The sequence below is a fragment of the Rhodovulum sp. MB263 genome, from assembly GCF_002073975.1.
Classification (GTDB): Bacteria; Pseudomonadota; Alphaproteobacteria; order Rhodobacterales; family Rhodobacteraceae; genus Rhodovulum.
Genome location: NZ_CP020384.1, coordinates 1292322 through 1348642, shown reverse-complemented (window position 1 = coordinate 1348642; position 56321 = coordinate 1292322). Strand labels below are relative to the sequence as shown.

The 56321-nt window shown below is 67.0% G+C and carries 52 protein-coding genes, 2 pseudogenes and 1 riboswitch (2 of these 55 cut by a window edge); of the genes and pseudogenes, 23 read left to right on the top strand and 31 right to left on the bottom strand.

Features of this window, described 5'->3' with window-relative positions:
• The 4 genes from B5V46_RS06465 to B5V46_RS06450 form a co-directional block, all read right to left on the bottom strand.
• Positions 1-72: the 5' end (the start) of an iron ABC transporter permease gene (locus tag B5V46_RS06465; protein WP_080615833.1), read on the bottom strand. The gene continues 921 nt to the left of window position 1, outside the view; the window shows 72 of its 993 coding nt (coding positions 1-72); its start codon is at positions 70-72; its stop codon lies off the left edge, out of view.
• A gap of 169 nt (positions 73-241) precedes the next feature.
• Positions 242-443, bottom strand: a riboswitch (cobalamin riboswitch).
• Positions 444-480: 37 nt separating this feature from the next.
• Positions 481-870 (bottom strand): Cu(I)-responsive transcriptional regulator, encoded by a 390-nt coding sequence (gene cueR, locus B5V46_RS06460; RefSeq protein WP_080615832.1) that lies wholly within the window; start codon positions 868-870, stop codon positions 481-483.
• Complete coding sequence (locus B5V46_RS06455) at positions 867-3308, bottom strand: heavy metal translocating P-type ATPase (protein ID WP_080615831.1); 2442 nt, start codon at positions 3306-3308, stop codon at positions 867-869. Before B5V46_RS06455 ends, cueR begins: the two co-directional genes overlap by 4 nt.
• Before the next feature lie 146 nt (positions 3309-3454).
• Complete coding sequence (locus B5V46_RS06450) at positions 3455-4381, bottom strand: LysR family transcriptional regulator (protein ID WP_080615830.1); 927 nt, start codon at positions 4379-4381, stop codon at positions 3455-3457.
• A 110-nt stretch (positions 4382-4491) separates the two neighbouring features.
• Here B5V46_RS06450 and B5V46_RS06445 point away from each other — a divergent pair, with 110 nt between their 5' ends.
• The 8 genes from B5V46_RS06445 to rpe all read left to right on the top strand — a co-directional run bounded on the left by B5V46_RS06445 (position 4492) and on the right by rpe (position 13974).
• Entirely contained in the window at positions 4492-5499 is a 1008-nt protein-coding gene (locus B5V46_RS06445) for a class 1 fructose-bisphosphatase (RefSeq protein ID WP_080615829.1), read from the top strand.
• 17 nt (positions 5500-5516) lie between these two features.
• Positions 5517-6389: a phosphoribulokinase gene (locus tag B5V46_RS06440; RefSeq protein ID WP_080615828.1), complete on the top strand. Its 873-nt coding sequence runs from the start codon at positions 5517-5519 to the stop codon at positions 6387-6389.
• A gap of 10 nt (positions 6390-6399) precedes the next feature.
• A complete protein-coding gene (tkt, locus tag B5V46_RS06435) occupies positions 6400-8391 on the top strand; it encodes a transketolase (protein WP_080615827.1) in 1992 nt (663 codons plus the stop codon).
• Between the two features lie 17 nt (positions 8392-8408).
• The gene (gap, locus tag B5V46_RS06430; protein ID WP_080615826.1) at positions 8409-9410 is read left to right on the top strand and encodes a type I glyceraldehyde-3-phosphate dehydrogenase; all 1002 of its coding nucleotides are present in this window, start codon (positions 8409-8411) and stop codon (positions 9408-9410) included.
• Positions 9410-10618, top strand: a complete 1209-nt coding sequence (pgk, locus tag B5V46_RS06425; protein ID WP_080615825.1) for a phosphoglycerate kinase — start codon at positions 9410-9412, stop codon at positions 10616-10618. Before gap ends, pgk begins: the two co-directional genes overlap by 1 nt.
• Positions 10619-10631: 13 nt before the next feature.
• The gene (fba, locus tag B5V46_RS06420) at positions 10632-11696 is read left to right on the top strand and encodes a class II fructose-bisphosphate aldolase (protein WP_080615824.1); all 1065 of its coding nucleotides are present in this window, start codon (positions 10632-10634) and stop codon (positions 11694-11696) included.
• A gap of 110 nt (positions 11697-11806) precedes the next feature.
• Positions 11807-13195, top strand: coding sequence for a ribulose-bisphosphate carboxylase (locus B5V46_RS06415; RefSeq protein ID WP_080615823.1), 1389 nt, complete (start codon positions 11807-11809; stop codon positions 13193-13195).
• An 83-nt stretch (positions 13196-13278) separates the two neighbouring features.
• A complete protein-coding gene (rpe, locus tag B5V46_RS06410; RefSeq protein ID WP_080615822.1) occupies positions 13279-13974 on the top strand; it encodes a ribulose-phosphate 3-epimerase in 696 nt (231 codons plus the stop codon).
• A gap of 128 nt (positions 13975-14102) precedes the next feature.
• On the opposite strand, the gene B5V46_RS06405 is transcribed toward rpe, so the two are convergent.
• Positions 14103-14270 carry a transposase gene (locus B5V46_RS06405; RefSeq protein ID WP_080615821.1) on the bottom strand — a complete coding sequence of 56 codons (168 nt, stop codon included), beginning with the start codon at positions 14268-14270 and terminating at the stop codon, positions 14103-14105.
• A 209-nt stretch (positions 14271-14479) separates the two neighbouring features.
• On the opposite strand from B5V46_RS06405, the gene B5V46_RS06400 reads away from it, so the two are divergent.
• The 4 genes from B5V46_RS06400 (at position 14480) to B5V46_RS06385 (ending at position 17133) form a co-directional block, all read left to right on the top strand.
• Positions 14480-15037 (top strand): thioredoxin family protein, encoded by a 558-nt coding sequence (locus B5V46_RS06400; RefSeq protein ID WP_080615820.1) that lies wholly within the window; start codon positions 14480-14482, stop codon positions 15035-15037.
• Positions 15034-15696: a phosphoglycolate phosphatase gene (gph, locus tag B5V46_RS06395; RefSeq protein WP_155773966.1), complete on the top strand. Its 663-nt coding sequence runs from the start codon at positions 15034-15036 to the stop codon at positions 15694-15696. Before B5V46_RS06400 ends, gph begins: the two co-directional genes overlap by 4 nt.
• Positions 15693-16394, top strand: coding sequence for an HAD-IA family hydrolase (locus B5V46_RS06390; RefSeq protein WP_080615818.1), 702 nt, complete (start codon positions 15693-15695; stop codon positions 16392-16394). Before gph ends, B5V46_RS06390 begins: the two co-directional genes overlap by 4 nt.
• Positions 16395-16500: 106 nt before the next feature.
• Positions 16501-17133 carry a hypothetical protein gene (locus tag B5V46_RS06385; RefSeq protein WP_080615817.1) on the top strand — a complete coding sequence of 211 codons (633 nt, stop codon included), beginning with the start codon at positions 16501-16503 and terminating at the stop codon, positions 17131-17133.
• On the opposite strand, the gene B5V46_RS06380 is transcribed toward B5V46_RS06385, so the two are convergent.
• The 7 genes from B5V46_RS06380 to B5V46_RS06350 form a co-directional block, all read right to left on the bottom strand.
• Positions 17130-17399, bottom strand: coding sequence for a hypothetical protein (locus tag B5V46_RS06380; protein WP_080615816.1), 270 nt, complete (start codon positions 17397-17399; stop codon positions 17130-17132). The two genes, B5V46_RS06385 and B5V46_RS06380, sit on opposite strands and share 4 nt — an antisense overlap.
• Before the next feature lie 119 nt (positions 17400-17518).
• Complete coding sequence (locus tag B5V46_RS06375; RefSeq protein WP_080615815.1) at positions 17519-18685, bottom strand: M20 aminoacylase family protein; 1167 nt, start codon at positions 18683-18685, stop codon at positions 17519-17521.
• 3 nt (positions 18686-18688) lie between these two features.
• A complete protein-coding gene (gene argE, locus B5V46_RS06370) occupies positions 18689-19855 on the bottom strand; it encodes an acetylornithine deacetylase (RefSeq protein ID WP_080615814.1) in 1167 nt (388 codons plus the stop codon).
• Positions 19856-20138: 283 nt separating this feature from the next.
• Positions 20139-21422 (bottom strand): DUF3422 family protein, encoded by a 1284-nt coding sequence (locus tag B5V46_RS06365; RefSeq protein WP_080615813.1) that lies wholly within the window; start codon positions 21420-21422, stop codon positions 20139-20141.
• Positions 21423-21694: 272 nt separating this feature from the next.
• Complete coding sequence (locus B5V46_RS06360) at positions 21695-23140, bottom strand: NAD(P)(+) transhydrogenase (Re/Si-specific) subunit beta (protein WP_080615812.1); 1446 nt, start codon at positions 23138-23140, stop codon at positions 21695-21697.
• Between the two features lie 13 nt (positions 23141-23153).
• Complete coding sequence (locus B5V46_RS06355) at positions 23154-24728, bottom strand: Re/Si-specific NAD(P)(+) transhydrogenase subunit alpha (RefSeq protein ID WP_080615811.1); 1575 nt, start codon at positions 24726-24728, stop codon at positions 23154-23156.
• Positions 24729-24847: 119 nt separating this feature from the next.
• Positions 24848-25321 carry an isoprenylcysteine carboxylmethyltransferase family protein gene (locus B5V46_RS06350; RefSeq protein ID WP_080615810.1) on the bottom strand — a complete coding sequence of 158 codons (474 nt, stop codon included), beginning with the start codon at positions 25319-25321 and terminating at the stop codon, positions 24848-24850.
• Between the two features lie 109 nt (positions 25322-25430).
• Between B5V46_RS06350 and kynU the strand changes: the two genes are divergently transcribed.
• Both kynU and B5V46_RS06340 read left to right on the top strand, forming a co-directional pair.
• Positions 25431-26624, top strand: coding sequence for a kynureninase (gene kynU / locus B5V46_RS06345; RefSeq protein WP_080615809.1), 1194 nt, complete (start codon positions 25431-25433; stop codon positions 26622-26624).
• Between the two features lie 17 nt (positions 26625-26641).
• Positions 26642-27103: a GNAT family N-acetyltransferase gene (locus tag B5V46_RS06340; RefSeq protein ID WP_080615808.1), complete on the top strand. Its 462-nt coding sequence runs from the start codon at positions 26642-26644 to the stop codon at positions 27101-27103.
• Between the two features lie 21 nt (positions 27104-27124).
• On the opposite strand, the gene B5V46_RS06335 is transcribed toward B5V46_RS06340, so the two are convergent.
• The 3 genes from B5V46_RS06335 to B5V46_RS06325 form a co-directional block, all read right to left on the bottom strand.
• Positions 27125-27568 (bottom strand): cytochrome c, encoded by a 444-nt coding sequence (locus tag B5V46_RS06335; RefSeq protein WP_080615807.1) that lies wholly within the window; start codon positions 27566-27568, stop codon positions 27125-27127.
• A 135-nt stretch (positions 27569-27703) separates the two neighbouring features.
• A complete protein-coding gene (locus B5V46_RS06330) occupies positions 27704-28480 on the bottom strand; it encodes a gamma-glutamyl-gamma-aminobutyrate hydrolase family protein (protein WP_080615806.1) in 777 nt (258 codons plus the stop codon).
• A gap of 220 nt (positions 28481-28700) precedes the next feature.
• Complete coding sequence (locus B5V46_RS06325; RefSeq protein ID WP_080615805.1) at positions 28701-29957, bottom strand: FAD-binding domain-containing protein; 1257 nt, start codon at positions 29955-29957, stop codon at positions 28701-28703.
• 97 nt (positions 29958-30054) lie between these two features.
• On the opposite strand from B5V46_RS06325, the gene pepN reads away from it, so the two are divergent.
• Both pepN and B5V46_RS06315 read left to right on the top strand, forming a co-directional pair.
• The gene (pepN, locus tag B5V46_RS06320; RefSeq protein WP_080615804.1) at positions 30055-32622 is read left to right on the top strand and encodes an aminopeptidase N; all 2568 of its coding nucleotides are present in this window, start codon (positions 30055-30057) and stop codon (positions 32620-32622) included.
• A gap of 93 nt (positions 32623-32715) precedes the next feature.
• The gene (locus tag B5V46_RS06315; protein WP_080615803.1) at positions 32716-33591 is read left to right on the top strand and encodes a lysophospholipid acyltransferase family protein; all 876 of its coding nucleotides are present in this window, start codon (positions 32716-32718) and stop codon (positions 33589-33591) included.
• Positions 33592-34094: 503 nt separating this feature from the next.
• On the opposite strand, the gene B5V46_RS06310 is transcribed toward B5V46_RS06315, so the two are convergent.
• Together B5V46_RS06310 and B5V46_RS06305 are read right to left on the bottom strand one after the other, a co-directional pair.
• Entirely contained in the window at positions 34095-34874 is a 780-nt protein-coding gene (locus tag B5V46_RS06310) for an SDR family oxidoreductase (protein ID WP_080615802.1), read from the bottom strand.
• 79 nt (positions 34875-34953) lie between these two features.
• A complete protein-coding gene (locus B5V46_RS06305; RefSeq protein ID WP_304442529.1) occupies positions 34954-35589 on the bottom strand; it encodes a ParA family protein in 636 nt (211 codons plus the stop codon).
• Between the two features lie 137 nt (positions 35590-35726).
• Between B5V46_RS06305 and B5V46_RS06300 the strand changes: the two genes are divergently transcribed.
• Entirely contained in the window at positions 35727-36557 is an 831-nt protein-coding gene (locus tag B5V46_RS06300) for a universal stress protein (protein ID WP_080615801.1), read from the top strand.
• On the opposite strand, the gene B5V46_RS06295 is transcribed toward B5V46_RS06300, so the two are convergent.
• Positions 36554-37081 (bottom strand): hypothetical protein, encoded by a 528-nt coding sequence (locus B5V46_RS06295; RefSeq protein WP_196774363.1) that lies wholly within the window; start codon positions 37079-37081, stop codon positions 36554-36556. The genes B5V46_RS06300 and B5V46_RS06295 overlap by 4 nt on opposite strands.
• A 319-nt stretch (positions 37082-37400) precedes the next feature.
• Here B5V46_RS06295 and B5V46_RS20725 point away from each other — a divergent pair.
• The 4 genes and pseudogenes from B5V46_RS20725 to B5V46_RS06280 all read left to right on the top strand — a co-directional run.
• Positions 37401-37829 (top strand): annotated as a pseudogene (locus B5V46_RS20725) (pentapeptide repeat-containing protein); the annotation flags it as partial.
• Positions 37784-37882, top strand: a pseudogene (locus B5V46_RS20810) (hypothetical protein); the annotation flags it as partial. The pseudogenes B5V46_RS20725 and B5V46_RS20810, both read left to right, overlap by 46 nt.
• 132 nt (positions 37883-38014) lie before the next feature.
• On the top strand, positions 38015-38977 hold the full coding sequence (locus B5V46_RS06285; RefSeq protein ID WP_080615798.1) for a hypothetical protein: 963 nt from the start codon (positions 38015-38017) through the stop codon (positions 38975-38977).
• Positions 38978-39027: 50 nt separating this feature from the next.
• A complete protein-coding gene (locus tag B5V46_RS06280) occupies positions 39028-40638 on the top strand; it encodes a peptide chain release factor 3 (protein ID WP_080615797.1) in 1611 nt (536 codons plus the stop codon).
• Positions 40639-40680: 42 nt separating this feature from the next.
• On the opposite strand, the gene B5V46_RS06275 is transcribed toward B5V46_RS06280, so the two are convergent.
• Together B5V46_RS06275 and B5V46_RS06270 are read right to left on the bottom strand one after the other, a co-directional pair.
• Complete coding sequence (locus B5V46_RS06275; protein WP_080615796.1) at positions 40681-41673, bottom strand: L-lactate dehydrogenase; 993 nt, start codon at positions 41671-41673, stop codon at positions 40681-40683.
• Between the two features lie 321 nt (positions 41674-41994).
• On the bottom strand, positions 41995-43350 hold the full coding sequence (locus tag B5V46_RS06270; RefSeq protein ID WP_080615795.1) for an esterase-like activity of phytase family protein: 1356 nt from the start codon (positions 43348-43350) through the stop codon (positions 41995-41997).
• A gap of 233 nt (positions 43351-43583) precedes the next feature.
• Here B5V46_RS06270 and B5V46_RS06265 point away from each other — a divergent pair, with 233 nt between their 5' ends.
• Positions 43584-44174, top strand: coding sequence for an exopolysaccharide biosynthesis protein (locus B5V46_RS06265; RefSeq protein WP_080615794.1), 591 nt, complete (start codon positions 43584-43586; stop codon positions 44172-44174).
• A gap of 157 nt (positions 44175-44331) precedes the next feature.
• Positions 44332-45858: a DEAD/DEAH box helicase gene (locus B5V46_RS06260; protein WP_080615793.1), complete on the top strand. Its 1527-nt coding sequence runs from the start codon at positions 44332-44334 to the stop codon at positions 45856-45858.
• A 126-nt stretch (positions 45859-45984) separates the two neighbouring features.
• On the opposite strand, the gene B5V46_RS06255 is transcribed toward B5V46_RS06260, so the two are convergent.
• The 11 genes in view from B5V46_RS06255 to nuoH are tightly spaced (at most 58 nt apart) and all read right to left on the bottom strand, a layout consistent with a single transcriptional unit that may run on beyond the window.
• A complete protein-coding gene (locus tag B5V46_RS06255; protein ID WP_080615792.1) occupies positions 45985-47655 on the bottom strand; it encodes a ribonuclease J in 1671 nt (556 codons plus the stop codon).
• Positions 47652-48431: a type III pantothenate kinase gene (locus B5V46_RS06250; protein WP_080615791.1), complete on the bottom strand. Its 780-nt coding sequence runs from the start codon at positions 48429-48431 to the stop codon at positions 47652-47654. The genes B5V46_RS06255 and B5V46_RS06250 overlap by 4 nt, the downstream gene beginning before the upstream one ends.
• A 14-nt stretch (positions 48432-48445) precedes the next feature.
• Positions 48446-49210 (bottom strand): biotin--[acetyl-CoA-carboxylase] ligase, encoded by a 765-nt coding sequence (locus B5V46_RS06245; RefSeq protein WP_369822814.1) that lies wholly within the window; start codon positions 49208-49210, stop codon positions 48446-48448.
• Positions 49200-50642 (bottom strand): NADH-quinone oxidoreductase subunit NuoN, encoded by a 1443-nt coding sequence (nuoN, locus tag B5V46_RS06240; RefSeq protein WP_080615790.1) that lies wholly within the window; start codon positions 50640-50642, stop codon positions 49200-49202. Before nuoN ends, B5V46_RS06245 begins: the two co-directional genes overlap by 11 nt.
• Before the next feature lie 10 nt (positions 50643-50652).
• Complete coding sequence (locus B5V46_RS06235) at positions 50653-52194, bottom strand: NADH-quinone oxidoreductase subunit M (RefSeq protein ID WP_080615789.1); 1542 nt, start codon at positions 52192-52194, stop codon at positions 50653-50655.
• The gene (nuoL, locus tag B5V46_RS06230; RefSeq protein WP_080615788.1) at positions 52194-54239 is read right to left on the bottom strand and encodes an NADH-quinone oxidoreductase subunit L; all 2046 of its coding nucleotides are present in this window, start codon (positions 54237-54239) and stop codon (positions 52194-52196) included. Before nuoL ends, B5V46_RS06235 begins: the two co-directional genes overlap by 1 nt.
• A gap of 6 nt (positions 54240-54245) precedes the next feature.
• Positions 54246-54551 carry an NADH-quinone oxidoreductase subunit NuoK gene (nuoK, locus tag B5V46_RS06225; protein ID WP_080615787.1) on the bottom strand — a complete coding sequence of 102 codons (306 nt, stop codon included), beginning with the start codon at positions 54549-54551 and terminating at the stop codon, positions 54246-54248.
• Positions 54552-54609: 58 nt separating this feature from the next.
• Positions 54610-55224, bottom strand: coding sequence for an NADH-quinone oxidoreductase subunit J (locus B5V46_RS06220; protein WP_080615786.1), 615 nt, complete (start codon positions 55222-55224; stop codon positions 54610-54612).
• A complete protein-coding gene (locus B5V46_RS06215; RefSeq protein ID WP_080615785.1) occupies positions 55221-55631 on the bottom strand; it encodes a carboxymuconolactone decarboxylase family protein in 411 nt (136 codons plus the stop codon). The genes B5V46_RS06220 and B5V46_RS06215 overlap by 4 nt, the downstream gene beginning before the upstream one ends.
• Positions 55628-56122: an NADH-quinone oxidoreductase subunit NuoI gene (gene nuoI / locus B5V46_RS06210; RefSeq protein ID WP_075786502.1), complete on the bottom strand. Its 495-nt coding sequence runs from the start codon at positions 56120-56122 to the stop codon at positions 55628-55630. The genes B5V46_RS06215 and nuoI overlap by 4 nt, the downstream gene beginning before the upstream one ends.
• Position 56123: 1 nt before the next feature.
• Positions 56124-56321 carry the final stretch of an NADH-quinone oxidoreductase subunit NuoH gene (gene nuoH, locus B5V46_RS06205; protein WP_080615784.1) on the bottom strand. Its footprint extends 840 nt past the window's final position, so 198 of the gene's 1038 nt are visible here — the last part of the coding sequence; its start codon lies off the right edge, out of view; its stop codon occupies positions 56124-56126.

Below are 56321 nucleotides of genomic sequence, written 5' to 3'. Positions count from 1 at the left end.
GATCAGCAGCGACAGCCCGAAAAGCGCCGCCACCAGCAGCGCAAGCGCCCAGAAGAGCCCCTGCCCCCTCATGCGCGCGCTCCGTCCTGGTCGGCCGGTCTTGTCTCCGGATCGTCCATCGCCCTGCCCTTCCCTGCCCTTGCGGGCGGTCCGGGGCGCGGCGGGATCGGGCCAGCTCCCCGGACGGTGATCTGTCTCACCGCTGCGGGCTGGCCGCTCCGGGGCGCGCCCCGCGCCCGGAAAGGGTGATCGTCGCTCCGGCAGGTCTCCTGGCTTGCGGGTCCTTGCTTGGCTGGCCTTCCCGGGCCCTGGCCCAGTGGCATCTGTCAGCCGCGCTCTCCGCCTACAGTTGCGGGGGCAGCCGCGGAGTTGCCCCTGAGAGGGCGCACCGCGTTCCCTTTTATCCGGCCTTCCCGGCCGGAACCGAAGTCGCTCCTGCCTAGCCCATCGGCGCGCATTGTCAAAGCCCTTTGAGCGGGCTCAGCCCTCGCCCGCCAGCCCCTTCAGGATCGGACAATCGGGACGCTGATCGCCCGCACAGGCCGAGACCAGCTCGGCCAAGGTGGCGCGCATCGCCTGCAACTCGGCGATCTTGGCCTCGATCTGCGCCAGATGGACGCGGGCGATCTGCTTCACATTGGCGCTGGCGCGCTCCTTGTCGGTGTAAAGCGCCAGAAGCGCCCGGCATTCCTCGATCGAGAAGCCGAGCGACCGGGCCCGGCCCAGAAAGGTCAGGTTGTGCCGGTCGGTTTCCGAGAAATGCCGGTAGCCATTGTCGCCCCGGGCCGGACGGATCAGACCGATCTCCTCGTAATAGCGGATGGTCTTGGCCGGCAGCCCGGTGACCTTCGAGATGTCGCCGATATTCATGACCCGGCCTCCAGCGGGCCGAGCCCGCGCAGCCGAAGCGCGTTCGACAGCACGAAGAGGCTCGAGCAGGCCATCGCGCCCGCGGCCAGCATCGGCGACAGGAGAAGGCCGTTCAGCGGATAGAGCACGCCTGCCGCCACCGGGATCAGCGCGACGTTATAGGCGAAGGCCCAGAACAGGTTCTGGCGGATATTGGCCAGAGTCCGGCGGCTGACATGGAGCGCATTGACCACGCCCTGCGGATCGCCCGACATCAGCACCACGTCGCCCGCCTCGATGGCGACATCGGTGCCGGTGCCGATGGCAAGCCCCACATCGGCCGCGGCCAGTGCGGGCGCGTCATTCAGCCCGTCGCCGACGAAGGCGACCGGGCCCTCGGCGCGAAGCCCCTCCAGCGCCTCGACCTTGCCGCCGGGCAGAACGCCCGCCACGACATGGTCGATGCCAAGCTCGGCCGCGACGGCGCGCGCGGTCGGCTCGGTATCGCCGGTGATCAGCGCGGTCGCGACCCCCATCCGGTGGAGCCCCGCGATCGCCGCGCGCGCCGAGGGCTTGATCGGGTCGGCCAGCGCCAGCACGCCCGCCGCCCCTCCGTCGATGGCCACGAAAACGGGCGTCGCCCCCGTGGCGGCCAGCGTCGCGGCCTCGGCCTCGAGGGGCCCGAGCGCGATGCCCTCGCGCGCCATCAGCCGTTCGGCGCCCACCAGGACGTCACGGCCGCCGATCCGTCCCCGGACGCCGAAACCGGGCAACGCCTCGACCCCTTCGGCCTCGGGATGATCTGGCGCGGCGGCCAGGATGGCGCGGGCAAGCGGATGCTCCGAGCGGGCCTCGAGCGCGGCGGCAGCGGCCAGGACATCGTCCCTTTCAAAGCCGTCGGCCAGCCGGATACCGGTCAGTTCGGGATGGCCCTCGGTCAGGGTGCCGGTCTTGTCGAAGGCGACCGTCGCGACGCCCGACAGGCTTTGCAGCGCATCGCCCTTGCGGAAGAGAACCCCCATTTCGGCAGCGCGGCCCGTGCCCACCATCACCGAGGTCGGCGTGGCCAGCCCCATGGCGCAGGGACAGGCGACGATCAGCACCGAGACGCCCGCGACCAGCGCAAGCCCCAGCGCCGGGTCGGGACCGACAATCAGCCAGAGCGCCACGGTCAGCGCCGCGACGACGAGGACGGCGGGAACGAAGATGCCGGTGATCCGGTCGGCCAGCGCCTGCACCGGCAGCTTGGCGCCCTGCGCCGTCTCGACCATCGCCACGATCTGGGCCAGCGCGGTATCGCGGCCGACCCGGGTGGCGCGGAATCTCAGCGCGGAGGCGCCATTGACGGTGCCGCCCGTGACTGCGTCGCCGGGCGCCTTGTCGACCGGCATCGGCTCGCCGGTCAGCATCGATTCGTCGACCGGGCCCTGGCCCTCGACGATCTCGCCATCGGTCGGGATGCGCTCGCCGGGCCGGATCTCGATCAGATCGCCGGGCGCGAGTTGCTCGACGGGCCGTTCCTCGAGGCCATTTTCGGTCACCACCCGGGCGCTGCGCGGCTGCAGGCCCAGAAGATGCCGGATCGCCTCGCCGGTGCGGCCGCGGGCGCGGGCCTCGAGGCTGCGGCCGATCAGGATCAGGGTGACGATGACCGCGGCGGCCTCGAAATAGATATGCGCCGTGCCTTCGGGCAGCAGGCCGGGGGCGAAGGTTGCAAGGGTCGAATAGGCCCAGGCGGCGGCGGTGCCGAGCGCGACCAGAGCATTCATGTCGGGCGCGCCCTTCAGCAGGAGCGGCACGCCCTTGACGAAGAAGGCGCGGCCGGGACCGGCGAGGATCGCGGTGGTCAGCAGGAAGGAGACGATGCGCAGACCGGTCTCGGAGACGATCCCGGCGAGCGCCTCGCGGGCACCGGGCGCCACATGTCCGCCCATTTCCAGCAGCACGACCGGCAGCGCCAGAAGTCCCGCGGTCCAGGCCCGGCGGGCAAGCCCACGGGCCTCGGCGGCCTGGGCTGCGCCGGGCTCGGGCCGGTCCTCGGCACCCAGCGGGCGGGACGGATAGCCGACCTCGGTCACCGCTCGGGCGAGCGCGGCGGCGTCGTCCAGCCCTTCGGCGACGGTGACGCGGGCCTCACCGCTCGCAAGGTTCATCGCCGCCCCGAGCACACCGGGCTGGGCCATGAGCGTCCGCTCGATCCGGCCGGTGCAGGAGGCACAGGTGGCACCCTCGACCGCCAGCGCGATCTCGGTCTGGCCCACGCCGAAGCCCACGCCCTCGACGGCCCCGATCAGCGGCGCGACCGGGCCCGAATGCTCGATCTCGGCCGAGCCGGTGGCAAGATTGACCCGGGCGGCACCGACATCGGGCAGCTCGGTCAGGGCGCGCTCGACCCGACGCACGCAGCCCGCGCAATGCAGCCCTTCGAGTTTCAGTCTGGTTGTGGTCATTGCGGTCATGGCAGCCTCCTTCACGGCGAACGCCTTACCGAGATAGGACTTCCAGTCGCTGGAAGGTCAACCCCCTGCCGCCCCCAGTGGCCGCAGAAACCGCAGGCCCGCCATCCCGCGCGAATTTTCGACGAAAATTCGGGGCCGGAACCGGGCTATCGGGGCAGGAAGGCCCCCTGCCGTCCCACGATATAGCCGTGGATCCGCCGACCGGCCGCGCTGAGCGCGGTGTCGCTGCGATGGACCAGGAACCATTGCCGCACCAAGGGCAGCGAGGGCGCGTCGAGTTCGACCAGGCGCCCGTCGTTCAGTTCGCCGGCCACCGTATGGCGCGAGATCAGCGCGATCCCGAGCCCCGCCATCACCGCCTGCTTGATGGTTTCGTTGCTTTCCAGTTCGACCACCCGTTGCGGCCGCCCCTTGCCCAACCGCTCGATCAGGCGCTCCATCAGAATCCGGGTGCCCGACTCTGGCTCGCGCGCGAGGAACGTCTCGGCCAGCACCCGCTCGGCCGCGATCCTCTCATGTCCGGCCAGAGGATGATCGGGCGGCGCGATCAGCACATGCGGATGCGGGCCAAGCACCGTCGCATGAACCGCGGGCAGCCGGGGCGGCCGCCCCATGATCGCGATATCGACGCTCGCCGCCTGCAAGGCCGTCACCACCATCTCGCGCGAGCCCACGCGCAGGATCACGTCGATCTCGGCAAAGGCGCGGTGCAGTTCGGCCACCAGGCGCGGCGCGAAATATTTGGCAGTGGCGACCACGCCCAGCGTGACCATCCCCTCCATTCCGTCATTGAGCGCGCGGACATGATCGACGCAGGCCTCGAGCGCGGTCTCGATGGCGCGCGCCCCCACCAGGGCAGCCTCGCCCTGCAGCGTGAGGCGCGCCACCCCCTGCGGCCCGCGATCGACCAGCCGCGCACCGAAATTCTCTTCGAGCTGGCGCAGCTGGGTATGGACGGCCGGGGTCGTCAGGTGAATGGACTCGGCCGCCGCGGTCAACGTGCCGTGCTCGGCTACGGCGCGCAACGCCCTGAGTTGCTTGAAGGTTATGGCCTCGGGTCGGAGCGTCGACATTCGGTTTTCAAAAAAATCTAATACAGCTTCCGGGTTTTTAAATTCTCTACCATCCCGTCATCCTCTAGCAACCAATAACGACAAGTTGCCGCCAGATTCGGGAGAATTTTATGCAAACGGAAAATCCGATCAGGGATTTACAGCATATCCCCGCCGCGCTTCAGCCGATCATGACTGCACTTTGCGAGGTCGGCATCGATCTTTCGCGCGTGATCCAGCGCGGCCCGCTGGGCGGGGCGCTGGGGGCAGCCGTGGGCGAGAATACCGGCGGCGATACCCAGAAGGCGCTGGACCTGATGGCCGACGATGCCTTCTGCGAACGCCTCAGGACCGCCAATGTCCGCCACTACGCCTCGGAGGAACAGGACACGGTGGCGGTTCTCGACCCCGGGGGCGCCTATGCGCTGGCGATCGACCCGCTGGACGGCTCGTCGAATATCGACGTCAATGTATCGATCGGCACGATCTTCTCGATCTTCGAGGCGGCCGAGGATCCCGATGCCAGCTTCCTGCGCCCGACCGACCAGCAGATCGGCGCGGGCTACATCATCTACGGGCCGCAGACGATGCTGGTCTGCACCTTCGGCCAGGGCACCCAGGAATATCTGCTGGACCCCGACAGCAAGCAGTTCGTGCTGGTGGCCGAGGCGATCAAGATCCCCGACACCTCGCGCGAATTCGCCATCAACGCCTCGAATTACCGCCACTGGTCGCGCCCGATCCGGGCCTATATCGACGACTGCCTGGCCGGCGAGGAAGGCCCGCGCGCCTCGAATTTCAACATGCGCTGGGTCGCCTCGCTGGTGGCCGAGACGCATCGGATCCTGACCCGGGGCGGCGTGTTCCTCTATCCCGGCGATGCCCGCAAGGGCTATGCCCGCGGCCGGCTCCGGATGGTCTATGAATGCGCCCCCATCGCCTTCGTGATCCAGCAGGCCGGGGGCCTTGCCACCGACGCCCAGGACCCGATCCTCGGCAAGACCGCCGAGAAGCTGCACGCCCGCACGCCGTTCGTCTTCGGCTCGACCGACAAGGTCAGCCGCATCGCCGCCTATCACGATCTGCCGGACGAAGAGGTCAACGCCCTGTTCGGCAACCGCGGCCTGTTCCGCGTCTGAGTTCCTGGAGGACTGTCATGAGCAAGAAGCACCCGATCATCTCCGTTACCGGCTCTTCCGGGGCGGGCACCTCGACGGTCAAGCATACCTTCGACCAGATCTTCCGCCGCGAGGGCGTGAACGCGGTCTCGATCGAGGGCGACGCCTTCCACCGCTTCAACCGCAAGGACATGAAGGCCGAGCTCGACCGTCACTATGCCGAGGGCGATGCGGGTTTCAGCCATTTCAGCTACGAGGCCAACGAGCTGAAGATCCTCGAAGAGGTGTTCCGCCAATATGGCGAGACCGGCACCGGGCGCAGCCGCCATTACGTGCACGATGCCGAAGAGGCCGAGAAGCGCGGCGTGGCGCCGGGCGAGTTCACCGACTGGGCGCCCTTCGCCGAGGGCTCGGACCTGCTGTTCTACGAGGGGCTGCACGGCTCGGTCGTCAATGACGAGGTCGACATCGCCCGGCATGCCGATCTCAAGATCGGCGTGGTGCCGGTGATCAACCTCGAATGGATCCAGAAGATCCACCGCGACAAGGAAAAGCGCGGCTACACCACCGAGGCGATCCGCGACGTGATCCTGCGCCGGATGTATGCCTATGTGCATTGCATCTGCCCGCAATTCACCGAAACCGACATCAACTTCCAGCGCGTGCCGGTGGTCGATACCTCGAACCCCTTCGTCGCCCGCTGGATCCCGACCCCGGACGAAAGCCTCGTCGTGATCCGCTTCCGCAATCCGCGCGGGATCGACTTTTCCTACCTGGTCTCGATGATCCACGGATCCTGGATGAGCCGGGCCAACTCGATCGTGATCCCGGGCGGCAAGCTCGATCTCGCGATGCAGCTTATCCTGACGCCGATGATCAATCGTCTCGTCTCCGAATCGAAACGCGCCTGAGGAGCCCAAAATGAACGCGCCCACCAAGATCGACACCAGCGCCGAAGCGCTGATGGCCACCGCGATCCGTGTCCTGACGATGGATGCGGTTCAGGCCGCCAATTCGGGCCATCCCGGCATGCCGATGGGCATGGCCGATGTGGCCGCGGTGCTGTTCAACCGGTTCATGCAGATCGACCCGTCCTGCCCGAAATGGGCCGACCGGGACCGCTTCGTGCTGTCGGCCGGGCATGGCTCGATGCTGGTCTATTCGATCAACCACATGCTGGGCTATGCCGACATGGACATGGACCAGATCCGCAGCTTCCGGCAATGGGGCGCGCGCACGGCGGGGCATCCGGAATACGGCCATGCCGAGGGCATCGAGACCACGACCGGACCGCTGGGCCAGGGCATCACCACCGCGGTCGGCATGGCGCTGGCCGAGCGGATGCACAATGCCCGCTTCGGCGACGATCTGGTCGATCACTACACCTATGTGATCGCGGGCGACGGCTGCCTGATGGAAGGCATCAGCCACGAGGCCATCGACATGGCCGGCCACTGGCAGCTCGGCCGGATGATCGTTCTGTGGGACGATAACAAGATCACCATCGACGGCTCGACCGAGCTGTCGACCTCGGTCGACCAGAAGGCGCGTTTCGCCGCCGCCGGCTGGCATGTGGCCGCGGTCGACGGCCATGACCGCGAGGCCGTCGCCGCCGCCATCGAGGCCGCGCGCAAGGACCCGCGCCCCTCGCTGATCGCCTGCCGGACCGTGATCGGCCAGGGCGCGCCCAACAAGGCCGGCAGCCACAAGGTCCATGGCGCGCCTCTGGGCGCCGACGAGATCGCCGCGACCCGCACGGCCCTTGGCTGGGCCCATGAGGCCTTCACCCTGCCGAAAGAGGTCTATGCCGCCTGGCATGCGGTTGCCGCGCGCGGCCGCGAGGCCCGCGAGGGCTGGGAAGCGCGTCTGCTCTGCGCCGAGCATGGCGGTGCCTTCGAGGCCTCGCTGGCCCGGCCCGACAAGGCCGCCATGGCCGAGGCCATCACGGCCTACAAGCAGCAGCTTTCGGCCGATGCGCCCAAGGTCGCGACCCGGAAGGCCTCGGAGATGGCGCTGGCCGTGGTCAATGCCACCCTGCCCAACGCCATCGGCGGCTCGGCCGACCTCACCGGCTCGAACCTGACCCTGACCAAGGGCATGTCGCCGGTGTCGAAGGACAATTACGGCGGCAATTACATCCATTACGGCATCCGCGAATTCGGCATGTCGGCGGCGATGAACGGCATCGCGCTGCATGGCGGCTTCTTCCCCTATGGCGGCACCTTCCTCGTCTTCGCCGATTATGCCCGTCCCGCGATCCGGCTCTCGGCGCTGATGGGGTTGCCGGTGGCCTATGTGATGACGCATGACTCGATCGGTCTTGGCGAGGACGGCCCGACCCACCAGCCGGTGGAACATCTGGCCAGCCTCCGCGCCATGCCCAATCTCAACGTCTTCCGTCCCGCCGATGTGGTCGAGACCGCCGAGGCCTGGGAAATCGCCGCGACCTCGGAGACGACCCCGAGCCTGCTGGCACTGTCGCGGCAGGGCCTGCCCTGCCTGCGGACCGAGCACCGGGCCGAGAACCTGACGGCCAGGGGCGCCTATGTGCTGCGCGAACCCGAGGGCGGCCGCGACGTCACCCTGATCGCCACCGGCTCGGAAGTCGAGATCGCGATGAACGCGGCCGACGAGCTGGCGCGCCAGGACGTCAGGGCCGCCGTTGTCTCCGCCCCCTGTTTCGAGCTATTCGCAGCTCAGGACGACGCCTACCGGGCATCCGTCCTTGGCGACGCGCCCCGGGTCGGGGTCGAGGCCGCCGTGGAACAGGGCTGGGCGCCGCTTCTTGGCGCCAGATCCGCCTTCGTTGGCATGACCGGATTCGGCGCCTCGGCGCCGGCCGACGACCTTTACAAGCACTTCGGCATCACCGCCGAAGCCGTGGCCGCCGCCGCGAAGAAACTGATCAAGTAAGACAAGAAGGGTGGAAGATGACAGTCAAGGTAGCAATCAACGGCTTCGGCCGGATCGGGCGCAACGTCCTGCGGGCCATCATTGAATCGGGCCGCACCGATATCGAGGTCGTCGCGATCAACGATCTGGGTCCGGTCGAGACCAATGCCCATCTGATGCGCTACGACAGCGTTCACGGCCGCTTCCCCGGCACCGTGACCGTCGACGGCGATACCATCGATGTGGGCCGCGGCCCGATCAAGGTGACCGCGATCCGCGATCCGAAAGAGCTGCCCTGGGGCGATGTCGACGTGGCGCTGGAATGCACCGGCATCTTCACCGCCCGCGACAAGGCCGCGATCCATCTGGAGAACGGCTCGAAGCGGGTGCTGATCTCGGCGCCGGGCGCCGGAGCCGACAAGACCATCGTCTATGGCGTCAACCATGACGTGCTGACCAAGGACGACCTGGTGGTCTCGAACGCCTCCTGCACGACGAACTGCCTGTCGCCGGTCGCCAAGGCCCTGAACGATGCCATCGGCATCAAGCGCGGCTTCATGACCACGATCCACAGCTACACGGGCGACCAGCCGACGCTGGACACCATGCACAAGGATCTGTACCGCGCCCGCGCGGCGGCGATGTCGATGATCCCGACCTCGACCGGCGCCGCCAAGGCCGTGGGCCTGGTGCTGCCGGAACTGAACGGCAAGCTCGACGGCGTCGCGATCCGCGTGCCGACCCCGAATGTGTCGGTCGTGGACCTGGTGTTCGAAGCCGGGCGTGACACCACCGTCGAGGAGGTCAACGCGGCCATCCGCGCGGCGGCCGACGGCCCGATGAAGGGCATTCTCGGCTATACCGACGAGAAACTGGTCTCGTCGGACTTCAACCACGACCAGCATTCCTCGGTCTTCCACATGGACCAGACCAAGGTGATGGACGGCAACATGGTCCGGATCCTGAGCTGGTATGACAACGAGTGGGGTTTCTCCAACCGCATGGCGGATACCGCCGTGGCGATGGGGGCGCTGATCTGATGGCGGGCCTGCCCCTGACATCGCTGGATGTTGCGGGCAAGCGCCTGGCAGTCCGGGCGGATCTGAACGTTCCGCTCGGGCCCGCCGGGGTCACCGACGCCGCCCGCATCACCCGCTTTGCAAGCGGCATGAAACCGCTTCTGGCCCGGGGCGCGCGGCTGGTGGTCATGAGCCATCTGGGCCGTCCGGGGGGCGAGATGACCCCGGCGCTGACTCTCGAACGGGTGCAGGGCGCCTTGTCCGATGCCCTGGAGGCGCCGGTGCGCTTCATCGATACCTGTGCCGGGCCGATGGCCGAACGGCTCAGCCATGATCTGGCGCCGGGCGAGGTGCTTCTGTGCGAGAACCTGCGCTTCGAGCGCGGCGAGGAGCGCAACGACCAGCGGCTCGGGGCCGAGCTGGCCCGGCTTGGCGACATCTATGTCAATGACGCCTTCTCCTGCTGCCACCGGCTGCATGCCTCGACCACGGCGGCGGTCGACGCGGCCGAACGGGTGGCGGCGGGGCCCCTGCTGCTCGAGGAGCTGGCCCAGCTCGAACGCGCGCTCGACACCCCGCCCTCGCCTTCTGTCGCGCTGATGGGCGGGCAATCGATGATCGAGCGGCTGGGGCTGATGAAGCGTCTCCTGCGCCGGGTCGACACCATCCTGCTGGGCGGCGGGCTGGCCAACAGCTTCCTCTTTGCCCGCGGCTACAGCATCGGGCGCTCGTTCTGCGAACCGGAACTGGCCGACGACATTCTCGAGATCGCCGCGCTGGCCGAGGTCGCGGGCTGCCGGATCGTGATGCCCCGGGATTTCGTCGTCGACGGGCTTCAGCATGCCGGCGGGCATGCCTATCCGGTGCCGCTGGGCGGCATCCGGCCGAACCGCCGGGTCTACGATCTGGGTCCCGACTCGGTCGAGCTCTATCGCGGCCTCCTGCGCAAGGCCCGGACCATCGTCTGGAACGGCCCGCTGGGCATCTGCGAGACCCCGCCCTTCGACGCCGCGACCCGGGCGCTGGCCGAGACCGTGGCCGAACAGACCCGGGCCGGGCTCTGCGTGTCGGTCGCGGGCGGCGGCGATACGCTGGTCGCGCTGAACCGCTCGGGCCATGCCCATGATTTCACCTATGTCTCCACCGCGGGTGGAGCATTTCTCGAATGGCTGGAAGGACGCCCGCTCCCCGGCCTCGAAGCTTTGGAACGCGCAGGACGCGCAGACTGACGGAGATTTAACGATGGCCCTTATCACCCTTCGCCAACTTCTGGACCATGCGGCCGAGCACGGCTACGGCGTGCCCGCCTTCAACATCAACAACATGGAACAGGGGCTGTCGATCATGGAGGCCGCCAAGGCCTGTGACGCGCCGGTCATCATCCAGGCCAGCCGCGGCGCGCGGCAATATGCCAATGACATCATGCTGGCCAAGATGATCGAGGCGCTGGCCGAGATCTATCCCGGCATCCCGCTTTGCATGCATCAGGATCACGGCAACAACGAGGCCACCTGTCTGGGGGCGATCAAGCACGGCTTCACCTCGGTGATGATGGACGGCTCGCTGGAAGGCGACGGCAAGACCCCGGCCTCCTATGAATACAATGTCGACATCACCCGGCGCGTGGCCGACATGGCGCATTGGGTCGGCGCCTCGGTCGAGGGCGAGCTGGGCGTTCTGGGCAGCCTCGAGACCGGCAAGGGCGAGGCCGAGGACGGCCATGGCGCCGAGGGCGAGCTGTCGCGCGACCAGCTTCTGACCGATCCCGATCAGGCCGCCGATTTCGTCTCGAAGACCAAGGTCGACGCGCTGGCCATTGCCTGCGGCACCTCGCATGGCGCCTACAAGTTCACCCAGAAGCCCACCGGCGAGACGCTGGCGATGAGCGTGATCGAGAAGATCCACGCCAAGCTGCCCGACACGCATCTGGTGATGCATGGCTCGTCCTCGGTGCCGCAATACCTGCAGGATCTCATCAACGAGAATGGCGGCGCCATGCCCCAGACCTATGGCGTTCCGGTCGAGGAGATCGAGCGCGGCATCAAGATGGGCGTGCGCAAGGTCAATATCGACACCGACAACCGGATGGCGATGACCGGCACCTTCCGCCGCATCGCCAAGGAAAACCCGGCCGAATTCGACCCGCGGAAATTCCTCAAACCCGCCATGGCCGAGATGACCAGGCTCTGCAAGGACCGCTTCGAGCGCTTCGGCACCGCCGGCAATGCCTCGCGGATCAAGGTGATCCCGATGGCCGACATGGCCAGGCGCTATGCCGAGGGCAGCCTCGATCCGAAGACGAAATAACCCTCTGGTGCCCGGCCCTCGCGGGGGCCGGGCCCGCTCCGGAAACGCGCGCAACGTAGAACGAAGACCACCGGAACCCGGGGACAAGACGAACCGAAAGGCCATAGGAAATGGATCAGTCGAACCGATATGCCCGCCTCGACCTCGATGAGAAAGCACTCATCGCCGGCGGCCGTCACGTGCTTTGCGCCTACACGATGAAGCCCAAGGGGGACGGGGACTACCTGGCCACCGCGGCGCATTTCGCCGCCGAAAGCTCGACCGGCACCAATGTCGAGGTGCACACCACCGACGATTTCACCAAGGGCGTCGATGCGCTCGTCTACGAGATCGACCCCGGGAACGAGGTGATGAAGATCGCCTATCCGGTCGAGTTGTTCGACCGCAACATCATCGACGGCCGCGCCATGCTGGCCTCGTTCCTGACGCTGACGATCGGCAACAACCAGGGCATGGGCGACGTGGCGCATGCCAAGATGCGCGACTTCTACGTGCCGCCCGCCTATCTGAGGCTCTTCGACGGACCCGCGATGAACATCGCCGACATGTGGCGCGTGCTCGGCCGCAGCGTCACCGATGGCGGCATGGTGGTGGGCACCATCATCAAGCCGAAACTCGGCCTGCGTCCGCAGCCCTTCGCCGATGCCTGCTATGAATTCTGGCTGGGCGGGGACTTCATCAAGAACGATGAGCCGCAAGGCAACCAGGTCTTCGCGCCGCTGAAAGAGACGATCCGCCTGGTCTCGGACGCGATGAAGCGGGCCCAGGACAAGACCGGCGAGGCCAAGCTGTTCTCGGCCAACATCACCGCCGACGACCATTATGAAATGCTGGCCCGCGGCGAGTATATCCTGGAAACTTTCGGCGAGAATGCCGATCACGTGGCCTTCCTCGTGGACGGCTACGTGGCAGGCCCCGCGGCCATCACCACCGCGCGCCGCGCCTTCCCGCACCAGTTCCTGCACTATCACCGGGCGGGCCACGGCGCCGTGACCTCGCCGGAATCGCAACGCGGCTATACCGCCTTCGTGCTGTCCAAGATGTCACGTCTGCAGGGCGCCTCGGGCATCCACACCGGCACCATGGGCTTTGGCAAGATGGAGGGCGATCCCTCCGACAGGATCATGGCCTTCATGCTGACCGAGGACGTGGCGGACGGCCCCTTCTACCGCCAGGACTGGCTGGGGATGAAGCCCACCACCCCGATCATCTCGGGCGGCATGAACGCGCTGCGCCTGCCGGGCTTCTTCGACAATCTGGGCCATTCCAACGTGATCCAGACCTCGGGCGGCGGCGCCTTCGGGCATCTCGACGGCGGCACCGCGGGCGCGATCTCGCTGCACCAGGCGCATGATGCCTGGAAGGCGGGCGTGAACCTCGTCGACTATGCCAAGGAGCACCGCGAACTGGCCCGCGCCTTCGAAAGCTTCCCCTTCGATGCCGACAAGCTCTTCCCGGGCTGGCGCGAGAAGCTGGGCGAGACCGAAGCCGCCGAGTGACAGAGCGGTGTAACGACCTGTGCGGCCCCGTCGCGGGGCCGCGCCTTCCCTGAAAATCCGGCCCTATCGGGAGGAACCCAAAGATGTTCGACCGTTCGATCAAGATCGCGCCCTCGATCCTGTCCGCCGATTTCGCGAATTTCGGTGCCGAGATCCGGGCGATTGAAGCGCAGGGCGCCGACTGGGTGCATGTCGACGTGATGGACGGGCATTTCGTCCCGAACCTGACCTTCGGCCCGCCCGCGGTGAAGGCCTTCCGCCCGCATGTGAAGACCTTCATGGACGTGCATCTGATGATCTCGCCGGTCGATGCCTATATCGAGGCCTATGCCGAGGCCGGCGCCGACATGATCACCGCCCATATCGAGGCGGGCCCGCATATCCACCGCACGCTGCAGGCGATCCGGGCGCAGGGCGTCAAGGCCGGCGTGGTGCTGAACCCCGCGACCCCTGCCGAAAGCGTCGAGCATATCCTCGATCTTTGCGACATGGTCCTGATCATGACCGTGAACCCGGGCTTCGGCGGGCAGAAATTCATCCCCTCCTGTATCGACAAGATCCGCCGCGTCCGCGCGATGATCGGCGACCGGCCGGTCCATATCCAGATCGATGGCGGCGTCACCCCCGAGACCGCACCGCTTGTCGTCGAGGCCGGCGCGAATGTGCTGGTCGCGGGCTCGGCCGTCTTCAAGGGCGGCTCGGTCGATGCGCCCGACGTCTACGGCCAGAACATCCGGGCGATCCGCGAGGCCGCCGAGGGCGCGTTGCAGGCGGCCTGACGCCAGAGACAATTCCGCCCGACCGCGGCCGCCCGATATGGCGGATGCACGCGGCAACGATCCGAGACCGGCGCAGGCACTGCGCCGGTCTTTGCTTGCCCCCGGATCCCGGACTGGTGCGATATTCATTATGCGGCCATCGCGGCCGCCAGATCGAGCCGCCAGCCTTTCAACTGCGACGGCGTCACGCCGAGTTCGCGCGCGACGGTGGTCTGGCTGACGCACGGCTCGGAAAGGCGCGCGACGGCCTGTTCCTTGAACTCGGCGGTGAAGTGACGGCGGGGCTGCCTGCTCATCCGGGGTCCCTCTCTCTGGGAGGACCTTAACTCCCAGTCCTGGATCCGGGGACAAGGTCAGCCCGGCGGAAGTCTCGGGAACCGGCCGCCGCATATCGCCTCTCTCCGCCCTGTTCCGCTCGGGCCGGGATGCGACAAAGCGGCTGGCACGCGCTTCGATCCGCGTTAATTTCTGCTCCGACAGACATGCTATCCGAAGGAGGTTCCCCATGGCCGTCTCTCCCCCGATCTGCGATTTCGGCTGGCAGGCCCCCGATTTCACCCTGCCCGGCACCGATGGCAAGCTGCATACCCTGTCGGATGTGCACGGGCCGATGGGCACGCTGATCATGTTCATCTGCAACCACTGCCCCTATGTCATCGCCGTGCGCGACCGCATCATCCGCGACGCCCGCGACCTGCAGGCCCAGGGCGTCGGCATCTGCGCGATCTGCTCGAACGATGCCGAAGCCTATCCCGAGGACAGCTTCGAGGGCATGAAGAAGGTGGCGGCGGAACTTGACCTTCCCTTCCCCTATCTCCATGACGAGGACCAGTCGGTCGCGCGTGCCTATAACGCCATCTGCACCCCGGATTTCTTCGGCTTCAACAGCCTGCTGGAGTTGCAGTATCGCGGTCGGCTGGATGCCTCGCGCAAGGAGGCCGGGCCTGCGGACCTGCGGCGCGATCTTTACGAGGCGATGCTACAGGTGGCCCATACCGGCCACGGACCGCACGAGCAGATTCCTTCGATGGGCTGCTCGATCAAATGGAAGGACGCCGCGTGAAGGCCATCATCTTCGACCTCGACGGAACGCTGATCGACAGCGCTCCGGACATCCATGCCGCCGTGAACAGGACGCTGGCCGGGCTCGGCCAGGAGGCGTTCGACCTCGACACCATCCGCGCCTTCATCGGCAACGGGGTCGAGGTACTGATGGAGCGCGTGATCAAGGCCCGCGGGCTTGAACCCGGCCAGCGCGACGCCCTGGTCGAGGCCTTCCTTGGCCATTACGCGGCAGACCCCGCGACGCTGACGACGCTTTATCCCGGCGTCGAGGACGCGCTGGAGCAGTTCCGCGACGAGGGCTGGGCGATGGGCATCTGCACCAACAAGCCCGAGGCGCCCTCGCGCGCGATCCTGAAGACCTTCGGCATCGACGGCTTCTTCGGCGCCGTGGTCGGCGGCGATACGGTCGAGGTGAAGAAACCCGACCCGAAACCTCTTCGCGCGGTCTGCGAGCAGCTTGGCGCGACGCAGGCGGTCTTCGTCGGCGACAGCGAGATCGACGCGGCGACCGCACAGGCCACCGGCATGCGCTTTGCGCTCTTCACCGAGGGCTATCACCGCGCCGAGGATGTCGACGACATCCCGCAGGATGCGCGCTTTTCCGATTACGACGTGCTGGTCGCCATCGTCGCGCGGCTGGCCGACGAGCTGAGATGACCATCAGGGCCCTGATCTTCGATCTCGACGGCACGCTGGCCGAGACCGAGGAAACCCACCGTGCGGCGTTCAATGCAAGTTTCGCCGCGCGGGGGCTCGACTGGCACTGGTCGCGCGAGGACTATGCCGTTCTTCTGAAGACAGGCGGCGGCAAGGAGCGGCTGCGCGCGTTTCAGGCGGGGCTGCCCGAGGCGGCCCGGCTGCCCGAGGCCGATCTGCTGCGGCTTCATGCCGAGAAGACAGAGGCCTATGGCCGGATGATCGCCGAGGGCGCGGTCGGGCTGCGCCCCGGGGTCGAGGATCTGATCCTGCATGCGCGCGAGGCCGACATGGCCATCGCCATGGCCACCACCACCTCGCGGCCCAATGTCGAGATCCTCGTGCGCCGCTGCTGGCGCAAGCCGGCCGAGCGGGTCTTCGACGTGATCGCCGCAGGCGACGAGGTCGCGCGCAAGAAGCCCGATCCCGAGATCTACCGGCTGGCGCTCGAGCGGCTGGGCCTGCCGCCCCGCGAGTGCATGGCCTTCGAGGATTCCCATATCGGCCTGCAATCGGCGCGGGCCGCGGGGCTTGGCGTGGTCATCACGCCCAGCGCCTATACCGCTGACGACGACTTCACCGGCGCCGCCCATTGCGCGCCGACGCTCGAACAGCGGAACTGGCCATTGATCCTGAAGGCGATGCTCCTGAGCTGCTAGCCTGTACCGACCGCCGCCAGGTCGGTACAGTTTTGCCGAACGCCTTGCAGCAAACAGGCAGGACAGCATGCGCTGGACACATTAGGAATGGTCCGCTCTGGGCAGTGTGCTCTCGGGCATCGGCACAATTGGTGTAGCCATCGGCACAATTTCTGGAGCCGTCGCGGTTGTTTTTGCCGCATGGCTCGGCTCCAGAACGTTCGAAAGCTGGCGTGAACAGAAGATCTCTGAGCGCCAGATAGATCAGGCAGAGCGCATATTGATCGCGACCTATGACGCCAGGCGAAGCCTGGGCGATCTGCGCCATGCCGCGGCGAACCTCTTCACGTCCGGATCCGCTCAGAGGGACTTGCAGGACGGTGCAGAGGCCCTCACGTCAGAGGCCGCCAAGGCTCACAGATATTACGAGACACTCCGCGAAACCGCGTCTCTTGCCCGTCGGTCATTGGCGGACTGCATGCCGACCGCAAAAGCGCTGTTCGACGCCGACCTCGAACAAGCCATCGGAGAGCTGATGAAACAGTTCGATATCGTGTTCCAGGACGTCAGGTCGCGGGACGAATTGTCCCCCGACAAGCGCCAAGCGAAACGGAACAAACTCACTCCGGGCGGCCCATCTGAAGACCGCAACAAGATGGACGCCACCATCGACGCACAAATCAATCGGATCGAAGACATCTGCCTTCCGCAGCTCAGAGCGGCAGGCAGAAAACCCTGCGATGACAGGCCTTCCGTCTAGCGCCAGGACAGCAGCCGGCCGCCGGTCCAGAGCCGGGTCTTCGAGCGGCGGCGGAAGACCAGGGGCAGGTGCAGCGCGCCCGAGAAGGGGGTCGGCCGCCTTGTCGTCAGCGCCGCCGTGACCGCGCCCCTCGACAGCATCGCCAGCCCGAAGAAATCGGAAAACGGGGTCGAGCCGTTCTCGGCCATGTTCCATTTGGTATCGGTCACGAGCCGGTCCGCCCGGATCAGGCTTTTCGGAAACCGCTCGTCATTCGCTCCGGTCATGGTGGTCCCCTCGCTGGCGCCTCTTTCCCAGCAGGCTATCCCCTGCCCCGGGATCGCGCCATAGGCCCAGACAGCGCAGGGCGATGTCGCGGTCCACTCCGGGCCAAAGGGGCCCGCCCTCAGTCCGCAGGCAGACGATTCTCGACCAGTTCGACGAACCAGGACGCGCCGAAGGGAATGGCCCCGTCGTCGAATTCATAGGCCGGGTGATGCAGCGAGGCGGTGTCGCCATTGCCAAGGAAGATATAGGCGCCGGGCCGTTCGAGCAGCATATAGCTGAAATCCTCGCCCCCCATCAGCGGCGCGGTCGCCCTCTCGACCCGGTCCGAGATCTTTTCGGCCATCGCGGCCGCGAAAACGGTCTGTTCGGGGGCGTTGGCCGTGACCGGATAGTTGCGGCTATAGCGCAGCTCGGCGGTTGCGCCATAGGCCGCTGCCGTCGCCTCGGCCACCGCCGTCACGCGCGCCTCGGCCAGATCGCGCATGCCCTCTTCCAGCGTCCGGACCGTGCCTTTCAGAAGCACCGTCTGCGGGATCACGTTATAGGCCTCGGAATCGGTCCGGAAGCTGCAGACCGAGACCACGAGCTGTTTCAGCGGGTCGGCATTGCGCGCGGCGATGGATTGCAGCGCGACGACGATATGCGCAGCCACCAGCGTCGTATCGATGCAGTAATGCGGCTTGGCGGCATGGCCGCCCCTGCCGGTGACGATGATGTCGAACTCGTCGGTCGCTGCCATGATCGGCCCCGGACGGATCGCGAAGGCACCGACCGGGATACCGGGCATGTTGTGCAGGCCATAGACCTCATTGATGCCGAAGCGTTCCATCAGCCCGTCCCTGCACATTGCCAGACCGCCTGCGCCGCCCTCTTCGGCGGGCTGGAAGATCACCACCGCGCGGCCGTCGAAATTGCGGGTCTCGGCCAGGTATCTGGCAGCCCCCAGCAGCATCGCGGTATGGCCGTCATGGCCGCAGGCATGCATCCTGCCCGGCGTCTTCGAGGCATGGGGCAGCCCCGTCGCCTCGAGGATCGGCAGCGCATCCATGTCGGCGCGAAGCCCGATCACCCGCCCCTGCTCGTCCGACCGGCCCCTGATGACGCCGACGACGCCCGAGCGCCCGATGCCCTCGACCACCTCGTCGCAGCCGAATTCGCGCAGCTTCGCGGCGACCAGCGCCGAGGTCCGCGGCAGATCGTACATCAGTTCGGGATGCGCGTGGAGGTCGCGCCGCCAGGCGGCGATCTCGGGCTGCAGTTCGGCGAGGCGGTTCCTGACGGGCATGGGCTATTCCTGAAGATCGGCCAGCAGCCGCGCCATGAAGGCCTCGCCCTGCCGGAACTGCTCGAGCGTGATGTATTCGTCGGGCTGATGCGCCTGGGCGATGTCGCCGGGGCCGCAGACCACGGTCGAGAAGCCGCCCTCCTGGAACTGTCCGGCCTCGGTCGCATAGCTGACCACATGGGCGGCATTGTCGCCTGTCAGCCGCCGCGCCAGCGCCTCGGCCACGCCGTCCCGTTCGGGGGCGAGCGCAGGCACCGAAAAGGTTTCCTCGACCGTAATGCCCGCCGCGGGGCAGACGGCCTTCATGCCCGCCTCGACCCGCGCCACCTCGGCCATGAGCGCCGTGCGGCAGGCCTCGAGGCTATCCGAGGGCACGCAGCGATAATCGAGCCCCATCCGGCAATCGGCGGCGGTGATGTTCTGCGCGGTGCCGCCCGCGATCTCGCCGACATGCAGGCTGGTCCAGGGCGGGTCGAACAGCCCGTCATCGCCTTCGGGCGCGCGGGCAAGGTTGCGGTCATTGGCCTCGTTCGCCCACTGGATCAGCCGCCCCGCCTCCATCACCGCAGAGACGCCGCGATGCTGCAGAGAGGAATGCACCTCATGGCCCTTCAGCCGGATCTCGAAGCCGATATTGCCCTTGTGGCCGGTCACCACCTGCATCATCGAGGGCTCGCCCACGATGACCGCCGCAGCCTTCGGGAAGCCCTCGCGCGCCATCTGCGCAATCAGCGGCGGCGCGCCGATGCAGCCCAGTTCCTCGTCATAGCTCAGCGCCAGTTGTAGCGGCCGCGCCGGCTGCACGCGCTGCGCCTCGACCATGGCCCAGATCGCCAGCGCATCGAAGCCCTTCATGTCGCAGGTGCCGCGCCCGTAAAGCCGCCCGCCGCGTTCGGTCAGCTCCCAGGGGTCCGAGCTCCAGTCCTGGCCGTCGACCGGCACCACATCGCTATGGCCCGACAGCATGACGCCACCCGCGACCTGCGGGCCGGCATGGGCATAAAGGCCGGCCTTCGAGCGCGCCGGGTTCCAGACCCGGCTGGCGGCGATCCCGGCCTCGGCCAGATAGCCCTCGACCCAGTCGACCAGCGCGAGATTGCCATCGCGGCTGACCGTCGGAAAGGAAACAAGCTTTTCAAATATTTGCCGGGGCGTCAGCGGGCTGGCCATGGGGATCTCCGGAAGGGTTTCCAGCCGAGACTGGGGGCCGCCCCTGACAAGGTCAAGCGCGAAGCTCGAAAGCCCGACCGAAACGGACGCGCGGAAGCGCCCGCAACAAGCGTCCGCAGCCAGAGCCCGCAGCCAGAGCCAGAGACCGAATGCGCCGGGCGCCGGGCCGCGGCGCATTGCCTGCCGCGATGGCACGGACGGACCGCCCGGTTCTGCGGCCTGTCCCGGCGCCCCGGAATGCCATGACAGGGTCGTGCGCGGGCCGCCCGTCAGGGCGTGAGGCTCAATGATCCATGCCCTTGCGCAGCCGCCGGATCATCAGCCAGACCACCAGCACCACCACCGGCGTCACCACCGCCGTCGCCAGCGCTTTCGAAACCGCCAGCGCCTCGGCCCCGGGCGCGATCATGTAGGACACCAGGCTGACCGCGTAATAGCTGATGGCCACCACCGACAGCCCCTCGACCGTGCGCTGCAGGCGCAACTGCAGATCGGCGCGCCGGTCCATGCTTTCCAGCAGCTTCTGGTTCTGGGCCGAGCGTTCCACATCGACCTGGGTCCGCAAGAGGTTGGCCGCGCGGACCGCGCGCCGGGTCATCGAATCGAGCTGCGCCTCGCTGGCCTTCACCGTCCGCATCGAGGGGTCGTAGCGGCGCATCATGAATTCCTGAAAGGTCTGGCGGTGCTGGAAGCGTTCCTCGCGCAGCACCTCGACCCGCTGATGCACCAGCGCCTCATAGGCCGTCGTCGCCGAAAACCGGAAGGCGGATTGCGCCAGCAGGCTTTCCAGCTCGGCCGAGACCGCCAGGAGGTTGCGCAGCGTCTCTTCGGGCTGGCGCTGGCCGCCGGTCATCTCGCCCACCAGCGCGCTCAGCTGCGGATCGAGCTCGGCGAGGCGGGCATTGACCTGCCGCGCCCGGGGCAGGCCCAGCATCGACATCGCCTTGTAGGTCTCGACCTCGGTCAGGCGCTGCACGATGCGGCCGATCCGGCGCTGGCCGATCTCGGGCTGCACGAAGATCGCCATCCGCATGTGACCGCCGGTATCGATGCGGAAATCCGTCGCCATGACCGCCGCACCGTCGAGGATCGCCGCCGCCGAGAGGCTGTCGGGTACGAACCATTCGCCGATATGCGCGCCGATCTCCGTCCCGCCGTTGCGGATCTGCTCGATCCGGATCAGGGCCGAGGTCAGCCGCGCGCCCGGTGCGGCTTCGAGCCAGTCATCGGGAAACACCTCGAAGGCGGCCGGATCGAAGGGCTGGTCGGCGACGCCGGGGGTGAAGACGGTGTAGGTGGCGAATTCGGTATGGCTTTCCCATTTCAGCTTGTGCCGCCCCATCTGGCCGAAGAAATGGGTCTCGCCGGGCTTGGGATGCTGGGCCCCGAAGCGGTCGAGCAGGTCGATCACATGGGCGCGGTCGGCATCGCGGTCGCGGATCGCGGCATCGAGCGGCGGCTTGATCGCGAGAAAGGCGGCATGGCAGGGCGCCTGCAGCGACGGAAAGGGCCGCGTATGCAGCTCGTTGGTCAGCGCATAGCGCAGGGGATGGTCCTGGATCGGCATGGCGGCTGGCCTTCTGTTCGCGCGCGTTGCACCACCTCTAGCCAAGCCGCGCGATTTGTAAACGCGGCAGGGCGCGCCCCGGGGGCGCGCAGCCCCTGCGGGGCCGCGGGTATTTTTTCCAAGAAGAAGACGGCAGGGGCGGCTTTCTGCCCGGTCCCTCCCCCAAGGCGCGCGGCCCGGGCCCGTGCCGCCGCTGAAGGCAGGGGGCCCTCAGATGCAGAACGCCCCGCCGGTCGGGGCGGGGCGTTCCTGTTTCGCGATCCCGGGCGGGATCAGCGGATGATCGACAGCAGCTTGTCGAGGCTCTGCTTGGCATCGCCGTAGAACATCCGGGTGTTCTCCTTGTAGAAGAGCGGGTTCTCGATCCCCGAATAGCCGGTGCCCTGGCCGCGTTTCGACACGAAGACCTGCTTGGCTTTCCAGACTTCCAGAACCGGCATGCCGGCGATGGGCGAATTCGGGTCGTCCTGCGCCGCCGGATTGACGATGTCGTTCGAGCCGATGACGATGGCGACGTCGGTTTCGGGGAAATCCTCGTTGATCTCGTCCATCTCCATCACGATGTCATAGGGCACCTTGGCTTCGGCCAGGAGCACGTTCATGTGTCCCGGAAGACGGCCTGCCACCGGGTGGATGGCGAAGCGCACGGTCTTGCCCTGCTTTCTCAGATGTTCGGTCAGGACCGAGACCGAGTTCTGCGCCTGCGCGACCGCCATGCCGTAGCCCGGCACGATGATGACGCTGTCGGCATCCTCGAGCGCCGCGGCCACGCCATCGGCGTCGATCGCGATCATCTCGCCCTCGACCTCGGCCGCGGGACCGCCGGTGCCGCCGAAGCCGCCCAGGATCACGCTGACGAAATGCCGGTTCATCGCCTTGCACATGATGTAGCTGAGGATCGCCCCCGACGAGCCCACCAGCGCGCCGGTCACGATCAGGAGGTCATTGCCCAGCGTGAAGCCGATGGCGGCCGCAGCCCAGCCCGAATAGCTGTTCAGCATCGAGACCACGACCGGCATGTCGGCGCCGCCGATGCCCATGATCAGGTGCCAGCCGATGAAGCCCGCGAGGATCGCCATCAGGACCATGGTCCAGATGCCCGCACCGGTGAAGTAGAGATAGCCCAGCGCGATCGACAGCAGGAGGGCTGCGAGGTTCAGCATATGACCGCCCGGCAGCTTGTGCGGCTTGCCGTCGATCCGGCCCGCGAGCTTGCCGAAGGCCACGACCGAGCCGGTGAAGGTCACCGCCCCGATGAAGATGCCGAGGAAGACCTCGACCTTGAGGATCGAGATCTCGACCGGTGTCTTGTGCGCCAGCACCGAGGCAAAGCCCCGCAGCGCCTCGACGGCGGCGCCGTCATCGGCCGCCTTCAGCGCCAGCACATGGCTCAGTTCGAGCTGGGCGTTGAGCCCGATGAAGACCGCGGCGAGGCCGACGAAGCTGTGGAGCGCCGCCACCAGCTGCGGCATCTCGGTCATCTCGACCCGGCGCGCGACCTCGTAGCCGGCATAGCCGCCGATCAGGACGGCCGGGATCAGCAGCCAGTAATGGCCGATGCCGGGGCCGAAGACGGTGCCCAGCACCGCAAGCCCCATGCCGACGATGCCGTACCAGACGGCGCGCTTGGCCTTTTCCTGGTTCGACAGCCCGCCGAGCGCGAGGATGAAGAGAACGGCGGCGGCGATATAGGCCGCGGAAACGATACCGATGGACATATCCCCTGCCCCCTTAAGATTTCTGGAACATGGCCAGCATCCGGCGTGTCACCAGGAAGCCACCCACGATGTTGATCGTCGCGATCAGGACAGAGAATGTGGCGAGGATCACCACCAGCCAGTTGCCCGACCCGATCTGCAGAAGCGCGCCCAGGATGATGATGCCCGAGATCGCGTTGGTCACCGCCATCAGCGGCGTGTGCAGCGAGTGGCTGACATTCCAGATCACCTGGAAGCCGACGAAGCAGCTCAGCGCGAAGACGATGAAATGGCTCATGAAGCTTTCCGGCGCGAAGGCCCCGATCAGCGCCATCAGAAGACCGCCCGCGACCAGCATGCCGATCTGGGTGATCGTCTGCTTGCGGAAGGCGGCGGCCTCCTGGGCCTTCTTCTCCTCGGGAGTCAGCTCTTTCGGCTTGTCCTTCTTCGGGGCTGCCGCGATCGCCTTCACCTTGGGCGGCGGCGGCGGGAAGGTGATCTCGCCCTCATGGGTGACGGTCGCGCCCCGGATCACGTCATCTTCCATGTTATGCACGACCTGGCCGTCCTTGCCGGGCGTCAGGTCGGTCATCATGTGACGGATGTTGGTGGCGTAAAGCGTCGAGGATTGCGTCGCCATGCGGCTGGCGAAATCGGTATAGCCGACCACGGTCACGCCATTGTCGCTGACGATCTTCTCGCCGGGCCGGGTCAGGTCGCAGTTGCCGCCCTTCTCGGCGGCCAGATCGACCACGACCGAGCCGGGCTTCATCGCCGCCACCATGTCCTCGAGCCAGAGCTTGGGCGCGGGGCGGCCGGGGATCAGCGCGGTGGTGATGACGATGTCCATGTCGGGCGCCAGCTCGCGGAACTTCGCAAGCTGCTTTTCGCGGAATTCCGGCGAGGAGGGCTTGGCATAGCCGCCCGTTTCCGAGCCGTCGGCGGTATCCTCATCGAAATCGAGGAAGACGAATTCGGCCCCCATCGACGAGATCTGCTCGGCCACTTCGGGACGCACGTCGAAGGCATAGACCATGGCGCCCAGCGAGGTCGCGGTGCCGATCGCGGCCAGACCCGCGACGCCCGCGCCCACCACCAGCACCCTGGCCGGAGGCACCTTGCCCGCCGCCGTCACCTGACCGGTGAAGAAGCGGCCGAAATTCGAGCCTGCCTCGATCACCGCGCGGTAGCCCGCGATATTGGCCATCGAGGAGAGCGCATCCATCTTCTGGGCGCGGCTGATCCGCGGCACCATGTCCATCGCGATGACATTGGCGCCCCTGGCCTTGCACTGCTCGAGCAGCGCCTCGTTCTGCGCCGGCCAGAAGAAGCTGATCAGCGTCTGGCTCTTGCGCAACCGCGCCACTTCCTCGGCGACAGGCTCGCGCACCTTGACGACGATGTCGGAGCCCTGCCACAGCGCCTCGGCGGAGTGCACCACCTTGACGCCCGCCTCCTCATAGGCGGCATCGGCAAACCCCGCGGCCGCTCCCGCCCCGGTTTCGATCAGACAGTCATAGCCCAGCTTCCGAAGCTGGACCGCAGAGTCGGGGGTCATGGCCACGCGGGCCTCGCCCTCCAGAATCTCTTTCGGTGCCCCGATTTTCACGTTCTTGTCCCCTCTTTCAGGCGTTGGGCCGCTTAAGGCCGCTGTCTCATAGCATTGCGCAACAATGTTTCACAAGTTTCAGGATCGGTGCATCCCCTGTCCCGGATTTTCCCGTGGCCTCAGAGCCAGCGTCCGACCCGTCGGCAATAGGCGTCATATTCGGCCCCGAAAGCCTCGCGGATCAGCGCCTCTTCGCGGCGGATGAAGCGCCGTTCGATCAGCTTCAGGAAGACCGGCACGAGGATCAGGCTCGGCAGCGCGTCCCAGATCAGGATCAGTCCCGTCAGGATCGCCGCATCGGCCAGATAGATCGGATTGCGGGTCAGGCCATAAGGGCCGGTGATGACCAGCCGGTCGGGCCGCTCGCGCGGGATCAGCGAGCTGCGCGCCAGAACCACCCGCAGCGCCGCCCAGGAGGCCAGCGCCAGCCCGAAGACCACCAGCAACAGGCCGCCGACATCGCCCACCCAGCCCAGGAAGCCGAAGGGCAGGATGGCCGACTGCGCCCAGGCCAGCCCCGCGAACAGGGCCAGCCACATCGGCGGCAGTTCCAGGTAATGCAGTAGCCGGGTCATCGGGTCTCCGTCGCGCATGTCGTTCTCCTTTAGAGAGTCCCGCCCGGCACGATCAAGGGGCTGAATCGTCCCGCCCCTTGCGCAACGGAAGCTTTCACGCCAAAGCTTTGGTCAGGGAGGCCCATGAATGACCGATTTCGCGGCGACGCGCGCGCAGTTCCACATTCCCGAGGGAGTGATCTATCTCGACGGCAACTCGCTCGGACCGATGCCCCTGGGGGCCGAGGCACGGGCGGCACAGGCGGTGCGCGAGGAATGGGGCGAGATGCTGATCGGCGGCTGGAACAAGGCCGGATGGATGGCCATGCCCCGCGTGCTCGGCCGTCTCGTCGGTCGGCTGATCGGCGCCGAGCCGGGAACGGTCGTGATCGGCGACACGCTGTCGATCAAGGTCTACCAGGCGCTTGCCGCAGCCCTGGCCATGCGGCCGGAGCGCCGCGTCGTGCTGAGTGACTCGGGCAATTTCCCGACCGATCTCTACATGGCCCAGGGCTTGCTCCAGAGCCTCGGCCAGGATCATGAGCTGCGCATCGTCGCCCCCGAGGAGGTCGAGGCCGCCATCGACGAGGATATCGCCGTGGTGATGCTGACCGAGGTCGACTATCGCACCGGGCGACTGCATGACATGGCCACGATCTCGGCGCGCGCGCGCGACGCGGGGGCGATGACGGTCTGGGATCTGGCCCATTCGGCGGGCGCGATTCCTATAGATCTGGCCGGCAGCGGTGCCGATTTCGCGGCCGGCTGTACCTATAAATACCTCAATGCCGGGCCGGGCGCTCCGGCCTTCATCTATGTCGCACCCCGCCATGCCGACATGGCGCTGCCCGCGCTGTCGGGCTGGCTCGGCCATGCCGCGCCCTTCGCCTTCGAACAGGGCTATCGACCGGGAGAGGGCATCGACCGGATGCGCGTCGGCACCCCGCCGGTCCTGCAGATGGCCGCGCTCGAGGCCGCGCTCGCGGTCTGGGAGGGGGTGTCGATGACCGATATCCGCGCCCGCTCGATCGAACTTGGCGAGCTTTTCCTGGCCGAGGTCGAGAGCCGCTGCCCGCAGCTCGAACTGGCCTCGCCGCGCGATCCCCAGCAGCGTGGCAGCCAGGTCTCGTTCCGCTTCACGGACAGCTATGCCGCAATCCAGGCGCTGATCGCGCGGGGCGTGGTGGGCGATTTCCGCGCGCCCGACATCATGCGGTTCGGCATCGCCCCGCTTTATACCGGCGAGGACGACATCAGGCGTGCGGCGCTGATCCTTCAGGACGTGATGGAGAACCGGCTTTGGGACGACCCGACCTACCGCGCCCGCGCCGCCGTCACCTGAGCACCTCTGAACCGCGGATGCGGCTGCGCCGGGCACGGGCGGGCGATGGCGCGCCGACCCGCGCGCTGTTTCACGACGCGGTCCATCGCGGCGCCTCGCTCAGCTATTCTCCGGAAGAGCGCGATGCCTGGTCGCCCTCACCCGAGGCCCCACCCGACTGGGAAGACAAGCTTCTGCGGCGCCACACCGTCATCGCCGAGATCCGCCGCAGCCCCGTCGGCTTCATGACACTGGGCGAGGACGGCTATCTCGACTTCGCCTATGTCTCTCCAGACTGGACCGGTCGCGGCATCGGCCGGGCCTTGTTGCAGGCCATCCTGCGCGAGGCGCGCCGCTCTGGCCTCGACCATCTCTCGACCGAGGCCAGCCTTGTCGCGCGCCCCTTCTTCGCGCGCCATGGCTGGCACGAGACCGCCCGCCAAAGCGTCATCCGCCACGGCGTGGCACTGACGAATTTCCGCATGGAAATAAAGCTCTAGGCCCGGGGGTCCGGCTCGCGTTCAGCGGATGCCATTGGCGCGCTGAACCTCGCGCACGAAACGGACCACAGAGGCAATGTCGGCGGTACTGACACCCGGCACCGGCGCCATGTCGCCGAAGCGCCAGTGATGCGCCTGAACCCCCTGCCGCGCCGCCCGCAGGAAGGCATAATCGCCATGGTGGTTCGGTTCGTAGATCGGGTGGATCAGAGGCGGGCCGAGCCCCTCGCGCCCATCGGCCCGCGTGCCATGACACTGGGCGCAATTCTCAGAGAACACCGCCTGCCCGGCCTCGGCCTGCGAGCTCAGCCGCGGCATCTCGACCTGCACCAGCGCGCGCGGCCCGTCCGCCTCACCGCCCTCCATGCCGGGATCCGCCCCGGGAGGCTGCAGCCAGAACCAGCCGCCAAGGCCAGCCGCAACCGCGGCACCGCCCGCCACGCCGATCAGAAAAGGTCGTTTCATCGTCTCGTCTCCGCCGTTATCGGTCTTGCGGCGCGACGCCTAGAGGGTCCAGCAACTGGAAGCTCAAGTCACGAGCCCGTGCGCGGGTGGATCTTCTGACGAATCTTCTGGCCGATTTTCGGGCCCGGGCCCGCCTCAGGCCGTCTTCAGGACCGCCGGGCGGTCGCCCCGCGCCCAGGCGGCGACGGCCTTGCCGAAGGCCTCGAAGAGCGGCCGCGAGACCGGATCGCGGGCGGCGCGGTATTCGGGATGCCACTGCACCGCCAGCGCAAAGCCCGGTGCGTCGGCAACATGGATCGCCTCGGCCGTGCCGTCGGGCGCCACCCCCTCGATCACGATCCGCGGCCCGGGCCGCTTGATGCCCTGCCCGTGCAGCGTGTTGGTCATCACCTCGGTCGCGCCGAGAATGCGGTGAAACAGCCCGCCTTCGGTCAGCGTCACCATGTGGCGCAGGGCGAATTTCTCTTCAAGCGTGCCGTCGGGCGGCATCCGGTGGTTCATCCGCCCCGGCAGGTCGCGGATTTCGGGATCGAGCGTGCCGCCCATCGCGACATTGACCTCCTGAAAGCCGCGACAGATCGCGAAGAAGGGCTGGCCGCGTTCGACCAAGGTCCGGATCAGCGGCAGGCTGATGGCATCGCGCGCCCGGTCGAAGGCGCCATGCGCCTCGGTCGCGGCCTCGCCATATTCCTCGGGATGCACATTCTGCCGTCCGCCGGTGAACAGGAAACCGTCGAAACACTCGACCAGCTCGGGCACGCTGACAAAGCGCGGATCGGCCGGGATCAGCAGCGGCAGCGCCCCCGCCACCTCGGCCACCGCCTCGGAATTCATCGTGCCACCGGCATGGGCGGGATATTCGTCGTTGATCAGAAAGCTGTTGCCGATGATGCCGACCCTGGGGCGCGTCATGGGACCCTCTTTTGCCTGTTCCGGGCGACGATATAGCGCTTTTGCCAGAGGGTGAAGGGCCACACCCCGGTGCCGCGCGTCCCCCTGTCCGGCCCCTTGCCGGGGACAGACCGGCAGAAAGCGCAGGTTTTGCGGTCCCTCTGTCCGTTTTCGGACAGGAGGCGCCCGCGCGTCTTCCGCCCGGCGAGCCATCCGCACAGCCTCTGTGCGCCCGCAGGCCTCAGAGATCGAAGGCCAGTTGCCGCGAGTCAGGCCGTCGCGAAGAGGGCCGTCGCGAGACGGGCCTCGCGAACCGGGAGGCTGCCGGAGGACCGGGAGCGGGAGCAATCAGCGGATGCGGATAGCGGCGCCCCAGTCGCCGCGCCGCGGCCGGGCAGGTCCAGGGCGCATGCAGCGCCCCGACTGGAAGATCGGCCAGCTCGGGCAGCCATTTGCGCAGGAAGACGCCCTCGGGATCGGCCGAGAGCCCCCAGCGCAGCGGATCGACATGCCGCGCCGCCGCCGCGCTGATCCGGGGCCCGTGCAGGCGCGGATCGTAATCGGCCGAAAGCCGCGCCATGACCCGGCTGCAAGCCCCCGTGTCGAGCCCGAGCGGACCGCAGCCGACCGCGACCAGAAGAGCGCGCCGCCCGGCATCGAGCATGCCGTCATGGATCAGCGCGCGCATCGCGGCATCGACTGCGGGCAGCCCGGTCTCGCCGCGCGCCCAGGCCGCCAGTCGCGCCGCGGCCGCCGGGTCCTCCGCAGGATCCACCACGGGGTCCGGGCGCGCGGCCACAGGGTCGGAAGCGGCGGCCGCGCTCCGCTGTAACCGGGCGCGCCGGGCCAGCCAGGCCGCGAGGGGCCGTGCCCCCGGTTCTTCGGGCGCCAGACGGGCCGCCCGCGCCACCTCGCCCGCCGACAGCACACCCCAGGCCAGGTGCGCCGACAGAGCGGCATCGGGATCGGCGCCCGCCAGCGCGGCGGCCAGCGCCCGTTCGGCCTCGGCCCGACCGCCGCGCGGCCGCCCCGGGCAGGGATCGAAGCCAAGCCCCAGATCGCGCGCCTCGGGGATCGGCCCGGGCCTCAGCCCGGGCGGCGCGGTCAGCTCGCCGACAGGCGGAACCGGACGTCGGGACACGGCCAAGTTCCTCCAGGGCAGGCCGCGCCGCCGCGCCCAGGCCTCGGCCTGCGCCTGCGCGCCCAGCGCCAGCCCCTGCGTGACCGGCCAGCGCGCGGCCAGCCCGTCCAGCACCTCGGCGGCCGGACCGGTCTCGACCTGCAGCGCCGCGCCCCGGGCCGCGAGCGCGGCCGAAAGCGACGCGAGCCCCTCGGCCACCACCCGCCATTGCCGCGCAGAGGCCTCGGGCGCCGACCAGACCGCCGGGTCGACGATGAAAACCGGCAGAACCGTGCCCGCTTCCGCCCCCGCGCGCGCCAGCGCCGGATGGTCCTGCATCCGCAGATCGCGCCCGAAGCTGAGAATCGTCACGCCCATGGCCGGAACATAAGACGAACATCCATGCCCCTGCCACGGGCATCTTGCGCCTGCGTCTCAGGGGTATAGGTCAGGGAGGTGCCCAGTGGAGAGACAGATGACAGACGCCACGCCGCAACCCGTTTTCCTGAAAGACTACACCCCGTTCGGCTTTTTGGTGGACCGGGTCGAGCTGACCTTCCGCCTGACCCCGACCGAAACCCGGGTGCGCGCAAGGATCGCCTTCCGTCCCAATCCGGCCGCGACCGACCGCCGGTTCTTCCTGCATGGCGAGGATCTGAGGCTGGTCTCGGCCTCCATCGACGGCCACCCCGTCACCCCCGAGCTCACCGCCGCCGGGCTGAACTGCGAGGTGCCCGACGCGCCGTTCCTCTGGGAGAGCGAGGTCGAGATCGCACCGGCGGAAAACACCGCACTTGAAGGGCTTTACATGTCGAACGGCATGTATTGCACGCAATGCGAGGCCGAGGGGTTCAGGAAGATCACCTTCTATCCGGACCGCCCCGACGTGATGGCGCCGTTCCGGGTCCGCATCGAAAGCGACCTGCCCGTCCTCTTGTCGAACGGCAACCCGGTGGCCAAGGGCACGGGCTTTGCCGAATGGGACGACCCCTGGCCCAAGCCCAGCTATCTTTTCGCGCTGGTCGCGGGCGAGCTGGTCGCGACCTCGGAGCGCTTCACCACCTCGGAAGGCCGCGCGGTCGATCTGAACATCTGGGTCCGGCCCGCCGATCAGGGCAAGGCCGATTACGCGCTCGACAGCCTGATCCGCTCGATGCGCTGGGACGAGGAGGTCTATGGCCGGGCCTATGACCTCGACGTGTTCAACATCGTGGCCGTCGACGATTTCAACATGGGCGCGATGGAGAACAAGGGGCTGAACATCTTCAACTCGCGCTATGTGCTGGCCAGCCCCGAGACCGCGACCGACCGCGATTACGAGAATATCGAGCGGATCATCGCGCATGAATATTTCCACAACTGGACCGGCGACCGCATCACCTGCCGCGACTGGTTCCAGCTGTCGCTGAAAGAGGGGCTGACGGTCTTCCGCGACTCGCAGTTCTCGGCCGACATGCGCTCGGCCGCGGTCAAGCGGATCGAGGATGTGCTGACCCTGCGCGCGCGTCAGTTCCGCGAGGATAATGGCCCGCTCGCGCATCCGGTGCGCCCCGAAAGCTATACCGAGATCAACAATTTCTACACAGCGACCGTCTATGAGAAGGGCGCCGAGGTGATCGGCATGCTGCGCCGGCTGGTCGGTCCCGAGGGCTATGACAAGGCGCTTGATCTCTATTTCAGCCGCCATGACGGGCAGGCCTGCACCATCGAGGACTGGCTGAAGGTCTTCGAGGATGCGACGGGGCGCGACCTGAGCCGGTTCAAGCGCTGGTATTCGCAGGCCGGAACGCCCCGGGTGAAGGTCACGGAAGACTTCAGGGACGGCACCTACACCCTTCATCTGGAACAGAAAACGCCCCCTACCCCGGGACAGGACGAAAAGCAGCCTCAGGTCATTCCGCTGGCGCTGGGGCTGCTCTCGCCCAATGGCGACGAGGTGCTGCCGACGACCGTGATCGAACTGAGCGAGGCGCGGCAGGACGCCGTCTTCGAGGGGCTCGCGGCGAAACCCGTGCCCTCGCTCCTGCGCGGTTTCTCGGCGCCGGTGATCCTCGAGCGTGACAGCACGCCCGGGGAACGCGCCTTCCTGCTGGCGCATGACACCGATCCGTTCAACAAATGGGAGGCCGGTCGGTCGCTGGCGCGCGAAGTGCTGATCGCGATGGTGACCGAGGACGCGGCCCCCAGCCCGGCCTGGCTCGAGACGCTGGCCTCGGTCGCCCGCGACGAGGCGCTCGACCCGGCCTTCCGGGCGCTGGCGCTCAGGCTGCCGGGCGAGGACGAACTGGCCGAGGCGCTGGCCGGGCGCGGCACCGTGCCCGACCCGCTGGCGATCCATGCCGCGCGCGAAGCCGCCAGAACCGCCATTGCCCGCCATCTCGACCCGCTCTGGACCGGGCTTTACGACTCCATGACCTGTCCCGGCCCCTACAGCCCGGAAGCTGCCGATGCCGGGCGGCGGGCGCTCCGGCTGGCCGCGCTTGGCTACATGGCGCGGCTCGATGGCGGCGCGCAGGCCCGGGCGCATGTCGCGGCGGCCGACAACATGACCGACGAGATCGGCGCGCTGAGCGTACTTGTGGAAACCGGCGACGCGGAAGAGGCGCTCGACCGATTCGCCCGGCGCTGGGGTCATGACCGGCTGGTGATGGACAAGTGGTTCGGGCTGCAGGCGAGCCTTGCCGCGCCCGAGCGCGCGGTCGCCGTCACCCGCGCCCTGACCGAGCATCCCGATTTCACCTGGAAGAACCCCAACCGCTTCCGGGCGGTGATCGGCGGGCTGACCGCCAATGCGGCGGGCTTCCACGATCCTTCGGGCGCGGGCTACGATCTGGTGGCCGACTGGCTGATCCGGCTCGATGCCGTCAACCCGCAGACCGCGGCGCGGATGTCGACCGCCTTCGAGACCTGGACGCGCTATGACGAGGGCCGCCGGGCAAAATCGACAGCGGCGATGGAACGGATTGCCGCCCGCGAGGGTTTGAGCCGGGACATGGGCGAAATGCTCGGGCGTCTGCTGGCGGCCGGGCGCGGCGCCGCCTGAGCCGGTGCGCGGGATCGCGATAGGCTTTGACCGGGGCCGGTCGAATCGGCTCTGGTGTCACGGAAATGTTGTTGGGGTGTGGTGACAAGGCGCATGAAAGAACGAATCGATCCGCTCATCGAGGAACGGGCGCCCTGGCTTTTCGAGGACCATCCCTGGAGCGCACCGTCCCGGCGCCTGCTCAACGGCCTGCTGGGATATGACCGGACCGTGGCGCTGGGGGCGCTGCTGAAGGACCACCCCTCCCCCGTGATCATGGACGAGCTGGCGCGGCTTCTGGCCCGCGACGTGCGCGGGACCGGGATAGAGAACATCCCGGCCTCGGGCCCCGCGATGATCGTCGCCAACCACCCGACCGGCATCGCCGACGGCGTGATGCTCTGGAGCCTGCTGCGCCAGCGCCGCCCCGATCTCTTCTTCTATGCCAATCGCGACATCCTGAAGGTGCTGCCGCAGATGGAAGAGATCATCGCGCCCGTCGAATGGCGCGAGGAGAAGCGCAGCCATGCCAAGACCCGCGAGACCATGGCCTATACCCGCGCCGCCATCGAGAAGGGGCGGCTGGCGGTCATCTTCCCCTCGGGGCGGCTGGCCAAGCGGCGCGGACTGTCGCTGCATGAACGGCCCTGGATGGCCTCGGCGGCGATGATCGCGCGCAAGTTCGAGCTGCCGGTGATCCCGGTCAACATCCGGGCGCGGAATTCGGCGCTGTTCTACCTGTTCGACCTGATCCACCCGACGCTGCGCGACATCACCTTGTTCCACGAGACCCTCAACAAGGAGCGTCAGCCCTACCGGATGACGGTCGGCGATCCGATCGCGCCGGGCGCGCTGCCGGTGCGCTCGGAGGAGGGCATCGAGATGCTGCGCGCCGCGACCCTGGCCCTCGGCGGGCGCTATGCGCCGCGGGTCAGCCTGCTGCAGAATTCGCGCCGGCCGAGCTGGATCAAGTCGACGGCGCTGGGCTGAGGCTGCGCCGGCTTCACCCGGGTCCTGCGCAGCGGGACCCGGGCGAAAGCGGCCGCACCAGAGCAGGCGACCCTGACGGCCGACGCACGGCAAGCCCCCCCCCCTTTAGGCGAGGATCCCGGCCGCCCGCTGGTCGCGTTCCCGAAAACTGCCTGCTCCGTCCAGGGCGCAACCGCCATTCTGCGGGCGCATCGCGATACGATACCGGTCACGGGCTGTTTCTCGCCCCCGCGGCGGGCACGTGACGGGGCGGTTCTGCCTCTACTGCTCCTTCGACGGCTGGCCCCGCGCGCCGGAACAGCTGTCCTTCGCGGATGGCGCCGGGGCCCTGCGCCGGCTGGCCGCCCGGAACGATGCCAGCCTTTCGGGACCGGTGCCGTCCGAGATCCCGGGATGCGCGCGGGATCCAGGCGCTCCGCACATCAGCGGCCACCTCATCGCGGACGATCCGGGGCGGTACGGAAGCAGCGCGGACCGGTTCGCAACGCGCCCCGGGCGCCGCCTCAGAGCGTGGCGTTGGTCGCCCCGCCATCCAGCAGGATGTTCTGGCCGACGATGAAGCCCGCATGCTGCGAGCAGAGAAAGGCGCAGGCCGCGCCGAATTCCCGGGGCGTGCCGTAACGGCGCGCGGGGATCGTGGCCTCGCGCCGGGACCGGGCCTCTTCGACCGAGATGCCCCCGGCCTCGGCCACGCCGCGGTCGAGCGACATCGCGCGGTCGGTGGCATGGATGCCGGGCAGCAGGTTGTTGATTGTCACGCCATGCGGCGCCACCTGCCGCGCCGTCCCCGCGACATAGCCGGTCAGCCCGGCGCGGGCCGAGTTCGACAGCCCCAGGACCGGGATCGGCGCCTTGACCGACTGGCTGGTGATGTTGACGACCCGGCCCCAGCCGCGCTCGATCATCCCCGGCAACAGCGCCTTCATCAGCGCGATGGGCGTCAGCATGTTGGCATCGAGCGCCGCGATGAAGTCATCGCGCTCCCAGTCCGACCAGAGCCCGGGCGGCGGGCCGCCCGCATTGGTGACCAGGATATCGACCTGCCCTGCGGCCTCCAGCACCGTCGCACGCCCCTCTTCCGAGACGATATCGGCCGCGACCGGCGTCACCGAGACGCCATGAACACGACGGAGCTCTTCGGCCGTGGCCAGAAGCGCCTCGGTGCCGCGGGCATTGATGACGAGATCGACACCGGCTTCGGCCAGCGCCTCGGCGCACCCCCGCCCCAACCCTCTCGACGCGGCGCAGACCAGCGCCCGTTTGCCCGCAAGACCCAGATCCATGAAAGCCTCCCTGTCGCGTTTCCCCCCCGGCTTACCAGCCCGCCGGAAAGGACGGAAGTCATGGCATCGGGGCCGCGCCTCATCCCCGGGCGGTCAGCGCCGCAAGCAGCGGGGTCCATTGCGCCCGGAGCGGCGCATAGGCGCGCTGCGGACGGTCGAATACCGTCAGCCCCTGCTCGGCCAGATCGCCATAGGCCACCCGATCCGAGATTTCGGCAACCGGCCCCTGCCCGACCCGCTCGGCCAGCCCGCGGATCCAGGCCGCATCGCGCCCGCGCGGCCGGACCCTGTTCGCCACCAGATCGACCCCGACCTTGCCTTTCCTGATGCGCTTGAACTCGGCGATCTCGTCCAGAAAGCGCCGGGTCGCCTCGGCATCGAGGACCGAGGGCAGCACAGGCACCACCACCGCGCGCGCGCCGTCCACCAGACCGGCCGCGACAGCCTCCGGCAGCGCCCCCGGCGCATCGACGATCAGCCAGCCGATCCCCTTGCCAGGTTTGCTGCTCCCCCGACCGGCCGACCAGTCGAGGCCACGGATCGCCGAGGCATCCGCGGGCCGCCGCCGGAGCCAGCGCAGCGCCGATCCCTGCGGATCGGCATCGGCCAGGGCCACCTTCCAGCCGCCATCGGCCAGGGCCGCGGCCAGCGTGACCGCAATCGTCGTCTTGCCGCAGCCACCCTTGCGATTGGCGATCAGGACCGTCTTCATCATTCCCCCACCCTCTGCCCGGGACCGGTTCCTCCCATGGCTTACCGCTATGCAATGTATATACATACAACCAAGATGTCGCCCTTGAAAGGCCCCCTCCGCGCCCCGACCTTGACCAAAGACATCCGAGGGAGACCGACATGACCGCCACATTCCTGGTAGCAACCGATCTCAGCCCGCGTGCCGACCGTGCCGTGAACCGGGCCTTTCGCCTGGCAAGCTGGACGGGGGCCGACATCCTCTTGGTCACGGTGATCGACAGCGACCTGCCCGAGGAGGTGGCCCATGCGCTGGCCGAGGCCGCCGAGACCCGGCTTGCCCGCTTCGCGGCCTCGATCCCGCATTCGGCAGAGGTCCGGCACGACACCCGCATCCTGACCGGCGACCCGAGCACCGCGATCCCGCTTCTGGCCGAGGAAATCGACGCCGCGCTGATCGTGCTGGGCCTGCATCGCGAGCGGCCCTTCCTCGACCTGATCCGCGAAACCACGATGGAGCGGATCGTCCGTCATGCCGCGCGCCCGGTACTGCTGGTGCGCGATCCGGTCGATCACGACTATGCGATGCTGCTCGCGGCGCTCGACTTCGCCCCGGCCTCGACCTCTGCCGTCAAGATCGCGGCCGGGCTTGCGCCCGAGGCCGCGATGCATGGCGTGCATGCCCTGCATATCCCCTATCGCGGCTTCGTCGCACCGCATGGCAGCTCGATCGCCATCGCCCCGTTCCGGCGCAGCGCCGAGATGCACCTGGCCGAATGGCGCCGTGATGCCGGGCTGCCCGGGCGGCTGGCCGAGATCGACATCGTCGAGGGCGCGGCCCATGTCGTGCTGAACCGCGAGATCGAGGAGCATTCGCCCGATCTTCTGGTCCTCGGCGCCCATGGCCGCGCGGGCGATGCGCCCTCGATCCTGGGCTCGCTGGCCAATGACCTGATCCGCCACCCGCCCTGCGATCTGCTGATCGCGCGCTAGTCCGCAGAACCGGCGGCCGGCCTCTCGACCGCAGCGGCCTGGCGCACCGGACCGGTCGAGACCCGCTCCATCTCTTCAACCATGCGCAACGCGGTCTCGCGCTGCGCGTCCCCGGCGTGAAGGTAATACCCGTGCCCGACGCCCCGGAGTACCGTGCAGCGCTCGGGCACTGTCTTCAGCCAGTCGGATGGCGGCATGTTCGGATCGTCTTCTCCGAAAAAGACATGGGTCGGCACCATGATCGCGCGCTCGTTTCTCAGCCGCGTCGAGGACAGACAGCAGAGCCCCGCCAGAGGCAGCCCCCCGGCCGCCGCGCGCCACAAAGCGGTGCCCCCGGCGCTGTAGCCGAGGCCATAGCAGGCGGCGCCCTTGCCCCCGGCCTGAACCTGCTCAGCAAGCGCCGCGACCGCCCGCTCCAGCCCACCGGCCCCGAAAAGATGGGCGTGCAGCGCCTCACCCGTCAGATCCGGCCGGCCGCAAAGCGCGTTCAACGCGAAGCGGCGGATTTCCGGGACAAGGGGCAAATGCCTCGAGATGCACTCCCCGGGCAAAGGCTGCCCGAATATGTCGGTGACCACACAGAGTTCCATTCCACGCCCGCCAGATCAAGGCCTCCGCCGGACCAAAGCCTGCCTTGCCATCGAGGGCAATGCCCGCGGCCACGTTTTCTCTGCCTTCCGGATGTCGGACGGGCGGGAGCCGTCCACCTGCCTTCCGGCATCACGCCCCCCAAGCACGGGCCGGATCCCTCCCCGCCCTGCGAGCTGCCGGTCGCGCGCCAGCCACCCGCTTTACCCCCGGGCGGGGCCGATCTAGGCTTCGCCCGGGCGGAGGAGACGGGCGATGGGCAATCCCGAGCATCTGGAATGGCTGCTGGAAGGCGTCGCGGCGTGGAACGCGCGGCGTAGTAGGATGGATTTCGATCCAGATTTGTCCGAGATGGAAATCCGCCAGGCGTTTGAACGTGCCGACAGCCTTGAAAAATTCAGAATTCCACTCTTCGCTGCGAACTTCGCGAGAGCGAAACTCAAGGGGGCAGACCTCTGGGAGGCAAATCTCAATGAGGCAAATCTCAAGGCTGCAGACCTCAGGGAAGCAAGGCTCCGGGATTCTCAACTAGTAGGGGCGGACCTCAGCGAAGCGAACCTCAAGGGGGCAAACCTCTGGGCGGCGAATCTCAGAGAGGGGAACCTCCAGTTGGCGGATCTAGACAAAGCGGACCTCCGGTGGGCGAACCTCGGGGGGGCGGACCTCAGGCGGACGAAACTCGGGGGGGCGAAACTCGGGGGGCGGACCTCAGGGGGGCGGACCTCAGGGGGGCGAACCTCAAGGGGGCAGACCTCGGGGGGGCTGATGTTCGAACCGTATCCTCGGGCGTGGGTATAAACGATGTCGGCACGCCCGAGCAGACGAATCTGTCACAGCCCCGGGGGCTGACGCAGTCCCAGCTCGACACCATGCTCGGCGATACCGGAACGATCCTGCCCGAGGGCCTGCACCATCCGGCGCATTGGCCCGATCCGGAGCCGTCAGAGTGGCCTCAAGATCAAAACTCCAAAGAGTTCTTTAAACCGAACGGTTCGACCAAAGGCGGCGCGGACCCGACCGCCTTTCCGGCGACCCGCTACACACCGCCCGCCGAGTTCACGACTGTCGGCGGGAAGCTTGATGTCAGATTCACGCCGACCCGCCCCGAACCGCGGCAAGCCTCTTCAACCCCGATCGACGCGCGCAACCGGGAAAGGGCCCGGGCCGGGTTGCTGGAACTTGTGAAGTCCCTCTGCCGTTGCCTGCGCCCCTATAAACGCGAAGACCGCGAAACTTCGAACCGGGTCAGACCCGCAGAGCAGCTTCTGGCGACCGCCCAGGCGTTGGCCGATGCGTTGAAGGCGGAGGAAGAGACCTTCCTGCCGACCCTGCTGGAGGACTATATCGAAACCCTCGCACTTGGCGGCTGCGACGATATCGAGGCGCTGGAAGCCAACGACGCCGCGCTTTATCGGCGTGTCATCAAGCGCGGCCGACAGCTTTACGGTTTCTATCCCGAGCTGGCCGAGTTGAGCGACCCGGCCAACACCCGCTTCATTCCCGACGATTTTCCTTACACGGTTGCAGAACTGTCGGCCGAGTTGCACGGGCTCGCATTCTCCTACGATGGCCGGATCGTATTCACCGAGCAAACCCGGACGCTGATCGAGGCCGAGGAAAAAGCCCTCGTGCCCAAAGGTGCAGACGAGGAAAAGACGAAGCTTGCGCGGCTGGGTGCCATCGCGGGAGAGATGCGGCGGGAGATGTCGAAATATGCCGACAAGGCCCAGAAGGCCATCGACCGGACGGCGTCCTTTCTGAAGTCCTACGAGAAGCTGCAGAAGATCTGGGAGAAGATCGAGCCCTTCATCGGCTTCGGCGACGGATCCTGACCCGCTTTGACCGATTGCGCGGGCGCCGCGCCTGACCTATATCCGCGGCCATGCTGGATGCCCCGTCGAACCGCCCCGCCCTGCCGCCGGAAATCGCCCGGAGGCGCACCTTTGCCATCATCTCGCACCCCGATGCGGGCAAGACCACGCTGACCGAGAAGTTCCTGCTGTATGGCGGCGCGATCCAGATGGCGGGACAGGTGCGCGCCAAGGGCGAGGCGCGGCGGACGCGGTCGGACTTCATGAAGATGGAGCAGGACCGCGGCATCTCCGTCTCGGCCTCGGCGATGTCCTTCGATTATGACCGCTTCCGCTTCAATCTGGTCGACACGCCCGGCCACAGCGACTTTTCCGAGGATACCTATCGCACCCTGACCGCAGTCGATGCGGCGGTGATGGTGATCGACGGCGCCAAGGGGGTGGAAAGCCAGACCCGGAAGCTGTTCGAGGTCTGCCGGCTGCGCGACCTGCCGATCCTGACCTTCTGTAACAAGATGGACCGCGAAAGCCGCGACACCTTCGAGATCATCGACGAGATCCAGGAGATGCTGGCGATCCATGTCACGCCCGCCTCCTGGCCGATCGGGGTCGGGCGCGATTTCCTCGGCTGCTACGACATGCTGAGAAACCGGCTCGAGCTGATGGACCGGGCCGACCGCAACAAGGTGGCCGAGTCGATCAAGATCGAGGGGCTCGACGATCCCAAGCTGGCCGAGCATGTGCCCCAGGATCTGCGCGAGAAGCTGATCGAGGAGGTCGAGATGGCCAAGGAGCTTCTGCCCGCACTCGACCCGCAGGCAGTCCTGGAAGGCCAGATGACGCCGATCTGGTTCGGCTCGGCGATCAACTCGTTCGGCGTGAAGGAGCTGATGGACGGCATCGCCAATTATGGCCCCGAGCCGCAGATCCAGGCGGCCGAGCCGCGCGAGATCGCGCCCGAGGAACCTAAGGTCGCGGGTTTCGTCTTCAAGGTGCAGGCCAACATGGATCCCAAGCACCGCGACCGGGTGGCCTTCCTGCGCCTCGCCTCGGGGCATTTCCAGCGCGGCATGAAGCTGACCCATGTGCGCTCGAAGAAACCGATCACGGTGTCGAGCCCGGTGCTGTTCCTCGCGGCCGACCGGGAACTGGCCGAAGAGGCCTGGGCGGGCGACATCATCGGCATCCCGAACCACGGCCAGTTGCGCATCGGCGACACGCTGACCGAGGGCGAGGCGCTGAAGGTCACGGGCATCCCCTCCTTCGCGCCCGAGCTGCTGAAGAACTGCCGCGCGGGCGACCCGATGAAGGCCAAGCATCTCGACAAGGCGCTGATGCAGTTCGCCGAGGAGGGGGCCGCCAAGGTCTTCAAGCCGATGGTGGGCTCGGGCTTCATCGTCGGCGTCGTCGGCGCGCTGCAATTCGAGGTCCTGGCCAGCCGGATCGAGCTGGAATACGGCCTGCCGGTGCGCTTCGAGCCCTCGCAATTCACCTCGGCCCGCTGGGTCCATGGCGAGAAGACGGCGGTCGAGAGCTTCGTTCAGAAGAACAAGCAGCACATGGCCACCGACAATGACGGCGACGTGGTCTACATGACGCGGCTGCAATGGGACATCGACCGCGTGGTCCGCGACCATCCCGAGCTGACCCTGTCGGCGACCAAGGAAATGCAGACCGACTGATCGCGAGGCGGCGGACCCGGAAGGCCCGCCGTTTTCGGTTCGTCAGGCGACGGCGGTGTCGGGCCCGGTGCCGGCATCGCGCATCGTGGCCTGGATGAAGGCGATGCTCTCGGCAAGCTTCGCCCCTTCCCACGCGTTCAGGCTGACCGGAAGCTGTTTCACGATCCCCTCGCGGCCGAGCACACAGGGCATGCTCAGCGCCACGTCGCCGTCATGGCCATACTGGCCGCGCAGGGTGGTGCAGGCGGGAAAGACGCTGCGTTCATCGAGCAGCACGGCGCGGGCCATCGTCACGGCGGATTGCGCGACGCCCGCATTGGTCCAGCCCTTTCCGTTGAACACGTCATAGGCGGCGCTGATCACCCGGGCCTTCACCGTCCCGGGGTCGCGGATGTCGTCCAGGGCCTCGAAATGGCGGCCGAGATCCGCGAAGGGGATGCCCGCGACATTGACATGGCTCAGGACCGGGAAGGCGGTGCTGCCATGTTCGCCCATCATGAAGCCCGTGACCGATTTCGGGTCGATCCCGCAGGCATCGGCCACCACCTTCCGGAGCCGCGCCGAGTCGAGCATCGTCCCCGTCCCGAAGACCCGCCCGCGCGGATAGCCGAATTCGTTCTCGGCGATGTAGACCATGGTATCGAGCGGGTTGGTGATCAGGATGACGATGGCCTCGGTCGTGTGCCTGACGATCCCCGCCATCACCTCGCGGATCACCTTGCAATTGGTGGTGGTCAAAAGGGTACGGTCGGGCTCGGCCTTGGGATCGTCCGGGTCGGGAATGACGCTCGGCCCCGCCGCAACGACGATCACGTCGGCGTCGGCGCATTGCTCGTAGCCGCCCGAGGTGACCCTGATATTGCTCATATAGGGCAAGGCCGTCGCCTGGGCCTGGTCGAGCGCCTCGCCGAAGGCGACATTGCCCAGAATGTCGATGACCCCGATCTCGGCAAAGAGGCCGATCTTCATGGCATCGGCCAGGACATAGGACCCGACATGCCCTGCCCCGACGACAACGAGCTTGTTGGTGTGCATTCTCTTCTCCTTGCATCTTCCAGACGGCCGCCGGGCGGACCCGCTGGCACCACAGAGGCGGCGGTGCCGTCCGAGGGCCGCTCCCGCGCCGGGCTGGGGCGGACGGTCGGTGCGCTGGCATCGGTCAGGCCGCGGGCCGCAAGGGGCCGCGGCGCCGGGCGCCAGAGCCCCGCGCGAAAGCTGTCCGGAGCTAAATCAGGTTTGGGCACCGGCCGAAACGGAAAAGACCGCGCGCGGATGGCCGCCCGGTCCCCTGCCGGGCATGAAAACGGCGCGAGGTGTCCCCCCCGCGCCGCAAGTCCGTCTTCGTGAGGCGGGCCGTCACTTCGCCGAGAGAAGCTCCGGCACCTCAAGCAGGATCACCTCGTTATCGGCCGCGGCATCGAGCTTGCGGCCCGAGGAAAACGGCAGGTTGTTGTCATTGGCGACCAGGATATGGGTGTCATCCACCCGCATCACGTCCTCGATGGTGAAGAACGGGAAGGTGAACCGGCCCGACAGATCGCGCGCCGCGTCGGTCTCGAACCGCGCCACCCCGTCGGGGTCGGCGATATCCATCAGGTCGATATGGCCGATGCGGCGGACATTGGCCTGTGCATCGACATCCGAGGTGTCGATCAGCACGATCCACTTGTGCAGCGCCGGTTCCGGGAAGCAGTCCGGCGCCGCCGCGCCGTCGCATTTCAGGCTGGGATCGCCCTCGCCATTGTCGCGCTCGATCACCAGCGCGTGGGTGTCATCGATGAAGTTGAAATCGCCGATCGCGGTCGCGCCCTCGTCCAGCGCGAACTTGAACATCTCGCCGGTCCATTCCTTCGCGGCGGTGTCGAAGGCCATCACCCGCAGGAAGTCGCCCTCGGTCTTGCCATCCTCCCCGAGGATCGGCTTTTCCAGCATCGCCCAGAGCATGCCCGTGCCGGGTTGCAGCGCCATGCCCTCATAGCCGCCCGAGCGCTGCGACTTCCAGTCGCGGCCGGGCACGGAGGTCGCCGAGACCCCCGGGTTGTCGGGGCCGCGCAGCTCCTTGCCATCGGCCATCGTCGGGTAGACGCCCAGCACCACGCCGTCGAGCGAGACGTTCAGCAGATAGGGTCCGAATTCCTCGCCGATCCACAGCGAGCCGTCGACGAGCTGGAGGCTCTCGAGATCGAAATCGGACCCCGTCAGATAGCGGCCCTCGCTGCCCTCATAGGCGATGCGGAAGGGCACCTTGAAACCGGGGTCGCGCAGAAAGACGGTTTCCTTCACGTCGACCTTGCCGGTCCCGAAATCGGGCGCGATGCGGTGGAAGAACAGCATCGCGTCGGGACTGTTGGCCTTCGAGCCGAACCCGTTATCGGTCAGCACATAGACCGAACCGTCCTCGGCACGCTCCATCGCGAAGCCGGAAAAGCCCTGCAGCGGCTGGCCGAGAAAGGGCAGCGCGATGCCGGTCTCGCGATGCCCGTGCAGCCCGCCGGTATCGCCCATCGCCGACATCGGGGCCATGTTCCGCGCAGATCCGGTGAACTTGCCCGAAATCCAGGCGTCGCGCGGCGCATCGGCGGGCGGCGCAACCATGGTCATCGCGGGCAGGACGGCATGCCCCGCAAGCGTCGCCGGAAAGACGTCTTCGGCAAAGGCCGGTGCCGCCAGGGCGCACGCGGCTGCGGAAAGCAGGAACAGGCTGTTTTTCATGGGAGAGTCCAGATTGGATGTTGCAGTCGCCGCTGCCCTACCCGCGCCTTGTGACAGTCATGAAACCAAGCTGTGTAACTTGCATGAAACCACGTCCGAATGTCGCGGCCCCTTGATTTCCGGCGCCACGCCGCGACATCCTGAGAACATCGCGACCCTTCCGGCAACCAACAGGGACGGCCAGGACAGACCGGAATGACACGCGCGCCCTGCCTCCTCCTTCCGACCTGCCGATGACTTCCCAAGACGACTGGATCATTTCGAGCCTGCTGGAGGATCTGGCGGCACTGGCTTTGGCCAATGACCGGATCAGCATCGCCGATCTGGTCGAGACCCTGGGCGCGCGCGGCTTCGGCCCACTTCTGGTGATGCTGTCGGCCTTCCTGATCCTGCCGGTCGGAATGCTGCCCGGCCTGCCCGGGGTGGTGGCGATCTTCATGATCCTGATCGGCGGGCGGATGATGACCGGCCAGACCACGCTCTGGCTGCCCGCAAGGCTGCGGCGCGTGCATATCTCGGGCCATGTGCTGGCGGTCTCGGTCGCCCGTGCCCAGCCCGCCGCGCTCTGGCTGCGGCCGCTTCTGACGCCGCGGCTGGTCGCGCTGATCGAGGGCCGCATCGCGACCCGGCTGATCGCGCTGATCCTGATGGTCACCGGCGTGCTGATCTTCCTTCTGGGCTTCATCCCGGGCCTGCCCTTCGTGCTGTCTCTGCATGTGCTGATGCTGGGGCTTGCGCTTTCAACCCGGGACGGGCTGGTCGCAGGTCTGGCCTATGTGCTTATGGGCCCCGAGATCGCCTTCATATGGCGCGTCTTCACCTGAGCCGCCGCGCCCTTGCCGGGACGACCGGCCCTTCACCTTGACGAAAGGGCCGGTTTGCTCTATCGAGCCGCGGAATAGGATCTGACCGGCAATACGGCCGGTCTAGGCCGCGTGCGACAGGTGCGGCCATGATGCCGCAACTGAGCCAAGGACTTACATGACAACTTTTGCCGATCTGGGGCTTGACCCCAAGGTACTCTCCGCCGTTTCCGACGCGGGCTACACCGCGCCCACGCCGATCCAGGCCGGCGCCATTCCGCCCGCGCTCGAGGGCCGCGACGTTCTGGGCATCGCCCAGACCGGCACCGGCAAGACCGCGAGCTTCGTGCTGCCGATGATCACCCTGCTCGGCCGCGGCCGTGCCCGGGCCCGGATGCCGCGCAGTCTGGTGCTGGCGCCGACCCGCGAGCTTGCCGCGCAATGCGCCGAGAATTTCGACATCTACGCCAAGAAGACCAAGCTGACCAAGGCGCTCCTGATCGGCGGCGTCAGCTTCAAGGAACAGGATGCGCTGATCGACAAGGGCGTCGACGTGCTGATCGCGACCCCCGGCCGCCTGCTTGACCATTTCGAGCGCGGCAAGCTGCTTCTGACCGGCGTGCAGATCATGGTGGTGGACGAGGCCGACCGGATGCTCGACATGGGGTTCATCCCCGATATCGAGCGGATCTTCCAGCTGACCCCCTTCACCCGGCAGACGCTGTTCTTCTCGGCCACCATGGCGCCCGAGATCGAGCGGGTGACCAACACCTTCCTCTCGGCACCGGCCAAGATCGAGGTCGCCCGCCGCGCCAGCGCCGCCGAAAGCATCGAGCAGGGCGTGATCTGCTACACCGCCTCGCGCAAGGACCGTCAGGCCAAGGAAAAGCGCGAGCTGCTGCGGGCCCTGATCGACCGCGAGGGCGAGGCCTGCACCAACGCCATCATCTTCTGCAACCGCAAGACCGAGGTCGACATCGTCGCCAAGTCGCTCAAGGCACATGGCTATGACGCGGCGCCGATCCATGGCGATCTCGACCAGTCGCAACGCACCCGGACGCTGGATTCCTTCCGCGAAGGCAAGCTGCGCTTCCTGATCGCCTCGGATGTGGCGGCGCGCGGCCTCGACGTGCCGGCCGTCAGCCATGTCTTCAACTATGACGTTCCCTCTCATGCCGAGGATTACGTCCACCGGATCGGCCGGACCGGCCGCGCGGGCCGCGAGGGCAAGGCGCTGACGATCTGCGTGCCCTATGACGAGAAATGGCTGACCGCGATTGAGGATCTGGTCGAGAAGAAGATCCCGCGCGTCGAAAGCCCGCTGAAAAGCGGGGACGAGGACCGGGGCAACCGCACGCGTCGCAACAAGCCTCATGACAGCGATACCGAGGCCGCAGCGGCTCCGGCGACTCCGGCAAGCCCGGAACGCAGCGAGGAACCGCGCGAAAGCAGCCGGCCCGCCCGGAACGAGCGCCGCCCCGAGCGGGCCGAGCGCAGCCATGACAACCAGGACCATGGCAGGCAACAGGGCCGTCACCAGAGCCAGAACCAGAACCAGCGCCGCAGCGGCGGTCGCGGCCATCGCGACGAGCCGGTGGTGGGGATGGGCGATCACATGCCGGCCTTCCTGCTGCGCTCGTTCAAGCCCCGGACCGAGACCGAGTCGGAAGCGGTGGACGAGCCGGTGGAACAGAACGCCGAATGACGCTCTGACAGAGATCGCCGCGCCCCGACGGGGCGCGTGCAGAGACATGAAAAAGGCGCCCCGCGGGGCGCCTTTTTCATGTGGGAAAAGCGGAAGGGCCCCTGACGGCGCCCTTCCCTGCTCGGCTCAGGCGCTGAGCCGGCTGATCACCACGATCACCTCGGGCTTCTTGCCGATCTCGGCCTGGGCGGTCTGGCGCACGATACGGCGCATAGCCTCCTCGAGCTTGTCGTCATCGGCCAGGGTCTTGTCATCGGCGCGGCGCAGGAACTGGTCGAGATCCTCTTCGAGCACCTCCGACAGCGCCGCGCGCGACCGCCCGGTCTCGGGCAGGCCGTTCAGCTCGACCCAGGGCTCGCCCAGCGGCTCGTCCTCCTCGTCGAGGATCGCGGTCACCACCACGAGCCCCCTCAGCGCCATCCGGATCCGGTCGCGCACGATGCCGTCAAGCGCCCCGATCTGCACCGAGCCGTCCAGATAGGTCCGCCCGGTCTCGACGAACTCGGCCGGCTGCGGCCGCGTGCCGGTGAGATCCAGCATCGTGCCGTTGACCGCCACCACGGCCGGCAGGCCGTTTTCGGCGGCAAGCTTGACATGCTCGCGCAGGTGACGGTGTTCGCCATGCATCGGCACCACCATATCCGGCTTCATCAGCGTATGGATACGCGACAGGTCCGGCCGGTTGGCATGGCCCGAGACGTGATAAAGATCGGCGTCGTCCGACACCACATCCACGCCCATCTCGGAGAGCGCGTTGATGATGCGGATCACCTCGCGCTCGTTTCCGGGAATGGTCTTCGACGAGAACAGGAACATGTCGCCCTCGGCGAGGCTGAGCCCCATATACTTGCCACGGGAGAGCTGGGCCGAGGCCGCGCGCCGTTCGCCCTGGCTGCCGGTCACGATCAGCATCACCTTGTCGCGGGGCAGATCGGCCGCCTCTTCGGGGCTGACGACCTTGGGAAAATCGGTCAGCACGCCGCTTTCGATCCCGGCCTCGACCATCCGGCGCATCGCCCGGCCCAGCAGGCAGATCGAACGTCCGGCATCGCGCCCGGCCTCGGCCAGGGTCTTCAGCCGCGCGATATTCGAGGCGAAGGTGGTGGCCACGACCATGCCCTCGGCGCGCTCGACAAGCTGGCGGATCGCCGGCCCCAGCGTGGTTTCCGACCGGCCCGGATTGGGCGAGAAGACATTGGTCGAGTCGCAGGTCAGCACCTTGACCCCCTCGGCCGCGACCTGTCCCCAGAGATCCGGGTCGAACGGGTCGCCGACGATGGGCGTGCGGTCGAGCTTGAAATCGCCGGTATGAACGATCCGCCCCACGGGCGTGTCGATCACCAGCCCCGAGCTTTCGGGGATCGAATGCGACACCGGCAGGTAAGAGACCTGGAACGGCCCCGCATTGATCCGGGCGGGCCAGGGCTCGACCACGGTGATCTTCCCGGGATCCTGGCCCTGATCCTCCATCTTGTGGCAGGCGATATTGGCGGTGAAGGGCCGGGCATAGACCCGCGCGCCGAGGCGCGGCCAGAGATGGCCGAGCGCGCCGACATGGTCCTCATGGGCATGGGTGATGAAGATCGCCTCGAGCCGGTCGCGGCGTTCCTCGAGCCAGCTCATGTCGGCGAAGATCAGATCGACGCCGGGGCTCGTCTCCATGTTGGGGAAGGTGACGCCCAGGTCGACGAGGATCAGACGCTCCTTCCCCGGAGCGCCATAGCCATAGACATAGGCGTTCATGCCGATTTCCCCGGCGCCGCCGAGGGGAAGGTAGATCAGTCTGTTCTTGCTCATGTCGCCCCGTTTTCCTTGTTATAGGCGTGGATCACGGTCAGGCCGTGCATGGTCAGATCGTCTTCGATGCAGTCGAACAGGACATCGCCCTGTGCGAAGAGCGGCGCAAGCCCCCCGGTGCCGATAATCCGCATCGGCCGGTCGTATTCCGCCCGGATCCGGTCGCAGATCTCGCGCACGAGACCGACATAGCCCCAGAAGACCCCCGATTGCATGCAGGCGACGGTGTTGGTGCCGATCACCTGCGGCGGCTGGGTCACGTCCACATGCGGCAGCGCAGCCGCCGCCATGTGCAGCGCCTCGAGGCTGAGATTGACCCCGGGCGCGATCACGCCGCCGACATAGGCACCGTCATGGGCGACCACGTCGAAGGTGGTGGCGGTGCCGAAATCGACCACGATCAGATCGCCGCCATGCCGGTCGAAGGCCCCGGCCGAGTTGACCAGCCGATCGGGCCCGACATTGGTGCCCTGATCGACCCGCGCCATATGCGGCAGCAGGCATTCGGGCTTGCCAACGACCAGCGGTCGCAGCCCGAAGAAGCGGTCGGTGAAGACTCGCAGGTTGAACACCACCCGCGGCACCGTCGACGAGATGATCACATCCGCGATCTCGGGCTCGATCCCGTAGCGCTCGAGCAGGGTCGAGAACCAGACGTAATACTGATCGGCCGTGCGGGTATGTTCGGTCGCGGTGCGCAGCGTGCAGAGAAACCGCGTGCCGTCCCAGAGCGAGAAGACCGTATTGGTATTGCCGCAATCGATGCAGAGAAGCATGGGGATCCCCCCGGTCAGAAGAACACGTCCGCAGCGGCAATCGCACGTCGGCCGCCGGGCGTCTCTATGACAAGCTGCCCGTCTTCGTCCACCGTCAGGAAACGGCCCGAGATTTCCTCGGCGCCCATGCGCGCGGTGATGGTATCGCCGAGCCGTGCCGCGCGTTCGAGCCAGGCCGAGCGCAGCGGTCCGAAGCCGTTCTGCCGGAAGAACCGGTCCTGATGGTCGAAATGCTCGGCAAAGAAGGACAGGAATTCGAGCGGATCGACGGGCTCACCGATCTCTTCGGCCAGGGTGGCGGGCATCAGCGCGCGGGGCTCGACGGTGGCGGCGTCGGGAAGGGCGTTCAGATTGACCCCCAGCCCGATCGACAGCCGCCCGACCCCGGACACCGTGCCTTCGGATTCAAGCAGGATGCCCGCCATCTTGCCGCCATTCAGCAGCACGTCATTGGGCCATTTCAGCGTGATGGCGTCGCGATTGTCGAGATAGGCCAGACAGGTGGCGTAAAGCGCAAAGGAGGTGACGAAAGAATAGAGCGCTGCCGTCGCCGGAGGACATCCGGGCGAAAAGACGAGGGTCGCGGCCAGATTGCCCGACGGCGCCCCCCAGGCCCTGCCCCGGCGGCCGACGCCCGCCGTCTGGCGGCGGGCGACGATCCAGGTGGGCCGGACGAGGTCGCGCCGCCGGCGCGCCTCTGCCATGGTGCTGTCGACCTCATCGAGCAGGATCAGGTCATGTCCGGCCGGCCAGTGCCAGCCCTCGACCTCAGTTGACAAGGGTCTGGGCCGCAGCGAGTGCAAGCCCCTCGACGCCGAACAGGTTCACGACGCCGAGGATCATGGCGAAGGAGGCGGCCATCATGATGCCCCACATCACCGGCGGCATCGAGCCGTCCAGCCTGCGGTCGCCCTCGTCCCCGAAATACATGTAGAAGACGATGCGCAGGTAGTAGAAGGCCGAGATCACCGAGGCGATCACGCCCGCCACCGCCAGCCAGACATAGCCTGCATCGACGGCCGCCCGGATGACGTAGAACTTGCCGAAGAAGCCGACGAAGGGCGGCACGCCCGCCAGGCTGAACATCAGCATCATCAGCGCCAGCGCCTTCAGCGGCTCGACCGAGGCATACATGTGCAGGCTGCGGATGTCGGTGACCGGCTGGCCGTCCTTCTCCATGCCCATGATGAAGGCGAAGGTGCCGATGCTCATGGTGACATAGATCGCCATGTAGACCAGCATCGCCTGCACGCCGAGCGCGGTGCCCGCAACCAGCCCCATCAGCGCAAAGCCCATATGCGCGATCGAGGAATAGGCCATCAGCCGCTTGAAGTTGCGCTGGCCGATCCCGGCGAAGGCGCCAAGGAACATCGACAGCAGCGCAAGCACCGCCAGCACCTGCCCCCAGTCGTCCGGCACCGAGCCGAAGGCATCGAACAGCACCCGCGCGAAAAGCGCGATGGCCGCCATCTTGGGCGCCGTCGCGAAGAAGGCGGTCACCGGCGTCGGCGCGCCCTCATAAACGTCGGGCGTCCACATGTGGAAGGGCACGGCCGAGATCTTGAAGGCCAGCCCGGTGATCATGAAGACCAGCCCGAAGAGAAGCCCGACGCCGATCGGACCGTCGCCGATCGAGGCGAGGATGCCCGAGAACAGCGTGGTGCCGGCATAGCCATAGGTCAGCGACGCGCCGTAAAGCAGAAGCCCCGAGGACAGCGCGCCCAGCACGAAATATTTCAGCCCGGCCTCGGTCGAGCGGATATTGTCGCGCCGAATCGCGGCGACGACGTAAAGCGCCAGCGATTGCAGCTCGAGCCCCATGTAGAGCATCATCAGATCGCCCGCCGAGACCATCAGCATCATGCCGACGACGCCGAGCGTGATCAGCACCGGGAATTCGAACAGGAGCGTCTTCTGACGCCGCATGTAGTCATGGCTCATCAGCATGACAAGCGCGGCCGAGGCCAGCACCACCACCTTGGCAAAGCGCGCGAAGCCGTCATCGATCAGCGCGCCGCCGAAGGCGGTTCTGGTCGGCCCGGCGGTCACGCCGATCCAGACCGCCAGCGCCAGCATCAGCGCCGAGGTGGTCCAGACCATCACCGGTGCCGCCCTGTCCTTGCCGGTATAGACGGCCCCGACCAGTGCCAGCATCGCGTAGACCGAAAGGATGATTTCCGGCAGGACGACGGAAAGATCGTCAGAGATCATCTCGTTCCCCTCAGTTTCCGGCCAGCTGGGTCGAGACCGCGGTCTCGGCCAGTGCCGTCTGGTAGTTCGAAATAAGCGCCTCGACCGAGGGCCCGATGATGTCGGTCACCAATGCCGGATAGACGCCCAGAAGCAGGGTCATCGCCACCAGCGGCGCGAAGATCGCCCGCTCGCGCAGGTTCATGTCGCCGATGGTCCGGAGCGATTCCTTGATCAGGTCGCCGAACACCACCCGGCGATAGAGCCAGAGCGCATAGGCGGCCGACAGGATCACCCCGGTCGCCGCGACAGCCGCCACCCAGGTATTGACCTGGAAGATGCCCGCCAGCGTCAGGAACTCGCCGATGAAGCCGCTGGTGCCCGGCAGGCCGACATTGGCCATGGTGAACAGCATGAAGATCAGCGCATAGGCCGGCATCCGGTTCACGAGCCCGCCATAGGCCTCGATCTCGCGGGTGTGCATGCGGTCATAGATGACGCCGACGCAAAGGAAGAGCGCGCCCGAGACGAAGCCGTGGCTCAGCATCTGGAAGATCGCGCCGTCGACGCCCTGCTGGTTCGCCGCGAAGATCCCCATGGTCACGTAGCCCATATGGGCGACCGAGGAATAGGCGATCAGCTTCTTCATGTCCTTCTGCGCAAGCGCCACCAGCGAGGTGTAGACGATGGCGATGGCCGAGAGCCAGAAGATCAGCGGCGCCCAGATATCCGAGGCCACCGGGAACATCGGCAGGCTGAAGCGCAGGAAGCCGTAGCCCCCCATCTTCAGCATGATCGCCGCCAGCACCACCGAGCCCGCCGTCGGCGCCTGCACGTGGGCATCGGGCAGCCAGGTATGGACCGGCCACATCGGCATCTTGACCGCGAAAGAGGCGAGGAAGGCCAGCCACAGGAAGGTCTGCATGCCGCCGACCACGGTCTTGCCGCCGATCACGATGTCGCCCGCGCTGAACTGATGCGTCAGCAGGGTCGGGATGTCGGTGGTGCCGGCATCGATATACATCGCCAGCATCGCCACCAGCATCAGCACCGAGCCGAGGAAGGTGTAGAGGAAGAACTTGAAGGTGGCGTAGATCCGCTCCTTGCCGCCCCAGATGCCGATGATCAGGAACATCGGGATCAGGCCGCCTTCGAAGAACAGGTAGAAGAGCACCAGATCGAGCGCGCAGAACACGCCCAGCATCAGCGTCTCTAGCACCAGGAAGGCGATCATGTATTCCTTGACCCGGTGCGTCACCGTCCAGCAGGCGCCGATGGTGATCGGCATCAGGAAGGTGGTGAGCATCACGAACAGGACCGAGATCCCGTCGACGCCCATCTTGTAGCGCAGGCCCAGAAGCCAGGAGCGGTCCTCGACGAACTGGAAGCCGGTATCGGAGGGATCGAACTCGAACAGCACGAAAAGCGAGATCAGGAAGGTCGCCGTCGTCGCGATCAGCGCCACCCATTTCGCATTGGTCTGGTCCGACGGGCTGTCGCCCTTGAGGAAGACGCCCAGGATCAGCGCCGCGATCAGCGGCGTGAAGGTGATGATGGAAAGCAGGTTGTCCATTACTGGGCTCCCCCGGTCAGCGCCATCCAGGTGACGAGTACGGCAATGCCGATGACCATGGCGAAGGCATAGTGATAGAGATAGCCCGACTGCAGCCGGCCCGCGAGGCGGGTGAAGAAGGGCACGATGCCCATCGCCACCCCGTTGATGCCGCCATCGATGATGCCGCCATCGCCTCCCTTCCAGAGCGCCCGGCCGATATTGCGCGCGGGCTGGACGATGATCGCGTCATAAAGCTCGTCGAAATACCACTTGTTCAGCAGGAACAAATAGAGCGGACGGGCCGCACGCGCGGTCCGGACCGGAAGCTCGGGCGACTTGATGTAGAACATCCAGGCCACGGCGAAGCCCGCCAGCATCGCCAGGAAGGGCGAGGCCTTGACCCATTTGGGCGCGTGATGGGCGTTCTCCATCGCGTGGTTGTCGGGCGCGGTATAGATCGCCCCCTGCCCCGGCAGCGCGGCCGCGCTCTCGGTGGCAGTGTCGCCATGATCGCCGATCCCGGCCACGACCTCATGCGAGGGCACGCCGTAGAACCGGTTCACCTGGTCATGGCTGCCGAAGAAGTTACCGTACCACAGCATGCCCGCAAGCACCGCGCCGACGCTCAGCACGCCAAGCGGCACCAGCATGGTCGAGGGGCTTTCATGGGCATGCTCATGAGTGTGCCGGTCGCCCCGCGACTCGCCGAAGAAGGTCATGAAGATCAGCCGCCAGGAATAGAAGCTGGTGAAGGCCGCGGCGATCACGAGCATCCAGAAGGCGAAATAGGCATGCCCGCCCCAGGCGCTCTCGATGATGGCGTCCTTAGACAGGAAGCCCGCGAAGCCGATATGGGTCAGCGGAATGCCGACGCCGGTGATGGCCAGCGTGCCGATCACCATCGTCCAGAAGGTGAAGGGGATCTTCTTCCTGAGCCCGCCATAGTTCCGCATGTCCTGTTCGTGATGCATGGCATGGATGACCGAGCCCGCACAGAGGAACAGCAGTGCCTTGAAGAAGGCATGCGTCAGCAGGTGGAACATCGCCGCCGAATAGACCCCGACGCCCGCCGCCACGAACATGTAGCCCAGCTGCGAACAGGTCGAATAGGCGATCACGCGCTTGATGTCGTTCTGCACCAGCCCCACCGTCGCTGCGAAGAAGGCGGTGACCGCGCCGATGAAGACGATCATGTTCTTGGCATCGGGGGCGAATTCCAGCACCGGCGACATCCGGCAGACGAGGAACACCCCGGCCGTGACCATGGTCGCGGCGTGGATCAGCGCCGAGACCGGCGTCGGCCCCTCCATCGCGTCGGGCAGCCAGGTATGGAGGAAAAGCTGTGCCGATTTCCCCATCGCTCCGATGAAGAGCAGAACGCCCACCACATTGGCCGCGTTCCAGCTGCCGCTCAGGAAGCTGAGCTGGGTTGCCGCGAGCTCTGGCGCCTTGTCGAAGATGTCGTCGAAGCGGACGCTGTCTAGCAGGAAGAACAGCGCGAACATCGCCAGCAGGAAGCCGAAATCGCCGACCCGGTTGACCACGAAGGCCTTGATCGCGGCGGCATTGGCCGAGGGTTTGCGGTAATAGAATCCGATCAGCAGATAGGAGGCGACGCCCACGCCCTCCCAGCCGAAGAACAGCTGGACAAGGTTGTCGGCCGTCACCAGCGCGAGCATGGTGAAGGTGAAGAAGGACAGATAGGCGAAGAAGCGCGGCTTGTAGCTTTCGCCCTCGCGCCATTCCGGGTCATGCGCCATGTAGCCGAAGCTGTAGAGATGGACGAAGGCCGAGACCGTCGTCACCACGATCAGCATGATCGCGGTCAGCCGGTCGACGCGGATCGCCCAGTCGGCCACGAAGCTGCCGCTGTCGATCCAGCGGAAGATCTCGACCTGGCGCATCTCGCCGTCGAAGCCCATGAAGACGACCCAGGAGAACAGCATCGACAGGAACACCATCGCCGTGGTGATCCACATCGCGGCCTTCTCGCCGAACATCCGGTAGCCGAAGCCGCACAGAAGCGCGCCGATCAGCGGGGCGAAGAGGATGATCTTTTCCATGAGCCCCTAGCCTTTCATCACGTTGACATCGTCGACCGCAATCGAGCCGCGGTTGCGGAAGAAGCAGACCAGGATGGCAAGCCCGATGGCGGCTTCGGCAGCGGCGACGGTCAGCACGAACATGGTGAAGATCTGGCCGACCAGATCGCCCAGATAGGCCGAGAAGGCGACCAGGTTGATATTGACCGACAAGAGCATCAGCTCGATCGACATCAGGATGACGATCACGTTCTTGCGGTTCACGAAGATCCCGAAGATGGCGATGACGAACAACGCCGCGGCCACCGTCAGGTAATGTTCCAGTCCGATCATTCCGTTCCTCCGGGCCGTCCGCCCGCTAGTCCCTTCCGTTCCGGGATCGTGGGGCCGTTCACAGCCCCTGCCCCGGTTTGACATCCTTCAGCTCCATCGCCTTCGCCGGATCGCGGTACATCTGCGCCAGCACGTTCTGACGCTTGACGTTCGGCCGGTGGCGCAGGGTCAGCACGATGGCGCCGACCATCGCGACCAGGAGCACCAGCCCCGCAGCCTGGAAGAGATGGATGTAGTCGACATAGATGAGCTGCCCCAGAGCCAGAGTGTTGTGGATCTCGGCCGGGTCCGGCGTCGGCGCGCCCCGCAGCGCAGCGGCGCCGTCCGAGCTTTTCCAGACCCCGAAGACCAGCACCAGCTGGGCCAGGAACACCGCGCCGATCAGCCCCGCAATCGGGAAATAGGCCGCCATCTTCGCCTTGAGCTCGGAGAAATCGACATCGAGCATCATCACCACGAAGAGGAACAAGACGGCGACGGCGCCGACATAGACGATGACCATCAGCATCGCGACGAACTCGGCGCCCAGAAGCACGAAGAGCCCGGCCGAGCTGAGAAAGGCCAGGATCAGCCACAGGACCGAATGCACGGGGTTGCGTGCCAGGACCACGAACAGGCCCGAGACCACGGTCACCACCGAAAACGCATAGAACGCGAATTCACCCAGGGTCATTTGCCCGTCTCCTCGTCCTTGTCGTCGAATACCGCCTGCGCCAAGTCCAGCGCCCGGCTCATGGCGGGAATGCCGCCCAGCATCGCCATCTGGTAGATCACCTCGGCAATCTCGCGTTCCGTAGCCCCCGCCTCGAGCGCATGGCGCACGGCGATCTTGAACTGGGCATCGGCCTGCGCGCCCAGGACCGTCAGCCCCGCGACCACGACCAGAAGCCGGGTCTTGCTGTCCAGCCCTTCGGGGTTGAAGGTGTTGCCCCACATCATGTCCATGAAATCCTTGGGCATGGTCGGGATCAGCTTGTCGAACCCGTGCACCTGGAAGCTCTCCAGCGCCGGGTTGAAGGTGCGGGCCATCTTGTGGCTCTGCTCCAGCATCTGTTCGAAGAGTTTCGCGTATCCGCTCATCTGTAGGGCGCATCCAGTTCGAGGTTGCGGGCGATCTCGGCCTCCCAGCGGTCGCCGTTCTCCAGCAGCTTGGCCTTGTCGTAGAACAGCTCTTCGCGGGTTTCGGTCGCGAATTCGAAATTCGGGCCCTCGACGATGGCATCGACCGGGCAGGCCTCCTGGCAGAAGCCGCAATAGATGCACTTGGTCATGTCGATGTCGTAGCGCGTGGTCCGGCGCGAGCCGTCCTCGCGGGGTTCGGCATCGATGGTGATGGCCTGGGCCGGGCAGATCGCCTCGCAGAGCTTGCAGGCGATGCAGCGCTCCTCGCCCGAGGGATAGCGCCTGAGCGCATGCTCGCCCCGGAAGCGCGGACTGAGCGGACCCTTCTCATGCGGATAGTTCAGCGTGGCCTTGGGGGCGAAGAAATACTTCATCCCGAGCTTGAAGCCTTCGAAGAAGTCCAGAAGCAGGAAGTACTTGCCCGCCCTTTGCCAGTCGATTGCAGCCATGTCAGCCTCCCACCGCCCAGCGGGCATAGGCGCCGCCGAACAGTTCGAATTGAGCGAAGAAGGCCACCGCTACAACCCAGATCAGCGACATCGGCAGGAACACCTTCCAGCCCAGCCGCATCAGCTGGTCGTAGCGGTAGCGCGGGACGATGGCCTTGACCATCGAGAAGAGGAAGAAGAACACCGCCATCTTGCCGAC

Bases quoted from the DNA above. Each gene is read 5' to 3' on its own strand.
- cueR (WP_080615832.1), bottom strand. From the start codon at position 870: ATGAATATCGGCGACATCTCGAAGGTCACCGGGCTGCCGGCCAAGACC.
- B5V46_RS06455 (WP_080615831.1), bottom strand. From the start codon at position 3,308: ATGACCGCAATGACCACAACCAGACTGAAACTCGAAGGGCTGCATTGC.
- B5V46_RS06450 (WP_080615830.1), bottom strand. From the start codon at position 4,381: ATGTCGACGCTCCGACCCGAGGCCATAACCTTCAAGCAACTCAGGGCG.
- B5V46_RS06445 (WP_080615829.1), top strand. From the start codon at position 4,492: ATGCAAACGGAAAATCCGATCAGGGATTTACAGCATATCCCCGCCGCG.
- B5V46_RS06440 (WP_080615828.1), top strand. From the start codon at position 5,517: ATGAGCAAGAAGCACCCGATCATCTCCGTTACCGGCTCTTCCGGGGCG.
- tkt (WP_080615827.1), top strand. From the start codon at position 6,400: ATGAACGCGCCCACCAAGATCGACACCAGCGCCGAAGCGCTGATGGCC.
- gap (WP_080615826.1), top strand. From the start codon at position 8,409: ATGACAGTCAAGGTAGCAATCAACGGCTTCGGCCGGATCGGGCGCAAC.
- pgk (WP_080615825.1), top strand. From the start codon at position 9,410: ATGGCGGGCCTGCCCCTGACATCGCTGGATGTTGCGGGCAAGCGCCTG.
- fba (WP_080615824.1), top strand. From the start codon at position 10,632: ATGGCCCTTATCACCCTTCGCCAACTTCTGGACCATGCGGCCGAGCAC.
- B5V46_RS06415 (WP_080615823.1), top strand. From the start codon at position 11,807: ATGGATCAGTCGAACCGATATGCCCGCCTCGACCTCGATGAGAAAGCA.
- rpe (WP_080615822.1), top strand. From the start codon at position 13,279: ATGTTCGACCGTTCGATCAAGATCGCGCCCTCGATCCTGTCCGCCGAT.
- B5V46_RS06405 (WP_080615821.1), bottom strand. From the start codon at position 14,270: ATGAGCAGGCAGCCCCGCCGTCACTTCACCGCCGAGTTCAAGGAACAG.
- B5V46_RS06400 (WP_080615820.1), top strand. From the start codon at position 14,480: ATGGCCGTCTCTCCCCCGATCTGCGATTTCGGCTGGCAGGCCCCCGAT.
- B5V46_RS06390 (WP_080615818.1), top strand. From the start codon at position 15,693: ATGACCATCAGGGCCCTGATCTTCGATCTCGACGGCACGCTGGCCGAG.
- B5V46_RS06380 (WP_080615816.1), bottom strand. From the start codon at position 17,399: ATGACCGGAGCGAATGACGAGCGGTTTCCGAAAAGCCTGATCCGGGCG.
- B5V46_RS06375 (WP_080615815.1), bottom strand. From the start codon at position 18,685: ATGCCCGTCAGGAACCGCCTCGCCGAACTGCAGCCCGAGATCGCCGCC.
- argE (WP_080615814.1), bottom strand. From the start codon at position 19,855: ATGGCCAGCCCGCTGACGCCCCGGCAAATATTTGAAAAGCTTGTTTCC.
- B5V46_RS06365 (WP_080615813.1), bottom strand. From the start codon at position 21,422: ATGCCGATCCAGGACCATCCCCTGCGCTATGCGCTGACCAACGAGCTG.
- B5V46_RS06360 (WP_080615812.1), bottom strand. From the start codon at position 23,140: ATGTCCATCGGTATCGTTTCCGCGGCCTATATCGCCGCCGCCGTTCTC.
- B5V46_RS06350 (WP_080615810.1), bottom strand. From the start codon at position 25,321: ATGCGCGACGGAGACCCGATGACCCGGCTACTGCATTACCTGGAACTG.
- kynU (WP_080615809.1), top strand. From the start codon at position 25,431: ATGACCGATTTCGCGGCGACGCGCGCGCAGTTCCACATTCCCGAGGGA.
- B5V46_RS06340 (WP_080615808.1), top strand. From the start codon at position 26,642: ATGCGGCTGCGCCGGGCACGGGCGGGCGATGGCGCGCCGACCCGCGCG.
- B5V46_RS06335 (WP_080615807.1), bottom strand. From the start codon at position 27,568: ATGAAACGACCTTTTCTGATCGGCGTGGCGGGCGGTGCCGCGGTTGCG.
- B5V46_RS06330 (WP_080615806.1), bottom strand. From the start codon at position 28,480: ATGACGCGCCCCAGGGTCGGCATCATCGGCAACAGCTTTCTGATCAAC.
- B5V46_RS06325 (WP_080615805.1), bottom strand. From the start codon at position 29,957: ATGGGCGTGACGATTCTCAGCTTCGGGCGCGATCTGCGGATGCAGGAC.
- pepN (WP_080615804.1), top strand. From the start codon at position 30,055: ATGACAGACGCCACGCCGCAACCCGTTTTCCTGAAAGACTACACCCCG.
- B5V46_RS06315 (WP_080615803.1), top strand. From the start codon at position 32,716: ATGAAAGAACGAATCGATCCGCTCATCGAGGAACGGGCGCCCTGGCTT.
- B5V46_RS06310 (WP_080615802.1), bottom strand. From the start codon at position 34,874: ATGGATCTGGGTCTTGCGGGCAAACGGGCGCTGGTCTGCGCCGCGTCG.
- B5V46_RS06305 (WP_304442529.1), bottom strand. From the start codon at position 35,589: ATGATGAAGACGGTCCTGATCGCCAATCGCAAGGGTGGCTGCGGCAAG.
- B5V46_RS06300 (WP_080615801.1), top strand. From the start codon at position 35,727: ATGACCGCCACATTCCTGGTAGCAACCGATCTCAGCCCGCGTGCCGAC.
- B5V46_RS06285 (WP_080615798.1), top strand. From the start codon at position 38,015: ATGCTCGGCGATACCGGAACGATCCTGCCCGAGGGCCTGCACCATCCG.
- B5V46_RS06280 (WP_080615797.1), top strand. From the start codon at position 39,028: ATGCTGGATGCCCCGTCGAACCGCCCCGCCCTGCCGCCGGAAATCGCC.
- B5V46_RS06275 (WP_080615796.1), bottom strand. From the start codon at position 41,673: ATGCACACCAACAAGCTCGTTGTCGTCGGGGCAGGGCATGTCGGGTCC.
- B5V46_RS06270 (WP_080615795.1), bottom strand. From the start codon at position 43,350: ATGAAAAACAGCCTGTTCCTGCTTTCCGCAGCCGCGTGCGCCCTGGCG.
- B5V46_RS06265 (WP_080615794.1), top strand. From the start codon at position 43,584: ATGACTTCCCAAGACGACTGGATCATTTCGAGCCTGCTGGAGGATCTG.
- B5V46_RS06260 (WP_080615793.1), top strand. From the start codon at position 44,332: ATGACAACTTTTGCCGATCTGGGGCTTGACCCCAAGGTACTCTCCGCC.
- B5V46_RS06255 (WP_080615792.1), bottom strand. From the start codon at position 47,655: ATGAGCAAGAACAGACTGATCTACCTTCCCCTCGGCGGCGCCGGGGAA.
- B5V46_RS06250 (WP_080615791.1), bottom strand. From the start codon at position 48,431: ATGCTTCTCTGCATCGATTGCGGCAATACCAATACGGTCTTCTCGCTC.
- nuoN (WP_080615790.1), bottom strand. From the start codon at position 50,642: ATGATCTCTGACGATCTTTCCGTCGTCCTGCCGGAAATCATCCTTTCG.
- B5V46_RS06235 (WP_080615789.1), bottom strand. From the start codon at position 52,194: ATGGACAACCTGCTTTCCATCATCACCTTCACGCCGCTGATCGCGGCG.
- nuoL (WP_080615788.1), bottom strand. From the start codon at position 54,239: ATGGAAAAGATCATCCTCTTCGCCCCGCTGATCGGCGCGCTTCTGTGC.
- nuoK (WP_080615787.1), bottom strand. From the start codon at position 54,551: ATGATCGGACTGGAACATTACCTGACGGTGGCCGCGGCGTTGTTCGTC.
- B5V46_RS06220 (WP_080615786.1), bottom strand. From the start codon at position 55,224: ATGACCCTGGGTGAATTCGCGTTCTATGCGTTTTCGGTGGTGACCGTG.
- B5V46_RS06215 (WP_080615785.1), bottom strand. From the start codon at position 55,631: ATGAGCGGATACGCGAAACTCTTCGAACAGATGCTGGAGCAGAGCCAC.
- nuoI (WP_075786502.1), bottom strand. From the start codon at position 56,122: ATGGCTGCAATCGACTGGCAAAGGGCGGGCAAGTACTTCCTGCTTCTG.